Origin of the sequence: Gimesia sp. (genome assembly GCF_048260065.1) — a bacterium.
In the GTDB taxonomy this organism is placed as follows: Bacteria; Planctomycetota; Planctomycetia; order Planctomycetales; family Planctomycetaceae; genus Gimesia.
The window spans coordinates 1-57671 of the sequence record NZ_JBLXHC010000006.1 but is presented as its reverse complement, the minus strand read 5'-3'; the positions used below and the strand labels follow the sequence as shown (position 1 = coordinate 57671).

The 57671-nt window shown below is 51.9% G+C and carries 42 protein-coding genes (1 of these 42 running past the window's edge); 20 read left to right on the top strand and 22 right to left on the bottom strand.

The genetic code is table 11. The annotated features are described in order from the left end of the window. Positions 1-129 carry the start of a hypothetical protein gene (locus ACN0YN_RS13030; RefSeq protein WP_417385452.1) on the bottom strand. It extends 435 nt beyond the left edge of the window, so only the first 129 of its 564 coding nucleotides appear in the window; the start codon lies at positions 127-129; the stop codon falls past the left edge of the window. Positions 130-281: 152 nt separating this feature from the next. Beyond that, the gene (locus ACN0YN_RS13025) at positions 282-2363 is read right to left on the bottom strand and encodes an ABC transporter ATP-binding protein (RefSeq protein WP_417385451.1); all 2082 of its coding nucleotides are present in this window, start codon (positions 2361-2363) and stop codon (positions 282-284) included. 496 nt (positions 2364-2859) lie between these two features. Here ACN0YN_RS13025 and ACN0YN_RS13020 point away from each other — a divergent pair, with 496 nt between their 5' ends. After that, on the top strand, positions 2860-4311 hold the full coding sequence (locus ACN0YN_RS13020; RefSeq protein ID WP_417385450.1) for an MATE family efflux transporter: 1452 nt from the start codon (positions 2860-2862) through the stop codon (positions 4309-4311). A gap of 1 nt (position 4312) precedes the next feature. On the opposite strand, the gene ACN0YN_RS13015 is transcribed toward ACN0YN_RS13020, so the two are convergent. From ACN0YN_RS13015 to ACN0YN_RS13000, 4 genes are all read right to left on the bottom strand, one after another. Beyond that, the gene (locus ACN0YN_RS13015; protein WP_417385449.1) at positions 4313-5050 is read right to left on the bottom strand and encodes a lipoate--protein ligase family protein; all 738 of its coding nucleotides are present in this window, start codon (positions 5048-5050) and stop codon (positions 4313-4315) included. A 1-nt stretch (position 5051) separates the two neighbouring features. Further along, positions 5052-6434 (bottom strand): dihydrolipoyl dehydrogenase, encoded by a 1383-nt coding sequence (gene lpdA, locus ACN0YN_RS13010; protein ID WP_417385448.1) that lies wholly within the window; start codon positions 6432-6434, stop codon positions 5052-5054. A gap of 62 nt (positions 6435-6496) precedes the next feature. Then, positions 6497-7684 (bottom strand): 2-oxoglutarate dehydrogenase complex dihydrolipoyllysine-residue succinyltransferase, encoded by a 1188-nt coding sequence (odhB, locus tag ACN0YN_RS13005; protein WP_417385447.1) that lies wholly within the window; start codon positions 7682-7684, stop codon positions 6497-6499. A 325-nt stretch (positions 7685-8009) separates the two neighbouring features. Beyond that, on the bottom strand, positions 8010-8954 hold the full coding sequence (locus ACN0YN_RS13000) for an SMP-30/gluconolactonase/LRE family protein (RefSeq protein WP_417385446.1): 945 nt from the start codon (positions 8952-8954) through the stop codon (positions 8010-8012). 207 nt (positions 8955-9161) lie between these two features. On the opposite strand from ACN0YN_RS13000, the gene ACN0YN_RS12995 reads away from it, so the two are divergent. The 5 genes from ACN0YN_RS12995 to ACN0YN_RS12975 all read left to right on the top strand — a co-directional run bounded on the left by ACN0YN_RS12995 (position 9162) and on the right by ACN0YN_RS12975 (position 15345). Next, a complete protein-coding gene (locus ACN0YN_RS12995) occupies positions 9162-10349 on the top strand; it encodes a M20 family metallopeptidase (protein ID WP_417385445.1) in 1188 nt (395 codons plus the stop codon). 336 nt (positions 10350-10685) lie between these two features. After that, the gene (locus ACN0YN_RS12990; RefSeq protein WP_002643791.1) at positions 10686-11018 is read left to right on the top strand and encodes a PadR family transcriptional regulator; all 333 of its coding nucleotides are present in this window, start codon (positions 10686-10688) and stop codon (positions 11016-11018) included. Next, positions 11005-12447, top strand: a complete 1443-nt coding sequence (locus tag ACN0YN_RS12985; protein WP_417385444.1) for a hypothetical protein — start codon at positions 11005-11007, stop codon at positions 12445-12447. The genes ACN0YN_RS12990 and ACN0YN_RS12985 overlap by 14 nt, the downstream gene beginning before the upstream one ends. Positions 12448-12492: 45 nt before the next feature. Continuing rightward, complete coding sequence (locus ACN0YN_RS12980; RefSeq protein WP_417385443.1) at positions 12493-13953, top strand: hypothetical protein; 1461 nt, start codon at positions 12493-12495, stop codon at positions 13951-13953. Positions 13954-13992: 39 nt separating this feature from the next. Beyond that, complete coding sequence (locus ACN0YN_RS12975) at positions 13993-15345, top strand: hypothetical protein (protein WP_417385442.1); 1353 nt, start codon at positions 13993-13995, stop codon at positions 15343-15345. Here ACN0YN_RS12975 and ACN0YN_RS12970 read toward each other — a convergent pair. The 5 genes from ACN0YN_RS12970 to ACN0YN_RS12950 all read right to left on the bottom strand — a co-directional run bounded on the left by ACN0YN_RS12970 (position 15308) and on the right by ACN0YN_RS12950 (position 25142). Further along, entirely contained in the window at positions 15308-19483 is a 4176-nt protein-coding gene (locus tag ACN0YN_RS12970; protein WP_417385441.1) for a c-type cytochrome, read from the bottom strand. The genes ACN0YN_RS12975 and ACN0YN_RS12970 overlap by 38 nt on opposite strands. Positions 19484-19618: 135 nt before the next feature. Further along, positions 19619-20224 carry a hypothetical protein gene (locus tag ACN0YN_RS12965; RefSeq protein ID WP_417385440.1) on the bottom strand — a complete coding sequence of 202 codons (606 nt, stop codon included), beginning with the start codon at positions 20222-20224 and terminating at the stop codon, positions 19619-19621. A gap of 193 nt (positions 20225-20417) precedes the next feature. Next, positions 20418-21905: an AAA family ATPase gene (locus tag ACN0YN_RS12960; protein ID WP_417385439.1), complete on the bottom strand. Its 1488-nt coding sequence runs from the start codon at positions 21903-21905 to the stop codon at positions 20418-20420. A 162-nt stretch (positions 21906-22067) separates the two neighbouring features. Beyond that, the gene (gene polX, locus ACN0YN_RS12955) at positions 22068-23789 is read right to left on the bottom strand and encodes a DNA polymerase/3'-5' exonuclease PolX (protein ID WP_417385438.1); all 1722 of its coding nucleotides are present in this window, start codon (positions 23787-23789) and stop codon (positions 22068-22070) included. Positions 23790-23930: 141 nt separating this feature from the next. Then, the gene (locus tag ACN0YN_RS12950) at positions 23931-25142 is read right to left on the bottom strand and encodes a hypothetical protein (RefSeq protein WP_417385437.1); all 1212 of its coding nucleotides are present in this window, start codon (positions 25140-25142) and stop codon (positions 23931-23933) included. 659 nt (positions 25143-25801) lie between these two features. Here ACN0YN_RS12950 and ACN0YN_RS12945 point away from each other — a divergent pair. The 3 genes from ACN0YN_RS12945 to ACN0YN_RS12935 all read left to right on the top strand — a co-directional run bounded on the left by ACN0YN_RS12945 (position 25802) and on the right by ACN0YN_RS12935 (position 29361). Next, positions 25802-26839: a tetratricopeptide repeat protein gene (locus ACN0YN_RS12945; protein WP_417385436.1), complete on the top strand. Its 1038-nt coding sequence runs from the start codon at positions 25802-25804 to the stop codon at positions 26837-26839. A gap of 394 nt (positions 26840-27233) precedes the next feature. Then, positions 27234-28244 (top strand): GTP cyclohydrolase FolE2, encoded by a 1011-nt coding sequence (gene folE2, locus ACN0YN_RS12940; RefSeq protein ID WP_417385435.1) that lies wholly within the window; start codon positions 27234-27236, stop codon positions 28242-28244. 271 nt (positions 28245-28515) lie between these two features. Then, positions 28516-29361, top strand: a complete 846-nt coding sequence (locus ACN0YN_RS12935; RefSeq protein ID WP_417385434.1) for a 3-keto-disaccharide hydrolase — start codon at positions 28516-28518, stop codon at positions 29359-29361. A 90-nt stretch (positions 29362-29451) separates the two neighbouring features. Here the strand turns inward: ACN0YN_RS12935 and ACN0YN_RS12930 are convergent, their stop codons facing one another. The 6 genes from ACN0YN_RS12930 to nadD form a co-directional block, all read right to left on the bottom strand. Further along, positions 29452-30744, bottom strand: coding sequence for an NAD(P)/FAD-dependent oxidoreductase (locus ACN0YN_RS12930; RefSeq protein WP_417385433.1), 1293 nt, complete (start codon positions 30742-30744; stop codon positions 29452-29454). Positions 30745-30892: 148 nt separating this feature from the next. Beyond that, on the bottom strand, positions 30893-31429 hold the full coding sequence (locus tag ACN0YN_RS12925; RefSeq protein ID WP_417385432.1) for a hypothetical protein: 537 nt from the start codon (positions 31427-31429) through the stop codon (positions 30893-30895). Positions 31430-31495: 66 nt separating this feature from the next. Continuing rightward, complete coding sequence (locus ACN0YN_RS12920; protein ID WP_417385431.1) at positions 31496-32806, bottom strand: coproporphyrinogen-III oxidase family protein; 1311 nt, start codon at positions 32804-32806, stop codon at positions 31496-31498. Between the two features lie 78 nt (positions 32807-32884). After that, positions 32885-34117, bottom strand: a complete 1233-nt coding sequence (locus tag ACN0YN_RS12915; protein ID WP_417385430.1) for a PQQ-binding-like beta-propeller repeat protein — start codon at positions 34115-34117, stop codon at positions 32885-32887. Beyond that, complete coding sequence (locus ACN0YN_RS12910) at positions 34105-35313, bottom strand: iron-containing alcohol dehydrogenase (RefSeq protein WP_417385429.1); 1209 nt, start codon at positions 35311-35313, stop codon at positions 34105-34107. Before ACN0YN_RS12910 ends, ACN0YN_RS12915 begins: the two co-directional genes overlap by 13 nt. A gap of 355 nt (positions 35314-35668) precedes the next feature. After that, positions 35669-36271: a nicotinate-nucleotide adenylyltransferase gene (gene nadD, locus ACN0YN_RS12905; protein ID WP_417385428.1), complete on the bottom strand. Its 603-nt coding sequence runs from the start codon at positions 36269-36271 to the stop codon at positions 35669-35671. Between the two features lie 178 nt (positions 36272-36449). On the opposite strand from nadD, the gene priA reads away from it, so the two are divergent. From priA to ACN0YN_RS12890, 3 genes are all read left to right on the top strand, one after another. Then, entirely contained in the window at positions 36450-38783 is a 2334-nt protein-coding gene (priA, locus tag ACN0YN_RS12900) for a replication restart helicase PriA (protein ID WP_417385427.1), read from the top strand. 152 nt (positions 38784-38935) lie between these two features. Continuing rightward, positions 38936-41914 carry a PQQ-dependent sugar dehydrogenase gene (locus ACN0YN_RS12895; RefSeq protein WP_417385426.1) on the top strand — a complete coding sequence of 993 codons (2979 nt, stop codon included), beginning with the start codon at positions 38936-38938 and terminating at the stop codon, positions 41912-41914. Positions 41915-42106: 192 nt separating this feature from the next. After that, positions 42107-43141: a hypothetical protein gene (locus ACN0YN_RS12890; RefSeq protein ID WP_417385425.1), complete on the top strand. Its 1035-nt coding sequence runs from the start codon at positions 42107-42109 to the stop codon at positions 43139-43141. Positions 43142-43150: 9 nt separating this feature from the next. Here the strand turns inward: ACN0YN_RS12890 and hemW are convergent, their stop codons facing one another. Together hemW and ACN0YN_RS12880 are read right to left on the bottom strand one after the other, a co-directional pair. Then, positions 43151-44284, bottom strand: a complete 1134-nt coding sequence (hemW, locus tag ACN0YN_RS12885) for a radical SAM family heme chaperone HemW (RefSeq protein WP_417385424.1) — start codon at positions 44282-44284, stop codon at positions 43151-43153. 54 nt (positions 44285-44338) lie between these two features. Further along, positions 44339-45754 carry a hypothetical protein gene (locus ACN0YN_RS12880; RefSeq protein WP_417385423.1) on the bottom strand — a complete coding sequence of 472 codons (1416 nt, stop codon included), beginning with the start codon at positions 45752-45754 and terminating at the stop codon, positions 44339-44341. 202 nt (positions 45755-45956) lie between these two features. On the opposite strand from ACN0YN_RS12880, the gene holA reads away from it, so the two are divergent. The 3 genes from holA to murJ all read left to right on the top strand — a co-directional run bounded on the left by holA (position 45957) and on the right by murJ (position 49320). After that, positions 45957-46973: a DNA polymerase III subunit delta gene (gene holA, locus ACN0YN_RS12875; RefSeq protein ID WP_417385422.1), complete on the top strand. Its 1017-nt coding sequence runs from the start codon at positions 45957-45959 to the stop codon at positions 46971-46973. Positions 46974-47205: 232 nt separating this feature from the next. After that, on the top strand, positions 47206-47628 hold the full coding sequence (locus ACN0YN_RS12870; protein WP_417385421.1) for a hypothetical protein: 423 nt from the start codon (positions 47206-47208) through the stop codon (positions 47626-47628). A gap of 15 nt (positions 47629-47643) precedes the next feature. After that, on the top strand, positions 47644-49320 hold the full coding sequence (gene murJ, locus ACN0YN_RS12865) for a murein biosynthesis integral membrane protein MurJ (protein ID WP_417385420.1): 1677 nt from the start codon (positions 47644-47646) through the stop codon (positions 49318-49320). Between the two features lie 68 nt (positions 49321-49388). Here the strand turns inward: murJ and ACN0YN_RS12860 are convergent, their stop codons facing one another. Continuing rightward, positions 49389-50423, bottom strand: a complete 1035-nt coding sequence (locus tag ACN0YN_RS12860; protein ID WP_417385419.1) for a DUF1559 domain-containing protein — start codon at positions 50421-50423, stop codon at positions 49389-49391. Between the two features lie 179 nt (positions 50424-50602). On the opposite strand from ACN0YN_RS12860, the gene hemP reads away from it, so the two are divergent. Further along, positions 50603-51007 carry a hemin uptake protein HemP gene (gene hemP, locus ACN0YN_RS12855; protein WP_417385418.1) on the top strand — a complete coding sequence of 135 codons (405 nt, stop codon included), beginning with the start codon at positions 50603-50605 and terminating at the stop codon, positions 51005-51007. Positions 51008-51183: 176 nt separating this feature from the next. On the opposite strand, the gene ACN0YN_RS12850 is transcribed toward hemP, so the two are convergent. Beyond that, complete coding sequence (locus ACN0YN_RS12850; protein WP_417385417.1) at positions 51184-51747, bottom strand: hypothetical protein; 564 nt, start codon at positions 51745-51747, stop codon at positions 51184-51186. Positions 51748-52134: 387 nt separating this feature from the next. Here ACN0YN_RS12850 and xylA point away from each other — a divergent pair, with 387 nt between their 5' ends. The 4 genes from xylA to ACN0YN_RS12830 all read left to right on the top strand — a co-directional run bounded on the left by xylA (position 52135) and on the right by ACN0YN_RS12830 (position 57133). Further along, positions 52135-53445 (top strand): xylose isomerase, encoded by a 1311-nt coding sequence (xylA, locus tag ACN0YN_RS12845; RefSeq protein WP_417385416.1) that lies wholly within the window; start codon positions 52135-52137, stop codon positions 53443-53445. Between the two features lie 256 nt (positions 53446-53701). Continuing rightward, complete coding sequence (locus ACN0YN_RS12840; RefSeq protein WP_417385415.1) at positions 53702-53866, top strand: hypothetical protein; 165 nt, start codon at positions 53702-53704, stop codon at positions 53864-53866. Between the two features lie 659 nt (positions 53867-54525). Then, positions 54526-56721, top strand: coding sequence for a serine/threonine protein kinase (locus ACN0YN_RS12835; protein ID WP_417385414.1), 2196 nt, complete (start codon positions 54526-54528; stop codon positions 56719-56721). A gap of 22 nt (positions 56722-56743) precedes the next feature. Then, on the top strand, positions 56744-57133 hold the full coding sequence (locus ACN0YN_RS12830; protein ID WP_417385413.1) for a DUF6547 family protein: 390 nt from the start codon (positions 56744-56746) through the stop codon (positions 57131-57133). Positions 57134-57243: 110 nt separating this feature from the next. Here the strand turns inward: ACN0YN_RS12830 and ACN0YN_RS12825 are convergent. Beyond that, positions 57244-57671, bottom strand: a 428-nt coding sequence (locus ACN0YN_RS12825; protein WP_417385412.1) for an IS630 family transposase, incomplete at its 5' end; no start/stop codon positions are given.

Below are 57671 nucleotides of genomic sequence, written 5' to 3'. Positions count from 1 at the left end.
GAGCGAATCTTCAGAGACCCGGGCAGGGGGTTCTGCTTTGACGGCTGTTTCAGAGAAAAAGGGCGTCTGTTTACTCAGCAGGCTGGCAAGAACAAGGATAACGAGAATCGTAGTGAGCGTCGATTTCATGGTGCGCAGTTCCTGTGGCTTCGAGAGATGAAACGATAAAAGTCAGATCAACTTTGCGTTATCATACCCATCTGCGCACGGGGAGTCGAGATATTCATAAAATCGGGTGTCACAGGCCTGCTGTGCAGATGTTGCCAGAGGTCTGGTTGAAATCAGGCAGAACGCTGACGGACCTGTGCACTGAGCAGATTCTGGTATTGCGGGCAGGTATCGACGAGAGTGTGATGCGGTCCGGTCGCCACGACCTTGCCGGAATCCATTACGACGATTCGATTCGCAAATTCCAGCAGGCTCTGGCCAACGGAATGCGTAATGATGAATACGGTTCGTCCGGGCGAAAACTCTTTCAATGCTTTATGAATCAGGATTTCGCTCTGGGAATCGATGGCAGAAGTCGCTTCATCCAGAATCAGAATTTGCGGATCGCGAAGAATGGCCCGTGCCAGCGCAATACGCTGCCGCTGACCTCCGGAGAGTTCATGCCCTTTCTCTCCCACATTATAATGCAGTCCGTCCGGCAACTGTTCAGCGAACTGCAATACATGGGATTTCCTGGCGACCGATTCAATCTCGTACTGACTGGCATTGGGACGCCCATAACGAATGTTTTCGAGAATCGAATCGTCAAACAGCATCGTTTCCTGTGAGACCACTCCGATATGATTTCGCAGCTCTTTCAGGCGAATGTCCCGGATGTCGATTTCGTTAATGAAAATGTTCCCCTTATCGGGATCATAAAATCGAGGCAGCAGGTTCACGAGTGTGGATTTACCGGAACCGTTTTCACCCACGACCAGTACAACTTCGCCGGCATTAACTTCCAGGTTGACTCCATCCAGTATCGGATCGTTATTACGCGTCGATTCTTTACGCTGCGCGTAAGTAAAATCGATTTTATTGAATTTGACCGTCTGTACTTCAGTGGGGAAGCGTTGTGGTTCATCGGTTTCTTTCACCAGTGTTTCACGATCGATAACCTGAAAAATTCGATCCAGGGCGGCACCGGTTTTTTTCAGCTTTGAATAGACGGAAGACATCTTGCGCGCGGGATCAGAAATCCCGGCCAGTAGTGCGTACATCATCGAAAGCGTGGCAATATCCATCGGTGCCGAGGAGAGTTGAATTCCCCAGATTTCCGTCTTCTGACGCAGGACCAGGTAGGAACCGGGGATCAGGGCGATGAAGATGGCCATCAAACCCAGCATTTCCGTAGTCGGGCTGGTCAATGAATCGATGCGGAGAATTCTAAGGGCTTTCTTGAAGAACTCTTTATTCTCATGATGGAAACGGTTTCTGTGTTTGCGTGCTCCATTGAAGGCGATAATGACCTTGGAACTTTCGAAGGACTCTTCCAGTGTTTTATAAATCCGGGACATGCTCTCCATCATTTTCTGACTGGCATGTTTCAGCGTTTTTCCGATTTTGTAAAACACGATCGCAATCAGCGGTGCGAATACAAATGAGAGTAAGGTCAGTCTCCAGTTGACCATGAAGGCAAATATAATACAGGCGAGTGCTTTCAGGGGTTCACGGACAATTTTTCCCCCCATCAGAGTCAAACCCTGAGAGACCTGTTGCATGTCGAACGTGAACCGGGACATCAGCGACGCGGTTCCCTCAGATGAGATACTCTGGTAGTCCAGGTCCAGAACTTTACGAAAACTTTCTTTGCGAATCGCCATGGTGACCAGTTCAACGACACCGCCTACCATCACGTCCTGAGTGAAGATGCAGATGCCTTTGATAAAAGTGGTCACCAGCAGGAGTCCCAGGATTAATGCGAACGTATCAAACTGATCTTCCGGGATACGGCTGATAATGTTGGTCTGAATCCATTTGAGAACCAGCAGTTTTTGTGAAGCAGTATTCAGTTTCGTCTGTTGCCGAGTGTGCTCACTGAGTAAATCGACCGGCGCGGCGGCGAGATCTGTTTGTGTCAGTGGTGAGTCTGAAGTGTTCTTGCCGGAATGCACTTTAGGATTCTGAGACTGAATTGAATCGGAGAGATCCTTTACGACCTTTGACTTATCCTGAATGATTTTTTCAGTTTCACTGATCTGTTCCTGAACATAACCACCGAGAGTTTCTCCCTGCAGCAGGACCTTGACCACCAGGAAGGTGACAGAAAGATTCGCCCCCCAGAGGATCGCGACCATGATCGCAAAGAAGAAGGAAACGACCAGTCTTTTACGGTAAGGCCAGACATATTGTATTAATCGCGTAAAACTATTCACAGGATTCACTCTGGTGCTCTGAGTAAGGTTGTGTTGTTCTAAGTGTATATATAACAGTGGATTATGTCGTTGTTCTGAATGCAGGACTCAGACAGTTCAGGCACTCCGCATCAGAGGCTGCCCGATGAAATCCGTGAATTAAACTAGGAATTGCAAATCAGGTCCATACGAGATTTTAAGTTCTGCTGATCTGGACAATATGACAGAGGTTTCAAAAGGCTGAATCGGTCAGTGAATGGAGCGGGAAATGCGAACTAATTCCAGATCTGCCGTGTCGTGGGTAGAGGCATTTGTGTGAAATTTGTGATATGCTGCCAGTCGGCGGTCTGCGTTTCTACCTCTCTGCTATTACAATTCCGGCGATTGTATTCTGCTCTTTAGATCGCATCGCGTTTTACCATAGCGCTTCTCCCCCTTTTGTACTCGATCCAAATGGTCATGGAGACGTTAGAGTGAAACTGGCCACAGTCAATTACCCTGAATCGGATTGTACAGGATGGATTCTTCGTCCCTTGAAAATCAGAACAACTCTTCTGTACGACCGGGAAGCTTACGTGAACTGGCGCATGTCGCCATCCCCCTGGTACTCAGCTGCGGTTCACTTTCGATTATGCATGTGGTGGATCGGATCTTTCTGTCCTGGTGGTCAACAGAAGCAGTTGCTGCGGCGTTACCCGCGGGCATGATTCAATGGGCCATCATGTCGATCGCGATGGGCATGGCCACCTATGTGAATACCTTTGTCGCGCAGTACGAAGGGGCCGGCCAGAAGCAGTATGTTTCTGAATCGGTCTGGCAGGGATTTTATCTGGCGTTGATCTGGGGAGGCATCCTGTTACTGGGAATTCCGCTCTCCAGTACTTTTTTCCATTGGATTGGTCACGCTGCTGAAATCCAGACGCTGGAAGCTGACTATTTTTCCATACTCTGTCTGGGATCGGGACCCTCATTAATTTCGACGGTGCTTTCCTGCTTCTATACAGGTCGCAGCAAAACCATGGTTGTGATGTGGGTGAATCTGGCGGGGGTACTCGTCAACATGGTGCTGGATTACCTGCTGATTTTCGGAGCCGGTCCGATTCCTGCGATGGGAATCAAAGGGGCCGCGATTGCCACCGTACTGGCCAATATTTCGACAATGTTGTTTTATGCTGCCATCATCTTTGCCAGACATGAAGCCCGGGAGTATGGATTACTCAATCATTACCACTGGAATCAAAGTCTGCTCATGCGACTGATTCGCTACGGATTTCCGAACGGCATGCTGTTTTTCGTCGACATTGTCGGCTTCACCCTGTTTGTGGTTCTGGTCGGACGGATCGGAAAGATTGAACTGGCGGCTACCACGATTGCCTTCAATCTGAACTCACTGGCCTTTGTGCCTATGATGGGAGTCGGTACGGCTGTGATGACACTCGTGGGGAAACGCATCGGGGAGGGGCGGCCTCAACTGGCTGTCAAAACGACGTGGAAAGCCTTTATTGTCTCGGCCTCCTATATGGCTGTGTTTGCGGTGATTTATGTCGGGGTTCCGGAAATCCTCCTCAGTCCGTATCAACCGGAAGTCATGACGGAAGAATTTCAACAGGTGCGGCAGATGACGGTCGTCCTGCTGCGATTTGCTGCGTTGTTTTCATTTTTTGACGCCCTGGCGGTCATCTTTGGATCGGCGATTCGAGGAGCCGGCGATACCCGGTTCTGCATGATCTATTCACTGATTACAGGCTGGACCATTATGGTGATTCCGACCTTTCTGATCTGGAAGTACGCGGATGAAAAGATCTTTGGCAGCTGGACTGCCTGCACGGCGTATATTGGCGTGTTAGGCTTTGGCTATCTGATTCGTTTCCAGGCAGGGCACTGGAAGAAGATGCGGGTCATCGAAGATCACTTTTCGACACCCGAGGTCGAAGAGCAGGAGCAACCGATACAGGAAGCCTTATCCTGATTCAGCGGCGGAGATTCCAGCTCTCCGTCGCATATTTTTCCTGCACCAGCTGCTGCACCCGATCGAGGGGGAGTGCGGGTTCCGGTTCCGTTGCCTGCCAGGTTTCGATCAGCGCGTCTTGAAGCTGCGAGGGCTTGATCTGATAGTTGGTTACGAACTCAAGATGGTCGCGGTGGGAGCGATATTCGGGCTCACGTTCAGGGCTGGTCAGATAGCGGGGAATGCGTTCGAGATCGAAATCGTAGAGAATCGTGCCATGATGCAGGAGTGTGGTTGTTAACCACCGTTGCGAATTCCCGGAAAACTTGTGTCCCTCGACAGTCAGATCACTGATGCCACGCACTTCGACTGACAGTTCCGGTTTGAGCTGATTGAGCGTACCGGAGATTCGGTTCAATATTTCCCGTGTTGTGGCTTCGATGCCAGCCAGGTGCTGTTCAGAGGTGATTCGCAGAAACAGCGAATAGATAAAACAACCGGGGCCCAGCAACACCGTTCCGCCTCCTGTACAGCGACGGAGTACGGGAATCTGATCCTGCAGGCAGGCCTCTTGATTCACATTTTCAGCGACCTGGTTCGAGCTGCCCATGACCACCGCATATTGATCTACTTCCCAGATTCTCAGGCAGCCTGGAGAGTCCTGTTGATTGATCTGATACAACAGGCTCTCATCAAGTGCCAGATTTTCTGCGGGAGTCGAGAGCGTCGTGTCGGAATAGTGACAGCGGAAGTCAGACATCTCAGAAATTGAGAGCCCGTTTATCGACGGCCAGCGCTGCTTCTTTAACAGCTTCTGCCAGCGTCGGATGGGCGTGGCAGCAGCGGGCGATATCTTCACTGCTGGCACCAAATTCCATGGCGACGGCACACTCGGCAATCAGGTCCCCGGCGCGAGGTCCCAGGATGTGAACGCCCAGGACGCGGTCCGTCTGCTTGTCCGCCAGCATCTTGACTTTGCCTTCTGTCTGTCCCATCGCGCGGGCACGTCCATTGGCGATAAAGGGAAAGACCCCTTTGCGGTATTCGATGCCTTCTTCTTTCAACTGCTCTTCGGTTTTTCCGACAGCGGCGATTTCCGGATTGGTATAAGCGACACTCGGAATCGCATCGTAGTTCACATGCCCGTAACCTGTTACCAGGTATTCGGCAAAGGCGACCCCTTCGTCTTCTGCTTTATGGGCCAGCATGGCGCCGCCGATGACATCGCCGATCGCAAAGATCCCTTTGACGGCGGTTTCGTAGTGCGCGTTGACCGGGATGAAACCCCGTTTGTCCAGAGCGATGCCGATTGCTTCCAGGCCGAGATTGTCTGTATTCGGACGTCTGCCAACTGCGACCAGAACCCGGTCACAGCGGATGGACTTGGCGTCTGCGATTTCGACATCACAGGTCTTTTTGTTGGCTTTCACGCCGGTTACCCGACAGCCCAGCTGGAATTCGATCCCCTGCTTTTCGAAGATCTTCTGTGCCTCTTTGGCAATCTCCAGGTCGGTGGTAGGCAGGATGCGATCGAGGTATTCCAGCACAGTGACTTTGGCACCCAGGCGACTCCAGACGGCACCCAGTTCCAGGCCAATCACACCGCCGCCGATGACGACGAGATGCTTGGGGACCTGATCGTAGGAAAGGGCTTCTGTACTTGTGCCCACCCGATCGCCGTCGAGCTCGATGCCCGGTAATGTGGAAGGTTCACTGCCGGTCGCGATCAGAATATACTTTGCTTCCAGCTCGGTGGTTTCATCGCCATTAGTAACGGAGACTTTTCCGGGGGCTGTGATGGTAGCGTGACCTGAGTAGCGGGTGATTTTGTTTTTCTTAAACAGAGAATCAATGCCGCCACCCATGGTTTTGACGGTGCGGTCTTTCTGGCTCAGCATTTTCTCGAGGTCGAGAGACAGCGAGCCGACGTTGATACCGCGATCTTTGAATGTGTGTTCTGCTTCTTTATACAGCTCGCTTGATTCGAGCAGCGCTTTACTGGGAATGCAGCCGACTCGCAGACAGGTGCCACCGAGCATCCGTTCTTTTTCGATACAGGCAACATTCAAACCCAGTTGAGCAGCACGGATTGCTGCAATATATCCCCCGGGACCAGCACCGATAATAACCAGATCGTGGTTCATTTTCTCATTTTCCTGCAGTGACAGGAAACCTTTCCAAACCTCTTAAGATGTGCGTTTGATTCTCAGACTTCCATCAGCATGCGTGATGGTTCTTCCAGTGCTTCTTTGACTCGTTTGAGGAAGACCACGGCTTCCCGACCGTCTACGACACGATGATCGTAAGTCAAAGCGATATACATCATGGGACGAATCACGACCTGGCCATTGATGGCAACAGGGCGTTCCTGAATGCCATGCATGCCCAGCACGCCACTTTGAGGCGGGTTCACAATCGGAGTGGAGAGCAGTGATCCGTACACGCCACCATTGGTGATTGTGAAGGTGCCCCCCTGAAGTTCTTCGAGGCTGATTTTGTTCGCTTTGGCGCGTTGGCCGAAGTCATTGATTTTGAGTTCGATGTCTGCAAAGCTGAGCCGCTCTGCATTTCGCAGGATGGGGACCACCAGTCCTTTTCCGCCGCCGACAGCTATGCCGATGTCGTAGTAATTGCGGAAGACCAGGTCGGTACCACGAATTTCTGCATTGATCTGTGGATACTGATTCAAACCATCAACGACGGCTTTGACGAAGAATGACATGAAGCCCAGCTTGACGTCGAATTTCTTGAGAAACATGTCTTTGTACTTGGCCCGCAGTTCCATGACCGCTGACATGTCTACTTCGTTGAATGTCGTCAGCAGGGCAGCGTTGGACTGGGCTTCGACAAGTCGTTCCGCGATTTTTTTGCGGATCGGACTCATGGGGACAATTTCTTCTTCGCGGTAGGCACCATTTTCTGAAGAGCCGGAAGCCTGATAGTTGAGGGCATCCTCTTTCAGAATGCGTCCACCCGGGCCGGTCCCTTTGACGTCCGCCGGGCTCAGGCCCTTTTCTGCCATCACGCGAGCGGCAGCCGGCATGACCCGGTCGCCTGAACCGGCGGGGGCAGCTTTGCTGGCAGCAGGCGCTGGTGCCGCTTCTGCTTTAGCCGGACTCTTTTCCGGGGCAGGCGCTTCAGCTCCTGCGGGGCGTTCTGCTTCTTCCAGATAGCCGATGACTTCACCAACGGCTGCCATCTCCCCGGTTTTCTTCAGAATTTCAACAATAATCCCGTCCAGAGGTGCAGGGACATCGAAGGTGGCTTTATCGGTTTCGAGCTCGACAATTTCACTGTCCTGAGCGACCCATTTTCCTTCTGCAGCGTGCCAGGCTCCGATTTGGACTTCGGAGATCGATTCCCCTACCGAGGGGACTTTAATTTCAACAGACATCGGACACAATACTCCAACCGAGTCACGGGGATAAAACGTATGTTTTCAGACTTATTTCAGATGATTTTGTTTAATTTGTGAGCAGCAGTTTTGATTATGACTTCTTGAGAAAGCCAGCACAATTCCCGCGTACAGGGAAGATGATAATCAGGAAAAATTTTTGACGGGAATCAAGCAAATCAGGCAACATCCTGCAGATTCACCTGTTTCCATAAAAAAACGCTGGTCTTTTTATCGGCTTTTCAGCCAGACCAGCGTTTAGTTTATCCCGGTTCACTCATTATCGAACCAGATGGAACAAGTCGCATCAGACGCATTGCCGGTATCACGATGATTTACCCGGAAAACGGTGCCCTTTGGCTTTAGTGTCGACACGATACAGTGAAGTGCGTGCGGTAATGAACAGGCTCGCATTATCTTTCCCGCCAAAGGTCACATTGGCCGGTTTTTCAGGGACTTCAATAATGCCCAGCAGTTTTCCTTCGGGAGAGAAGACCTGCAGGCCGAGCGCTGACGTGATATAGAGATTGCCATTCGTATCGATCGTAAGGCCGTCTCCCCCGCTGCCCGGCTCCTTCGTTCCGGGTGCCTGTTTCAGGCTGCAGAAAACGCGGCCTTTGCCGATTTTACCGGGAGAAGTTACGGGGTAGGCCCACATTTCTTTCGACATGCTGGGGATGACGTAGAGTGTCTTTTCATCGGGTGAGAGGATCACGCCGTTGGGGGCTTTCAAATCATCCACCAGCCGGGTGACTTCGCCATCCGCCGCGCGATAGTAGACGGCCACTGTGCCCTGCGGCAGAGGTTCCGGAGCCCGGAAATGCGGATCTGTGAAGTAGATGCCTCCTGTCCGGTCAATGACGAGATCGTTGGGGGCGTTAAAACGCTTCCCCTCGTATTCCGGAGCCAGTGGGGTGACTTTTTTATTTTTGAGGTTAATACTGACCAGGCGTCCGTCCATTTCACAGGCCAGCAGATTGTTCACGCCATCCAGCATCAGTCCATTGCAGTGATTGGATGGTTCCAGAAAAGTGGACAGTTTACCGCTGGTGTCGACCTGGTAGATCTTATTGTCGGGGATATCGGTGAAATACAGGTTCCCCTGCAGGTCAAATGCGGGGCCTTCCGTAAATTTGAAATCCGTAAACAGTTTCACGGGTTTGCTGACAGGGCCCACGCCGGGGATCTCTGCCTGGTCTTCGGCCTGTGTCACAGCGACGGACAGGGAGAGCATCAGGGTTGCTGCAGTCCAGTTCAGTATGTTTTTCATGAGAGACTCCTTGGAGTATGAATTCAGCAAAATGGGGAACGCCTATCTTCCTATTAGAGTCAGACTGCTGCATAAAATTCAACCATCTGAAGAATCGGAATGCTCTATCAGTGGAAATCGATGCGTCTTTGCAGGACACTTGGCGGAGAGCACTGCTGCGCAACCAGGTGTTTTGAGGTGTGAATCAAGAGCTTGATGAGAGGTAAAATGTCGATGGATGTCGTGAGGCTGTTAAAACAACTGATTGCCATTCCCAGCGTCAACCCGATGGGCCGCGCTGTCAGCGGTGATATTTATTTCGAAGGCAGACTGACTCAGTTTTTGTGCAACTATTTCGCCGAACTGGGTGTGGAATATGAATCGATCGAAGTGGTTCCCGGTCGTAATAATGTCATCGCCCGGACAACTCCCAGGCCGGGCGTGCCTACGATCCTGATGGACGTGCACCAGGATACGGTTCCTGTCGAAGGGATGATTGTCCCTCCTTTTGAAGGAACCGAGAAGGACGGGAAAATTTATGGTCGTGGTGCCTGCGATGTGAAAGGGAGCATGGCGGCCATGATCATGGCGTTTACCCGCCTGGTCAAAGAGAATCCCCCGAATGCCGCGAATGTGATTCTCTCCTGCACTTGCGATGAAGAAGCGACCGTGAAAGGCATCAATCACCTGGTGCAGCTCTGGGAAAACCCGAGCGGCTTAAGCAGGATCCTGACAGAGCCTCCCGATCTGGGACTGGTGGCCGAGCCGACGATGTTAGATATCGTCGTGGCACATCGGGGCGCCACCCGCTGGAAAATCAAGACGACCGGGAAAGCCTGCCACAGTTCGCAGCCCAATGACGGAGTGAATGCCATTTATAAGATGGCGGATGTCATCAAGGCGCTGCAGACGTACGCCGACGAACTTTCGACCTGGGACGCGCATCCTCTATGTGGCCCGCCGACCTTGAGTGTCGGGGTGATCGAAGGGGGCGAAAGTGTCAACATTGTTCCCGACTGGTGTACCATTGAAATCGATCGGCGTGTGATTCCCGGCGAGGACGGAATCGAAGTCATGAACCAGGTGGAAGAATATTTGAAGCAGGCGCTGCCATTCGAATTCGAGATGCTCCCCCCCTGGATCACCGGCGTTTCTCTGTCCGATCACAATAACGGGGAGTGGAGTGACCGACTATTGTCAGTTATCGACAAGCTGGAGCCCGGTCACAAGAAAGTCGGTGTGCCTTACGGAACGCATGCAGCGCGTGTGAATCAGGGAGGCGTTCCCTCAATGGTCTTCGGTCCCGGTTCAATTGCCCAGGCGCATACTGTTGATGAGTGGCTTGAGATTGATCAACTGCTGAAATCAGAAGAAGTGTACTATCAATTCTGCGCGAACGCCGGAAGTCAAACGTAGAATGTGACTATCTCAATCCGCGTGCCTGCTTCCGATGGCACCAGGAAAAAAATCTGGGGTGGTACCGAATGAAATTCGGTATTGCCGCAGGCAACAGGAGGTCGCAGTGCAGACTATGTAGAGAATGTGTCTGCCTCAAACTCACTTATTCAAACAGGTGGGTTTCTCTGTTGTGAATTAATTGCGTGAGCTGGGACCTCCTGCTCGCTGCGCTCGGCCCGAATTGCATTCGGGCTTACCCCCTGGTGAATTCTTTTCAAAAAACTTCTTGACAGTTAATACCTAGAGCGGCTATATATTGTATGTGTAGTCATCCTATGTATCGGAGGATAAGAGATGAATCCGCAATTATTTGCAGGCACAATGGAGATGCTCATTCTGGAGCTGGTTTCGGAAGGGCCCACTTATGGCTATGAAATTACCCAGCGCGTCACGAATCGTTCGGCCAATGAGTTTGAGCTGAAAGAGGGGAGTCTGTATCCCGCGTTGCATAAGCTGCAGCGTAAAAAACTGTTGAAATCGTTCTGGCGTGAAGTCGATGGTCGTCGGCGGAAGTATTACGAACTGACGATCCAGGGACAGAAAGCCCTCAACGAAAAACGACAGGAATGGAAGCAGTTCTCTTCCGCCATCGAACGTATTCTGGGAGCACAAAGTGGCCTGGCCTGAGCTCAGTATCGAAGACTTTCCTCCCCGGCGCGACGATGAACCATCTTCACTGCGGCAGGATATTATCGATGAACTCAGTGACCATTTTGCGTGTGCATTGAATCGGGAACTGTTAAAGAACTCAGACGAACAGCTGGCGAAACAACGCGTATTAACTCAATTCGGCGATCCCATCAAAATTGCCCGCCAGCTCTGGCTGGACGCGATGAAGGAGAAAATCATGTCGCAACGCATTATGACCGGAGTCTCTGTCACCGCGGCAGTCTGTTGCATTGCCGTGGCGGGAATTGCCTGGTCGATGATGAAACAGAATGAACGTCTGAATCTGAAAATGCTGGAGCAGTTGGCTGCTTTAGCGGATCGACCTCAATCTGTTACAGCGTCTCAAGTGGATCAACAGATTCTGAAACAACTGGAAAAGTTAAACGAGAGGCAGACCGGTCAGGCGGCGTCCATTTCAGATTTATTGAGCCCCATCACCTTTCAGCTGGTCCAGGCTGGTAAAGAGTTGAAGCCGGCAAGTGGTTTTACAGGACAGCTGACGAAGCGAGGCAGTAAGACCGACACATTCACGGTCAAGGCGATCAGCGACGAAACGGGTCAACTCAATTTTAAACGTCTCCCCTGGGGGCAGTATCAATTGACCATCATCGCTCCCTGGGGCGAGCATCTGAAAACGAAAACGATCTCCACCATTCCCGGCCGCGACTATGAGAGTACTATCGTCTGCCCCGCACAACCGCCTGAAAAAGTCTCAGTCGTTTTTGAAGTTGATCAGACAAATCAAACCGAGAAAGAACAGGGGTATCTGTTGTGTGATTTTCGAAATCGGATACTTTCCAAAACACAAGATACATTCTCCCTGGTTACGCCACGTAAGGTTGAAGGTTCATACTGGTATTTTTCGCATGACCTGGCCGATCATCCGGATCAGGGTGTTTACCTGATCGATTTGAAATCGAACAAGGTGGTAGCGTGTCCGTTGGATGAACGCGGGATGTTTATTGATCTGAATCCGGAGCAATTAAAACTACAGGATTCCGTAAAACTGGAAGAGGGGATTTACGAAGATCCTGCACTTTATCTATTACAGAACAAAGATCTGTCCCGGTTGTCTGAGCTGAATCGGTTGGAGTACTTCGGGGTCGTAAAACTTGATGATATGCGTGAGATGAGAATTCTGGCAGCCCGTAATGCGGGCCCTCGCATGCTGGTTCGTCCCTTTGAATCAATCAAAATGCAGCCAAAAGCACAAAAGTTACTTGAGCAAAGATATGGCGTCGTCGCGAATAAACTCAGTGGAGTTCAGTTTCCAGATGAAATCCGCTTCGATGCATCAACGACAGAGTCCAATATCTGGAAGTTGACGCTTCCTGAGTTAGATCCTCTCACTGAAGAATCCGTAACTGTGATCGATTCTTTTCAGTAAGTCTAAAACTGTTTGTGAGCTGTTTGATTAAAGAAGGAATTCTAAGTGAACTGGCCTGAGATCAGCATTGAAGATTTTCCACCGCGACGGGATGATGAACCGTCGTCTTTGCGGCAGGATATTATCGATGAACTCAGCGACCATTTTGCGTGTGCATTGAATCGGGAACTGTTGAAGAACCCGGACGAACAAATCGCTAAACAACGTGTTATTCAAAACTTCGGCGACCCCATCAAAATTGCCCGTCAGCTCTGGCTGGAAGCGATGAAGGAAAAAATCATGTCACAACGCATTATGACCGGAATCTCTGTCCTGATGGCAGCCTGTGGTGTGATTGTGGTGGGGATGGTCTGGTCGATGATGAAGGAGAGCCAGGCGTTCAATACCCAAATGATGGCGCAGCTGACGGAAATTGCGAATCGACCGGTGCCGGAAATTCAAACTGAGTCAGCTGCCGGTGAAATGAACCAGGTTTCCTTTCAACTGGTTCAAGGGAAGGAAGACGGGAAGCCACGGGGCGGCTTTGAGGGGAAGTTGACTAAAATCGGGGATAACACAGATTCATTCACACTCAAAGAAAAGAGTGATGCTGAAGGAAAACTGGATTTTGGCAAGCTGCCCTGGGGGGTATATTCGTTAAATGTTATCGCTCCCTGGGGAGAAGCTTATCACAATGATTTGACTGTGTTACCGGGACGCAACTTTTCCCAGACCATCGTTTGCCCGAGTGCGGCACCGGTTGAAGTCCCAGTCCGAATTGAGGTGGAATGGCCCGATGATTTGAAGTCAGATGACTGGCTGTTGCTGTGCGACTTTCGTCCGAGGCACATTGACAGTGGACTCTCTGCATTATCCCGTAAAATTGGCGCCGAGCTTTGGACCAGACCGTACCCCAATCCGCTGGACGGAACATGGGACTATCCTATGGCCTGTCTGATCAATCAGAAGAATCAGGTCTTTCGCTGTCCGTTAGATATCAATCGCAGGTTCCAGAATGTTGATTTTGATAAATTAGAAGCAAAACAGTCGGTCAACATGATTGAAGGAGATCAGTATTTTCTGCCGGTGATGTATCTTCTGTACCGGCAGGACCTGGCTGATCTACAGCTGGATAATGGTAAAGTGGGAGAAAGTAGCGTTTCGTTTATGGTTTTGAATCACAGTCGGGAATCCTTACGAATGATTTCTCCTGCCAATCTCAACCTGCAGCACGCTAGCAGTTTTGGAGGTTCCGATATAGTTGATGCTACCACATTGATTGTCACGCAGCAAAAGATCGCGGCTCTGGATGCAGCAGCTAGAGAGGAGAATAAAGGAGATCGAAATTCCAGTGGAAGTCCGTTTGTCTATGCCAGTGGAATTCAGTTTGGAAAGATGCTGAAGTTTACAGCTGCTAAAGACCAGGACAACGTGTGGAAAATTAAACTGCCTGAGTTGGAACAGTTACGAGTTCCTGAAGAGGCGAAACAGGTTGAAGTTCAGGGATCTGGCGGGGGCTTTTTCTAAAGCGAAGTGTTTTTAACGCATAAAATGAAGGAGTATTGCGTGGACTGGCCTGAGATCAGCATCGAAGACTTTCCGCCGCGACGGGATGATGAACCGTCGTCTTTGCGGCAGGATATTATTGATGAACTCAGCGACCATTTCGCGTGTGCATTGAATCGGGAACTGTTAAAAAATCCGGACGAGCAGCTGGCGCGCAGACGCGTTCTGGAACAGTTCGGTAATCCAATTGCGATTGCCCGCCAACTCTGGCTGGAAGCGATGAAGGAGAAAATCATGTCGCAACGAATTATGAACGGAATCTTTGCCGTGATGGCGGTCTGCTGTATTGCCGTGGTGGGGATTGCCTGGTCGATGATGCAGGAGAGCCGGGCGTTCAATCTGCAGTTGCTGGAGCAGTTTAAGCTGGCGCAGGAACGATCCTCGGCAGAAGCACCGGGGGATATGCACGGGATCCTGTTTCAACTGGTGCAGGAAGGAAGCGAGGATCGACCCGCCGTAGGCTTTCAGGGAAAGTTGACCAGGTATGAGGAGCATAAGCCGATTTTCGCGCTTGAGGTAGTGAGTGATCAATCGGGACAACTGGATTTTGGGAAACTGCCCTGGGGGAAGTATGAACTGGAACTGCAGGCCCCCTGGAGTGAAAAAATGGAGACGCTCCATCTCATTACCATTCCGGGGCGAAGTTACGAAAAAACGGTTTTGTGTCCGGCCCGGGCGCCTCAAAAAGTGGATGTTCAATTTCAGGTCAACTGGCAAAACAAGCCTGTGGATCAGGAATATTATTTACTCTGCGATTTCAGGTCCCTGGTGTATACTCCCGAGCCCTGGCAGGGAGATAAATTTCATTTCAGTACACGCAAAAAACTACAGAATCGGTTCTGGTCCGTTGAGCATAACCCAAAACAGGAAGGTGTTTATCTGATTGATGTGAATCAGAACCGGGCAACCTCCTGTCCTTTGGCCGCTGACGGGAGTATTGAGAAGTTTGATGTTCAAAAACTGGTCTGGCAGCCAACGGTTGAAATCCTGGAGGGGCAGTACTTTACCCCGACGATCTACCTGATTGAGAAAAACAAACTCGAGCAGTTGGCGGATCTCAATTCGAGTGATTCAGCATTAGTCGCTCGAATTGAGAAAAACAGATTAAAATTAATACTCATCTCATTGCCAGGACCTGGGTTGATTGTGGATCCCTTTCACAATCTTGAAATCGATCCTGCGCTGGTCGTCGACGAGTCACCTTCTGAGCTGAAAGCAGTGCATGGTTTTTATCCGGAAACGAATCATGTGCCTCATACTGTCTCAAGAGATCAGTCCAATGTCTGGAAAATTGACATTCCCAACCTGTTTCCGATCAGTCGGGAATCCGATTCATTGAGTAGTGCCCTGTAACCGGGAAGAGGGTTTCCTTGCCGGTGCCGATCTGCTGGCAATTGACTTCGTAGACGAATTTTTCTTTGAGTTCGTTAACCTTGAGACGGACCGTTTTGCGGTCGTCTGACAGGGTGACGTCTTCGACTTCGACTTTATACCGGCCGCTGTCAGGGCTGGCGTAACTGCCACTCCAGACTCGGGTGTAGCCGGCGATGGTGTAAGCAGCTTTGTCAGCCGCTTTCTTTGCATCGACGGGCTGGAAGAACTCGAGTTCAAAGCCATCCGAAGTCGCACGGAGTTCCTTGATGCCGTTCGGCAGTTTACCGTTCGGGGTCAGTTTCGTGATGGAACCGGTGTTCTGACCACCGAGCCAGCCGCTGTCGTGAATACTACCTACGTAGATGTCTCCCTGGGGACTGACGGCGACCGACATGGGGCCGGCAAAGTTGTGTTCATCGGGGGGAACATCGGCGCGAGTGAAGTAATAAGTCGCGCCCTGGACGCTGTCTCCTACTTTCTGCGTCGTGAAGCGAATCAGGAACCGCTGGTTGTATTCGCAGCCCAGACCCTGATCGAACAGACTGTTGTAGGCGAACTGTTTCGGGATGCAGGTTAAGCCGTTAACGCTGCGTGTCCAGGGGTGAGGCACCTGGACGGCGGCACGGGTTTCTTCGAGGTTTTCCTTATTCCGCAGATCCGATTGGCTGGGAACTCCATACGCTTTCCCGGGAATCAGGAAATTGATTTCGTTGAAGGTATTCTGCACGCCCTGTTGATCGGAAATGTAGATTTCATCCCTGGAATTGATTGCCAGTCCGGTGGGATAGCGGAAGGCGTGCCCCAGGACTTCGATATTGCCGTTATAGGTGATCTTGAGAATCTTGCCGCGCCAGTGGATCTGATCGTCGGGCCGTTTCATCTGGGCATAGTCGCTGCCTAAGCCGACATACAGATTGCCCTGACTGTCTCGAATACAACCGCTCGCCCAGTCATGGTAATTGTCGTTGAAGCCCCAGCCTGAAGCGACGATCGTGCGCTGGTCGGCTCTGCCATCTCCGTTGGTATCGGAGAGACGAATCACTTCTGGTTTGTGAGACACAATGATATCGGAGCCATCTGCGATGATCCCGAAGGGGGCGGAGAGTCCTTCTTCGAACAGGATCAGTTCATCTTCCACGCCGTCGCCGTCGGTGTCTTTCGCAAGATAGACGTCCCCCTTGAGCGAAGTGAAAATTAAAGTGCCATCTTCGCGCCAGGCGAGAGCCGTGGGCATGATGCCTCCATCCAGAGGCAGACGTACGCCGTCAAAGCCAGGTGCACTGGTGACGGTTTCAATTTCCGGTTTCGGTTTGGGCTTGGCTTTGACCTGCAGCCCTTCTGCTTTGAGTTTGCAGAGGTAATTGAGAGTGAGCGAGGCATGGCCCGCTGCTTGACTCTCTGTCTGCATGAATTCGTGTGAATTATTATCGGTGATCTGCATCCAGGTGGCATCGGGTTTGTCGGGGTTTGTGATTTGTGGACTGCCGATGCTCGCAGAGAATCGAGGCCGACCCATATGGAGTGTGTATCCATCGGGAAGATTGCCTGCTTTGATTGTACGCTGTAAACCGGTCTGTCCCGGTTGGTCGGTAAGCGTTTTGAAGGTGTCTGTGACGGCGACGGTCGTAATTTTATCGCCGATTTGAAAATGGAGTTCATAATTCAGGCTGACCTGATTTCCCTGGGATTCATAACTGCGGAGCGTACCTGCCAGGCCGTTCTGAAGCAGAGGGTAGATGGCAGCCGTCGGTTTTTTACCGGTGGGGGTCAGCACAAATTCAAAGCCGCGATCGTAGCCGGAGATGATGGGGGAACCCGCCATGTCCCAGTACCAGCTTTTCCCTTCGGTGCGCTGGCGGGCGAGATCACCCAATGTCCATTGTACGATGGAGAACTGATCGAGATCGATCAGCAGGTTGTGTCCATTATCAAAGCCGACCGCAAAAGCGCGAGGCACATAGCCGCCGCCAGTCTCTTTGGGGTTGGTAAAGACATCGCGGACAATCCGCGCCGGTTCGCCGGCTGCAATGGTAAAGAACTGTTCTACGACGGAGGGGTTTGTCGGGACTTTGAACTGGGGATCATTCAATCCGAGCCAGATGGCGTCCAGCTGACGGTCGATATCGCCTCCCAGAACTTTGGGAACACTCTTCTTGAGTGCGGGCATTTCCATACCGGGCACAATGCGAAGGGGATTATGAACCCAGCGGAGGAAGTATTCTTTCCGCATGCGATCGCCGAGCATCAGCAGGTCCGAACCGCGGGTTCCCAGCGCGACGTTACGTGGCTTGTACTCTCCCAGTACATGGCAGGAGATACAACTGAAGCCTTTGGCGCCGGTAATGGTCTGGCCGGCGATCAGCAGTTGTGCGCGATCCTGGTCGGAAGAATCAACCATGAATCCTGGTTGTCGCGGGCCATCATCGGGGACCCGGTCATGGGCGACCAGGTAATCGAGGAGTGCCCGTTTGTCGGCTTGCGTATGCTGGAAGCGAGGCATGCGGACGCGCAGCCAGGGCATGCGTACTTTTTTCTGTTCGCCACTGACGGCTTCGGAGAGTGCTTCCTGTTTCAGTTTATCGCCGACAGCTGTCAGCGCGGGAGGAATCATGCCTTCACTCTGTCCGGCGAGTGCGGGATCGAATTTGGCCATCTGGCCGGCGATCTGGGTGATGCCTTCGTGTTTGTCCCGTTCGTGACAGTAGATACAGTTGCGCTGTTCCAGAACATAGCGACCGCGGTCGAATTCATTTTCCGGAGACGAGGCACCAGCACTCGATTTGAGATACGCGATGACCGCTTCCCGGTCAATGGTGCGATAGGCGGGACGCCCCTTTGCCAGATCGGGTGATTCAGCCAGACAGGAGTGATCCCAGTTTTCAATTGATTTGGAAAGATCGACGATCTGCTGAGTTGGTGTTTCAATGCCGGGAATCGTATGGCAGGCGGCACAGCGGGCCTGAGTGATCAGTTTTTTACCGGTGGCAACGAGTGCTTTCTCTGTGGATGGTTTTTTGCCCTGGGGGAGTTTGGCCTGTTTCAATTCGGAGAGCGCATAAGCCAGTTGACGACGTTCGGCCGTACTCAGCTTAATCACCGGCATGCGATGATCTTTATTGAGTTTTGCCGGATCAGAGAGCCAGGTGTAAAACCATTGTGTCTCGCGTTTGTCGCCGATACTGCTGAGGTCCCCGCCACTGAAGGGCTGCTGGTTGCCTTTTTCGTCAATCGTATGACAGGCCAGACAGCCAACGGAACGCATCAGGATTTCGCCTTCACGCTGTTCCTCATCACGGGTGGGGGCTTTCTTTGTTTTTTTGTCTTTGGCAGGCGCAGGGATTTTACTGAGCGCTGCCGGCTTTGCATTGGCATAAAGGTAGGCAGCAATCGCTTCTGCTTGCTCGTTCGTAAAGCCGAAGTAAGGCATCTTGGCATGGGCCGAAACAGAATCCTCATTTTTGATTTTGCGGATCAGCCAGTCCGGGTTCAGCGCCGTCGTGACATGCGTCAGATCGGGAGCTGCGGGGCTGGTCAACTGCTGTTCGCGTTGATGGCAGCGGTTACAGCGATGCGCGTCGAAGTGGGTCCGTCCGCGCCAGATCTGTGCGACTTCGGGATTGCCTTCTTCGCGATACAGAATGTTTGCCTGGATCGGTTCGAGACCGAACAGGTTGGAAGACCAGAAGAGTTGTACGCGCGCCTGCGGAGAGGTTTTTTTGTAGGAGACTTTGAGTTCGAACTCACCGAAGTTCTGATTGTATTTCTCACCGACAATCCAGCCGGGCGTATCGCGTTTCCCTTTCAGAACGGTTTTGCCGTCGATTTCAACGGTGAGTTCTCCTTCCAGGTAAGCGGAAATCTGGTAGTCGCCTGGTTGCTTGACGAGCAGCAGACTGGTCCAGTCGGCTGAAAACGGGCCTGCGGGAATCTGAGGCAGAGGCGCCTCTTTTCCCCAGTTGAAGGCAATATCGGGATCAATCCGCTGAATCTGCCTGTTCCCGGAACGATAGGTCGCCAGCAGCCCGGGGGGATAATCGTCTTCTTCCGGATCAATTTCTTCTGCTGCCAGCTGAGAGCCGGAAATCATGAGAAAGAGAGCAACAAGTAAGAATAACATCAGGGGCAGAATGCCCCTGATCCAGGCTGATGGGATTCGCTGGGTGAGCATGATGAGTGGGTAACTTCAGAGCTGAGTGGGTGTTTGTTAAGAACCTGAATTAAGTCCCGAAGGAAATAAAAAAGCAGCCATTCGTTATTGTTCGAATGGCTTTTCTTCTTTGGCATCGGCACCGAAAGAGGCGCGGAATTCATCTACAACGGAAGCGACGGTCTTTTTGGGACCGGTTAATTTCAGGAAGTAGTAGGCTTTTCCTTCGACGGCCAGGATGACACCCAGCATGCGTGAGTCGGGAACGGCTTCTGTTTTTCGCAGGAATGGAGGTCCGATTGATTTGTTATAAGTGCCCGAGAGATCAACGAAGATGTATTTTCCATCTTTGCTTTCTCCCTGAGTGACTTTGACTTCGCGATCTTTGCCTGATGCGAACTGACCGATCCAGCGTGAGACGTTGGCAGAGACTCCACCACCAGTACCTCCGAAAGAGGAGATGACCAGTTCGGCTGGTTCTTTATCCCCTTTGACTGCGGGGATTTCAAATTGAGCAAGACGCAGGTTATTGGAAGGAGGAGAACTTTTCCAGCCTTCCGGAACTTTGAGTGTGATATCCTGGATTTTGACGTCGTTGGTTTTCCCTGCTTTTTCTTCTTTGTCGGCTGCTTTAGCAGAGCAGGCATAGATGGCGAGAGAAAGACCGAGAACGGAATACAGTACTCTTCTGAATGTGGTGGGAGAAATCATATATATCCTCAATTTGAAATCAGGAGATTGCGCGTACAACTGATCCAATTGTCCCGCATTTCGCGGTGATTTTCAACTCGTTGCTTCCAGAAATGGCCGTCTGCAGTCAATTTTGCAGAAGTTAATGTTGTTGTACAAACACGTTGCGAAAAAACAACAGGCTGGTTTCCCGGTGGAAACAGTCAGGCGGTCGCTAATCAGCGGACACGCAGCGATTCTGTGCCCAGAGACGCAGTTGGCTGATCCGTTCCTGCATCAGCACGGCCAGTGGACGTGTTTTCTGGATTTCAGAAGCGATGTGCCGATCTTCAATTTCAGCATTTTCAGAAAAGGCAGCGAACAGACCGGACATGACCGCCTGTTCCAGTTCCGAACCTGTAAAGTCTTCCGCCAGCGCCGCCAGGGAACGCAGATCAAACTGATCAGAATCGCGTTTGCGGCGCTCCAGATGGATTTTCAGAATCTGTTCACGGGCAGCAGGTGTCGGCAGGTCGACAAAGAAGACTTCATCAAAACGCCCCTTGCGCATCAGTTCCGGTGGCAGCGCCGAAATGTCGTTGGCTGTGGCAATAATGAAAATCGGATGGCGATGGTCCTGCATCCAGGCGAGCAGTGTGCCGAACATGCGTTTGGAGAGACCGCCGTCCGCGGAGGAACCTGATGCAGACGCGAATGCTTTTTCAATCTCATCGATCCAGAGGATTACGGGGGCCATCGATTCGGCCTGGGAGAGCGCCTGTCGCAGCTGGTTTTCGCTTTCGCCGATAAATTTCTGATAGAGCATGCCCGGGTCCAGACGCAGGAGTGGCATATTCCAGTCCGAGGCGACCATTTTCGCACAGAGGCTCTTGCCCGAACCGGGAACTCCGAGCATCAGCACGCCACGGGGAGGTTCGATGCCGTAGTCCTGTGCTTTTTTAGTAAAGCCACCCCGACGAAGTTTCAACCAGTCTTTCAGTTTATTGAGGCCGCCGACTTCTTCTGATTTGACATCGACGGCGATCGATTCCAGGCAGCCGGTAGAACCCAGCAGGGTGCGTTTGGCTTCGATGATGTGGGGAAGGTCATTGGCATTGAGGTCATTATCCTGCAGGATCGCTGAGCTGATAACGCGTTCGACTTCACTGCAACTGAGTCCCCGCATGGTCAACACGAGCTGTTCCATTTCGCGGCGGGTCAGGCTGGCTCTGATTTCGGAATCGCTTTCCCGTTTGATTTTATTGTAGGTCTGCTTGATGACATCGGATAATTCCTCTGTGGTCGGCCAGCCCAGCTCGTAGCGGATGGTGAAGCGTTTGATTTCGTCGGGAAGCGGAAAGGCATCGATCAGAATGATCGTCGATTTTTTATCATGGCACGTTTCCATCAGATCGCGGAGCATGCGGTTGACAACACTGTCCCGACAGTAGGCTCCCAGATCCTTGAAAATAAACAGGTCTTCATCAGTATTCTGACGGATGAAGGTTAAAGACTGTTCCGGTTTTCCGCCGGGCACCGTCGGCGATTTCAGGCTGCCATTTTCCAGCTTGCATAACCCGGCGGTTGTTGACCATTCAAAGATGGGTTTCTTCAGTTTCAGCGCGATGTCGCGAATCACTTTTAAGGCACGCTGTTCATCCAGAGTCTCGATGGAGATGAGAGGGTTTCCAGAGCGGATCAGCAGTTCCAGTGAATTCGGCATGAAGGTTCGTTCCTGTTTGATCTAGACTGCGTCCAGTTTTACTGTAGCGTCTCCAGGTCCATTTGGACCGAGTATCTTATGTTGACAGACGCTATGGTTAAATGTGATGCGCTCTGTGTATTCAGTCGGGGTAACGGAACATTCCGGAAAATGGATGAAAGTTTATTTCGAGGTTTTCAACAATTTCTGGAATTGCTTCCATGTTTTTGTATTCGCGACATCTTTTTTCGTGAGCCCGGCCCGGCGTGCCTGATAGATGCCGTACTGCATGACATCCAGCCCGGAGACACTGTGCGCATCAGTATTAATGACAATCGGAATGCCCAGTTCTTTGGCCCGGGCGGCGTGAATGTCATCGATATCGAGTCGCATCGGATGTGCGTTGATTTCCAGCATGGTGCCATAGTCGGCGGCCGCTTTGAGGATCTCCCCGTAATTGAGGTCGGCACCGGGACGTTTGCCGATCAGTCGACCGGATAGATGGCCGATGATCGAGACATTGGGATTCTGGATGGCATTCAACAGACGTTGATTGATCTGCTTCTGAGGCTGCTTGAGGCCGTAATGTAAAACGGCAATGACCCAGTCGGCTTCGCTGAGAACATCATCGGGCAGATCCATGCTGCCATCTTCAAGGATGTCGCATTCAATGCCTTTCAGAATCTGAATGCCGGAAATTTTGGCTTGTACTTTTTCAATTTCTTTCCAGTGTGCTCGCAGACGTTTAGCATCCAGGCCGTTGGCCATGGTGACCCGTTTGGAATGATCGGTGATGGCGATGTATTGATAGCCTTTGGCTTTGGCGCCCTCTGCCATTTCCAGAATGGAAGCCGTTCCATCGGTGGCCGTCGTATGCATATGCAGGTCGCCGCGAATGTCTTTCAGTTCGATCAGTTCCGGCAGTTCATTTTTTTCTGCAGCGGCAAACTCCATCCGGTCTTCGCGAATTTCCGGCGGGATCCAGGGAAGATCGAGTGCTTTGTAAACTTCTTCTTCGGTTTTGCCTGAAACGAGTTCGTCTTCGCGAAACAGGCCGTACTCATTCAGTTTGAGCCCACGATCCTGAGAGCGGCGCCTGAGCACGATGTTATGTTCTTTGGAACCGGTAAAGTAGAGCAGGGCGGCGCCATACGATTCTTCAGGGACGACACGCAGGTCGAGTTCGAGACCTGAATTGAGCCTGACGCGTTGTTTGGTATCGCCGCGCGCGAGAACTTTATTGACCAGTTCGTGGTCCGCGAGAGCATCCATAACTTCAGCGGGCTGACTGGAAGTCACAAGCACATCCAGGTCACCCACGGATTCTTTCCGCCTGCGACAGCTGCCGGCTTCGGATATCTGCTGGACTGAATCGAGTTCGCTGAGATCGTGAATGATGGCGTCAGACTGCGCCTTGGCATCGGCAAGTCGGACACGGTTACCGGCCTGACTGAGTTGTTCCAGACCTTCCAGAATGATCTGTTCTGTTTTTTTGCCGAAGCCTTTCTGCTCGGCAATCACACCATTTTCGGCGGCTGCTTTGAGGTCATCCAGTGACTGAATCGAAAGTTCCGAAAAGAGAAACGCTACTTTTTTAGGACCAATTCCGGGAATATCGAGCATGCGTACGACGTCTGCCGGAATCTGTTCTTTGAGTTCTTCCAGTTGAGGGAGCGTCGAAGTTTCGACAATCGTGACAATTTTTTCGGCGAGGTCTTTGCCGATACCGGGTAGTTCCTGCAGTTCTTTGGGATCTGATTCAACAAGATCCTGAATGGAGTCAGGCAGTCCGGAGATGGTGCGTGCGGCGTTTCGATAAGCGCGGAGCCGAAAGGGATTGGCGCCCTGAATTTCCAGCAGGTCTGCCAGTTCCTCAAACTGGCGTGCGATTTCTGAGTTTTGCATGTTCCGAATCCGGATGTTTGATCAAAGAGAGTGGAAAACAAAAATGATGTCGTATGCTTCTTACGATAACGGGATTGGCGCATAAAAAAAGTGCAAGGCGGTCAGGCACTTGCACTTTGTTGAGACTTCGAATTGCAACAATCAGTTGCTGGCAATTTTTGCTGAATCGGTAATCGCAAACCAGCCGGAATTCACAGGCACATCCTGCTTGGCAACCTTGGGAGCAGAGAAGCTGGTACGAATCGTCAGCCGATCTGCACGGGGTGCTGATTTCCAGGTGATTTTCTGATCGAGATTCAAAGGACGTACCCGCAGTGGAGGAAAGTTCGTTTCCTGCTCTGCTTTGGGAGCCTTCAGTGTCGGTTCTTCAATGGGAGCCGTCTTTTTCTGAGGGATCGCGGTTTTCGGAAGTTTTCCTTCAGGTGTTGGCTTAAAGGCATCTGTGCTGCCGCCATTGAAGAAATCGTCGTTCCCTTTTTTCTCTGTACCGAAATCAGGTTTCTCTGTACCGAAGTCAGGTTGTTTGCGCTCTGTACCCGGAATCGGGGGAGTTGCGGGTTTCGCACCTGGCATCGGCAGTTCTTCCACATCCCGATTCAGGGGGACTTTGAACAAGTCTTCCGCTTCGTTTTTCGGCATGGGAGTGGTTTCCATGGGGCTGCGATCATAGCGACGCTTTTCGAATCCGGAATCTTCCACACCTGGTTGTGGACTGCCGGAATTCATAGGATCATCAGCAAATGTTTTTGGGGTTGTGCTTTCTACTTCCCGAGGCTGAGGAACAGGAGCGCCGGAATTCGGATCGGGGGTCGGAGTACTGGCAGACGCCGGGTTGTAGGAAACCCCGCATTGTCCGGTACTGCAGCCGGAAGCACCGCAGGCACCTGTTGCACATCCGCCGATACCACAGCCACTCATTCCGCAGGATCCACAACCGACCGGGCCATAATAACTGCCGGTGGAAGCGTAGGCGGTTCCGCCATTGAAATTACGGTAACTGACGCCAACCACCTGAGGGTTGTTGAGCAGGTACCAGCGGTAAGCGGCTCGCGAACTGCGTCGTGCCTGAGCATTGTTCATGGTGCCGCCGTAGTAGCTGGTGTAGCCCGGTTGCCCGCAGCAACTGCCGCTATTCATCATGCCATACCCACCATAATTGGCAGTGTAGGGGACAGGTGCATAGCCGGCGCTGTAGGCCATGGGACCGTTGCGACTGGGGCCAAAGATGGCATTGTAAGTCCAGGGAATGATTCCCGCGTTGGACTCAGCCAGAGAGATCATGCCGATGGTCAGGAAACAACCAACCGTCAGGCATACTTTTTTCAGGTTCATTTTTTTACGAAGACTCATCATCCATTCGACCTTTTTAAATCGAGCTTAACTGTTGCACGACCAGGGGCAGTAAGCCATGCCGAAAGAAGACGTAGTCCATCACGCCAGATTCTCTAAACTTCCAATTTTTTCGAATATATCGAAAACTTATCCATAAGTTACTCTTTTGTACCCGGACGATCGTACCGATGTCAATGATTGGGATTGTTGGTCCGGTCGGTTAAAGTAAGTTTTTAAAGGGTAATTTATAATTATTCGCGATAGTCTCTATTTTAACTAAAGTCAGATTTCTCGTGATTGCACCTGTTTTTGAGGCTCAATCCTGATTCTGAGCACGCTGGAGATCATTTCCAATCAACGGGTGATGATAAGTTGATGCGTTGAAAAGACTTAATAAAAATACTCTGGTTCAGAGTCAGGTGGCGACTCATTTCGGCGGGAAGAATGAGGCCTACGGTCGAATCAGCATGAAAAACAGCCGAGTTCCTCTACCCTGAAATTAAGAAAAATGGTAACGTTCGCGGCCTGAATCAGGCGGATTACCTGATCATTTCACTTCGGCTTTGTGACTTCATGGAGGAAGATCACCAGCGCGTATGAGAGATCGTTGTGCCAATACGTTTTCCGAGTCCCGGTTCGGCCTGCCGAACTGGAGCCGCTCAGATTGCGCCTGGAGGACGATGTTCCGAAACAGCAGACGCTGGTTCTCCGTAGCGATGCTGATGCTTGTCTGTTCGGGATGTGTGAGCTGGAAGCAGAAGATGGCGATTCTGGATTCCGAGTCGCAGGACCTGGTCGAACAGGTGCGGGTCGCGAGTGAAAGTGGTCGCCAGGAGCAGGCTGCGGAACTGCTGAAGCAGGCCGTCGCATCGAATCCCAACAATGCGGCTGTGCGTCAGCAGCTCTCTGAATTTCTGATTGCCAACGGGTATTCGGAAGAGGCAATCCAGCAGTTGCAGAAGACGACGGTTCTGGCCCCCGATGATCCGCGACCTTATATCGACCTCTCTTACCTGCTGTATGAGAAGAAACAATACACGGATGCGTTGAAAAACCTGGAACTGGGGCTGATGCTGGATCCGACGAATATCCGTGCTCTGATTCTGAAAGGGGAACTGGAGGAACTGGCGGGACTGAATTCTTCAGCAGTCGAGACGTATCATCGTGTATTACAGGTCGAACCTTACAACATCGTCTCACGGCTGAAACTGGCCGGGCTGGAGATCAAGCTGGGAGAACCGAACCGGGCAACGCCAATCCTGCGTCCCATCTGTCATAATACCAGTGCAACCATTGATCAGCGGGCCGAGGCAGAATGGTTACTCGGAATCGCATATGGAGCCGAATCGCGCTGGTCGGACTCTGTCGCTTGTCTGGAACAGGCGCTCAAGAATCGCGACAAGGTTTCTGCTGACGACTGGTATCGGCTGGCGTATGCCTGTCTGCAGGCCAATCAGATGGAGAAAGTGTATCCGGCGGTGACGCAGGCATTGACCTTGAATCCGATGCATACCGAAACGAATCGCCTGTCAAACTTTCTGACGCAGCAGTCCAATCGGATGAATATTCAACAGGCGTCCCTGCATACGCCTTTACAGCAGCCCGGATTCATCGGACAGGAGCCGGAACGGATTCCGATTGAAACTTTGCAGCCCCCCCAGGGCTGGGAGCGGAACAAGAGTCACTCTGTTTCTGCCGCCAGGCCGCTGGTGCCTTAGTTACGGCTGTTCAGGTCGGAATCGCTTGACTGTCTAACCTGTCTGGTATAATTCCCCCGGACTTCCGCAGCGAATCGGTATGCTGGAATAGTCGTAATTTCAGTTCATAAAAGGGCTTATTTCGATTCTGGGCTGCAAATTACAGAATTTTGATACTTGAAAAAAGATACCACAGGACTAAATGATATACAGACAAAACTTTGCTATAGTATGCAACAACGAATGGTTTTGATTAATTTCAGATGAATTACAAAGACTGTCTCCCACTGAGTTTTTGAACCACTTTCGTACTTCCGTGTGAGTTGACCCGGTAAGAACGCTTCAGAAAACTTCAGTGAACGCTTTTCAGTACCAGCAGCGTTACAGCAGTGACAGACCAATGAAAGACGTTTGTATGTTTGAATTTGTTTCCGATGCGCTGAATCTCAAGCAGATGGGATCTACCGAAGAGGGTACGCCATCCGTCAAGTCCTCCGACTCCCGGGTTGCCTCCTCGAAAATCCTGATGCCCGATGTCGCCAATGATTCTCTGCCTTTGACAGGGGGGACACTGGAACGTGTGGGGATGTCAGGGGTGGAACTGGTATTGCGGTTACGCGATGCATCGGGCGAAATCTTTCGCACACCGGCCCGGGCAGATGCTGCCGTCAGCCTGGATGATGAAAATGTCAAAGGCATTCACATGTCACGGTTGTTTCTGAGCCTGAACAATCGACTGGCGGATACCGAACTCACACTGCCTGTGGTCAACCAGATCCTGAAGGATTTCATTCGCACGCATGAGGATATGAGCTCCAGCAGTTATCTGACATTAACCTACGAGCATTCCCTGAAACGCCCGGCGTTACTCTCCGATCATGCAGGCTGGCGTGCGTATCCGGTCAAAATTCAAAGTGCCTGCCAGCAAGGCGTGTTTCGGCATCAGCTGGAAGTCAGGCTGACTTATTCCAGTGCCTGCCCCTGTTCGGCGGCTTTATCCCGTCAGTTAATTCAGCAGGCGTTCGAAAATCGATTCGGCGATCGCAGCGAGCTGACGCATGATGAAATCATGGAGTGGCTGGGGACACCGGAAGCGATCCTGGCAGTGCCCCACAGTCAGCGCAGCCATGCGGATGTCTGTGTCGAACTGGAAAGCGACGTCGAAGAATTTCCGATCGAGTCACTGATCGATTACCTGGAACGCGTGATTGCCACGCCGGTGCAGACGGCAGTCAAACGGGAAGACGAGCAGGAGTTCGCCCGACTCAATGGTGCGAATCTGATGTTCTGCGAAGACGCTGCCCGCAAACTGAAAGGGGCTCTGGAAGGGTATGCCGGCGTGAAAGACTTCCGCGTGGAGATCAATCACCTGGAAAGCCTGCATCCGCACGATGCCTCCGCCGTCGCGATAAAAAATCGCTCCTGATTCATCCCTGATTCGCTATTTCAAGCCTGCCCGCCGCAGGCTTTTTTGCTGGGATGATTTAAAATCAGCTGATGAAACCGGGTGTCCCCGCTTTTCTATTTTGACTCGAGTGGCGACTTTTTTCAGCTTCCTTCTTGCGAAGAGTCGCTCTATTCAATAACTTAATTTTATTAAAGAAGTTACTTTCGGTTGAGCCCGCAAACGGGTTTTGTAGAAGTGCAGGGCAGAGACTGGTTTCTCGCCCGGTGCAGTTTAATTCAGGAAAGCGCAAATGGTTTTGAAACGACTACTGACGATCACCTGTGTCTGTCTGGCTGCTGTCTGGAGTGTAGGAGCGGAAGCGGGCGACAAAGTCATTACTCCCAAAGACGGAGTGATTCATCTGTTTAACGGCAAGAATCTGGACGGCCTGTATGTCTGGAATCGTGATACTGCTTACGAAGATCCACGTAAGATCTTTACCGTGAAAGACGGCATGCTGCATATTTCCGGCGACGGATACGGCGGCCTGATTACGAAGAAGGATTACCGTGATTATCACATGGTCATCGAATTCAAATGGGGCGAAAAAACCTGGGGCAAGCGGGAAGATCGTGCCCGTGATTCCGGCGTACTGATTCACTGCCATGGTCCGGACGGCGGTTACGGCAATACCTGGATGGCTTCCATCGAAGCACAGATCATTGAAGGGGGCGTCGGCGATATTCTGGTCTTAACGGGGAAAGATCCCAAGACCGGCGAGACGATTCCAACCTCACTGACCACAAAAATTACCAAAGACCGCGATGGTGAAAAAGTCTGGAAGAAGGACGGCGAAGAAATCACTCTGAGCGCCGGTCGCATCAACTGGTGGGGACGTGATCCTGACTGGGCGGACAAAGTCGGTTTCCGTGGCAAAGATGACGTCGAAAGCAAGTTCGGCGAATGGACGCGGATGGATGTCATCTGTAAAGATGGCGAGATTGAATACCTGGTCAACGGCGTCGTCGTAAATGGTGGCTATAACGCCAAACCAGATCACGGCAAACTGCTGGTGCAGACCGAAATGGCTGAAATGTGGGTTCGCAAATGGGACCTATATCCCCTGGGCAAAGCACCCGAGTATAAGAAAGACTAGACTGACTTAATAAGAATTCAGCCCTGCTGCGGTGATGACTGCAGCAGGGCTTTTTTGATGCGCGGAGAAAAGTTCAGCCTGTGATCCCTGTTATTTTTTCATCGTCATCGGAGAGTCGTCGGTGTCTGCCAGTTCGGGAATTTCTTCCTGCATGACGGTAAACATCTCGGCGACTTCGGGTTTGAAGACATCGCCGATCAGGATGTCGACGAGGTTCGATTTGAATTGCGGGTATTGTCTGAGGAAGTTTCCGAAACTGAAACCGGGGGTGTAGAATGCGTAGACCAGCTTACGGAAGTTATCGACGCCTTCTTTATAACCGGGATACCACTGGCTCAGACGCTCGACTGAAAAGTCGTCTGTTTCATACGCTTCGTTGATGGCATCGGCAATCAGTTCGCCTGATTTCATTGCCAGGAAGACGCCGCTGGAGTAAACGGGATCGATGAAGCCGAGTGCGTCGCCGGCCAGCATCCAGCCGGGGCCGACAGGCTGTGTGGTGTGGTAGGAGAAATCCTGGGTGGTCATGAACTCGGTGACCGGCTGGGCTTCGGTCAGGCGGCGTTTAATACCGATGCAGCGTTCGACTTCCTGAAAGAAGATTTCCTCGCTGTTGCCTCGCTCTTTGGAGAACATGTAGTTCATGTCGCCGGTACAGCCGATGCTGACCACGTTGTCCTGCAGCGGGATATACCAGAACCAGGAGCGTTTGCCTTCGGTCTGCAGGATGAGGGTGGCTCCTTCGTCGATACCGGGATCGCGTTGTGCATTTTTGAAGTGTGCCCAGACCGTTCCTTTCCTGAGTACCGGATCCGTCTGTTTGAGTTTCAGTCGATTGGCAATGAAGCCGGATTGCCCGCTGGCATCAACGACCAGTCTGGCAGTGATGTTGCGTGTTTCCTGCTTGCTCAGTTTGACTTTGACGCCGGTGACCTGTTCGTCTTGTGTCAGCAGGTCAGTCACTTGGGCTTCGTTGTGGAAGGTGGCACCTTTAGACTGAGCATTGTCGATGAGCATCTGGTCAAATTCGGCACGATAGACCTGCCAGGTTTGTGAGCTTTCGTGATCTTTGTAGTCGTGGAAGTAAAAAGGCATCGTTTCGACGCCTTCATCTGTCACAAACTGGACGCTGAGTTTTTTGGGAAATGCTGTCTGCTTGAGCCGTTCAATCAGGCCGAGTCGTTTGAGAGGCCAGTAGGTTTCCGGAATCAATGATTCGCCGACGTGGAAGCGGGGAAAGCGGGCGCGATCGACTACCAGGGTATTGCGTCCCTGTTCGGCCAGCAGGGCAGCCACTGTAGAGCCTGCGGGGCCGGCTCCGATGATCACAACATCGTATTCAGATTCGAGTTCAGGCTGTTCTTTCAGGTCCGTATCAAGCATGGAAAACCCTTAGTCAGTCAGTATAAATTCAGTTAGCGAGCAAGCAGTGTTTTATTGTGTCTCTGCTGCCAATCAGGTCGAGTCGACCAGACCCAGAGACACGCTGGTGAACGGGAGGTCGCCCCGCCCCGTGCTGGTTTCCAGAGAGTTATAGCAGTGGAGCCGAAACTTCCAAGAGGTCAATTGCCGGTTGTTGATTACAAAAAATGGTTGCCAGACGTCCATAGGTCACCTGGCCCGGTTCGATTTTCATGACTTTCGACAGACCGGGACCGGCTGTAATCCGGAGTACGGCTCCCAGGTCGACATGTCTGAGTACGTTATGGTTGATTAATACGCGACCCAGGGGAATTTCTCCCGCGAGGATTTCATCTTTCACGGCCTGAGTCACATAGTCAAAATTGAATCTGACGATCCCGAACTGGACGACGTCGTCGGTGCCACTCTTGGATAACAGGATTTTTCGACTGTAGACATTTTCATCGAGTCGCTGATCAAGCACGGTCACATCGACGGACGTTTTATGATATTCCTCCATCGTGACGGTCATATGGTGATAGTGTGCGAGTAACGATTTGTAAGGTTCCGGCAGACTGGCAGAGGAAACGTGTTCAGCCCGTTCGAACAGTCGTTGTTCGTTGGGGAACAATTTGACAAGTGCATCGAGTTCGTCTTGTGGGTTCACTTGAAATTGATTTCTTTTATCAGGGGAGGATCAGGGGAGTATCAGCTATCAGTTAGCCTGGAAATTTTATGTGTATCTTACCATACGGTGTTCGGGTTCGAAATATTCGGTCAGCAGACTGTCTGCCTGAAGCATGCCTTTGCGGGTCAGTTTGACCTGTGAATCGTCATAGGTGAGATAACCCGCTTTCTGTTGATTATCGAGCGCTTCGGAAAACTCTTCGGTCAGATCAACGCCAAATTTATCCTTGAAAGGCTGAGTCAGCACGCGACCTTCTTTGAGCTGCAGGACAAATTCGCGAATCAGCCGCTGGTGTTCGGAAGGCTCAAGAGCGCGATTGATGGGGAGTTCCCCTTTTTCGACGGTTTCCAGATAGTCTTCCAGTCGGTCGAGGTTCTGGTAATGCACGCCCTGCATATGTCCGAAGGATGAGACACCGGTGGCAATGATATCGTTGCCACGGAACAGATTGTCGCGATAGACAAAGCGGTCGGTATCGGGGTTTTTGACCAGTTCGTTGCCGCTGGCAAGGTGATAACCTTTGCCCTGCAGGGTTTCGATGGCTTCGTTCATCCAGCGTCGTTTGGTGGTCCAGTCGGCGATGGGTGAGGTGATGCCCATCTCTTTCATTTCTTTCGAGATGATTGTGTTGTGAGGGAGTTCCATCTGGTAGATGGTGATGTTGTCCGGAGCGAATTCGGCTGCTTTCTCGACGGCTTCCGACCAGTTTTCGTCAGTTTCACCCATCATGCCGGCAATCAGGTCGATGTTAACCTGCGGGAATCCCACCTGCTGAATCCAGTCATAGGCTTTGTAGACTTCGGGAGTCAGGTGAGCGCGGCCGTTGGCTTCCAGCAGTGTGTCGTTAAAGCTTTCCACACCCAGTGAAATACGGGTGATGCCGATCTCTTTGAGGGTCTGGACTTTTTCCAGATTGAGGGTTCCCGGCTCGCATTCGAAGGTGACTTCTTTGGCAGTCTCCCAGGAGAGCAGGCTGGAGAGTCGATCGCGCACGGAGAGCAGCTGTTTCGAACTGAGATACGAGGGGGTTCCGCCGCCGAAGTAAGTGAAGTCCAGCGTACGCCCTTTGATGGCTTCGACCTGGCTGAGCATTTCGAATTCCTGCTGCAGCGCCTGGACGTAGCGTTCGATGGTTTTGGCGTTCTGTTTTTCGTACACACGGAAGTAACAGAATTTGCAGCGTTTGCGGCAGAAAGGAATGTGAATGTAGAGTCCCATCGGGATCGAGGTATCAGGACTCTGGTTCAGTACCTCATGAATGCGGGTGACGTATTCCTGCTTCCACAGAGAAAAAGGGGGGTAGTTTGAGACAAAGTAACTGCCGATTTCGGTGGTGCCTGTTGCTTCCAGATCCATATTTCTCTCAATGTGTTATTAAATGTTCAGTGGAATCAGAGTGTGCGTATTACTGTTTCCGGGGCTTACTTCTTATTGTCACTTCTTTCCGAAACAATACAAGGCACCATTTCGGGATTCTGTGCCGATGACCAAATGTCCTGAGCCAATCGCCGGTGAAGCGGTGATGTCATCGCCCAGATTTTTTTTCCAGAGGGTCTTGCCGGTCTTCAGATCGAGTTCATACAGGTTGTCGTCCGAGGAGCCGATAAAAACGCGATTGCCGAGAATGACCGGTGAACTGTCCACCCGTCCGCGCGTCCCAAAATCCCAGACCGATTTGCCGGTTTTGCGATCCACACAATGGATCTGTTTATCTCGACCGCCGGCGACAACGTACTCGCTGGTAATCGCTGCTGAGGAATGATAGGGAAATTCTTTTTTGGGATCTTTAAAACGCCATTCGACTTTCAGTTCTTTCCAGTTGACCGAGATAATCTCACTGGCATAAGTGCCGACATACAGGTTGTCACCCATGATTGCCGGTGAAGCAATCAGATACGTTTCCAGTGGCATATGACTGTGCTGTTTACCGGTAGCGATGTCAATCACCCGGAGCTGTTCGTCGCAGCCGGTCACGAATGTGAAATTTTCCACGATCGCGGGGGAGCAGTTCACATAGCCGTCCGTTTCAAAACGCCACAACAGGGCGCCATCTTTTTCATTCAGGCAGTAGAGGGAATTGTCATAGCTGCCGAACAGGAGTTTTCCGTCTGCCGTCACATTCGCGCTGCTGATAATTTCGGCGTCGGTTTTGAACTGCCAGAGTTTTTTGCCGGTCTTGAGATCAAGGGCGTGGAAGATGCCGTCTTCATCACCCAGGTAGACGCCATTGGCAGTGACCAGTGGCGATGCTTTGAAGCCGGGAGCAAATTCTTTGGGATCGGGATTTTCAATTGAACGGTATTTCCAGATCGGTTTACCTGTCTTGAGTTCAAGGCATTCGACATAGCCGTTGAGGCCTGCCATATAAACCCGATCACCGACAATCGCTGCGGTCGAGGCGATGCCATCAGAAGAGGTGTGTTGCCAGAGCAGTTCCAGTTCGGCGGGCAGCGTTGAATCAGCGATGCCCTGCTGCAGTTTGCCGTTGCGAAACGAAGCCCAGTTTCCTGATTCTCCGGGGGCATTTTCCGCTGCCGGACCTGGCTTGCCGGAAACATCGGGTTTCTCCGCAGTGGTGACGCTGCAGATTGAGCAGGCCAGCAGGAGCGTGGTGATCCATGCGGGAGAACAACGGATTCTGGAAAGGGTCGCTGTTAAAACGCGCATTCGTATAAATCCCTTAGCGAGGATTGATCGACGGGCCGGGGGTTGAAGTTGCCCGTCCACTGTCGGGACGCTTCTTCCGCCAGCTGCTCTACCAGGTTCAGATCGACTTCACATTCGGAAAGCGTAGTGGGGGCACCGGCCAGTGAAACCAGTGACTGGAAGTGTTCGGCTAACAGACCCGCACCGGCAGGATCCTGAGGATCACAGAGGCCAAGATCCGATGCGAGCAGCGAATATTGTGGTCCGACCAGTTCCGCATTAAAGCGAATGACGTGAGGCAGCATGATCCCGATGGCAATGCCATGCGTGAGGCCGAAATGCGCGGAAAGCGGATTGGCCAGAGCATGCGTAGCGCCCAGCATGGAGTTTTCAATAGCAGCACCTGCGAAGTGGGCACCCAGTTGCATGTTTCCCCGGGCTGTCAGGTCATTGGGGGAATTGAGTACCTGCGGGAAACTCTTCGCCAGCAGAGACCAGGCGCGGCGGCTGAACAGCTGGGAGATTTCATTGCGAGGCTTGGTGACGAACGTTTCCAACGCGTGGCTTAAAGCATCGATGCCGGTGACATGCGTGACCGAGCGGGGCATTGTCAGTGTGAGTTCCGGATCGAGGATGGCGATGCGACAGGCTGCTTTTTTATCGCCACAGGCCATTTTCATATGTGTTTCGGGATGGGCGATGACGGCAAAGGACTGTGCTTCACTCCCGGTCCCTGCGGTTGTCGGAACGGCGATTAAGGGGAGCATCGGTCTGGTCGCTTTGCCGACGCCCCAGTAGTCTTCCATTTTGCCGCCATTAGTCAGCAGGAAGTTAATGCCTTTGGCGCAGTCCATACTGCTGCCTCCCCCCAGCCCGACGATCAGATCGATCTCATGCTGTCGCGCGACCTGCAGGCCGCGCTCGACGTCCTCTGTCGTGGGGTTGGCATGAACGTCATCAAAAATGGTGATCTCAATGCCACTCTCCTGGAGCGATGCGACGGCACGGGCTTCGTGTCCGGCGGCTGCCAGTCCTTTGTCGGTGACCAGCAGGACCCGTCTGGCACCTTCAGCGACTGCGAGTTCTCCCAGGCGGTTCAGGGAACCGCTGCCGAACACAATGCGTGTTCTGGGTTGATAATCAAAGGCTGAAAGCGAGGCTCCTTCTTCCAGTTCTGTATTGAGTTTTGTTGTAGATTTCGAATCCATGACAACCATTTTTTCCTTGCGATTTCTGTCAGGTTGGTCAGGCCGAGGATGAGTCACACTGACAGGTATAAATTTTAATCCGGTTCTCTCTTTGTGTGATTGAACAGGATCAATGTTGTCTCAATAATGTCTGGCGAGGTTTTCAGGCAGGTTTCAGTGGGTACGCAATTTATGAACGCAGGTGATCCATTTCCCTCTTGTCTCCATTTAACACCGACGTTGTACAGCAGGCGTCGAATTAAATACTCCATCGCAAGCCTGCTTACTAATTCTGATCAAAACCGGCGGGAATTTCCAGTAGTCAGCACTATTTATAAGAGTTCCCCCCTCATAAACGAAGTGAAAATCCAAGTTTAGGGAAATCTTACTCTAAATACAGCCTGTTATTGTGGATATAAACTTCGACGGAGCGCGGCGTCATGTAGCGGACACTTCTGTTTTCGTGAATTCGCTGTCGGATGTCGGTTGAAGAGAGCTCAATTCCCGGCATGGTGACCCAGAAGATTTTTGAGTCGACAATCTCACCGAATTTCTGTTTCAGATCGGTCAGGTCTGGTAGACTAATGTTAGGGCGATTGACGCCGATCAGGCTGGCCAGTTCCAGAATCGCCTCCGGTTCGCGCCAGGTATGCAGGTCTTTCACCGAATCCGCACCGATGATCAGAAAGAATTCGTCTTTGGGATGCAGGGCTTTCAGTTCCTGCAGCGTCACGACCGTGTAACTGGGACCTTCGCGGTTCAGTTCCAGGTCTTTGATCAGAAAGGCAGGGTGGCCGGCAATCGCGAAATCGAGCATTTCCCGGCGCTGTTTGCCGGACGTGACATTCTTGCCTTCTTTGTGGGGCGGGTTTCCGGCGGGGATGAACCAGATTTGATCCAGTTCACATTGTTCGCGACACTGTTCCGCCATCAGAAGATGTGCATTGTGCACAGGGTCAAACGTTCCGCCTAGTATTCCAATACGCATTGATTGATCGTTTTCTATCCCGATTCCCGGTTCATTTTGAACGCCATTCAAGGCAGGCGGGGAGGTCGAGGAATCTTTTATCGCGAAATCTCGATAGTCGAGATTGTTTGTTGAGTTCATCACCTGAAAGAGTTACAAAACAAAAGAACCCTTTCCCTTAGTATATCCAGCTGGCGTGATGAGTAAACCGAAGCAACAGAGCCTGTTTGAAGAAGAGGAACTTCCCGAGAATCCCATGCCCTGGGAACGGGAATCGGCTCAGGATCTGTACCTGGCGGAAATTGTACTGAATCGTCCCGTGGATCGCGTGTTCCATTATAAAGTGCCGGAAGAACTGAGGCCGCTGCTGCGGGCGGGGCATCGGGTGCAGGTTCCGTTTGGCAGAGGAAATCAGCTGTCACCCGGTTATTGTGTCGGCGTGGGACCGGCGGAGGGGAATCTGCCCAGCGTGCGTCTGAAATCGGTCGAAGCGATTCTGGACAGTCGCCCGTTGTTCAATGCCAAAATGCTGAAACTGACACGGTGGATTGCCGACCGCTATCTCTGCAGCTGGGGACAGGTGCTGGATTGCGTGGTTCCCGCAGGTGTCAAAAACCAGGCCGGAACCCGGATGGTGACGGTATTTGAAGTGACGCTCACAAAAGGATCGGACGGAGCAGCGCAGCACGAAATCATCGAGAAACTGCCTGCGAAACAGCGTGCCGTTTATGATACGCTCAAATCTGCTGCCCGACCGCTGACGCTGGAAGAGCTGACGCAGGCGGCGGAATGTGGGTCCGGTCCGGTGAACTCGCTGAAAAAGAAAGCATTGATCAGCAGTCATCAAAAACGGATGCAGTATTTTGAAAATGACGATGACGTCGTGCATGCGCATATTCAGAAACAGGATGACCTCAAGCTGAACCGGGATCAACGGCTGGCTCTCGATCAGGTTCTGACGGCGATTCGCAATCAGAAAAGTGAGACGTTCGTGCTGCACGGCGTGACCGGCAGCGGCAAAACCGAAGTGTATATTCAGGCCATACGCGAAGTGGTCAGCTATGGACAGCAGGCGATTGTACTGGTTCCGGAAATCAGTCTGACGCCCCAGGCGATTCAGCGGTTTCGCTCCCGCTTTGATTCGGTCGCGGTCTTACACAGTCATTTAACCGACAGCGACCGGCATTATCACTGGCAGAATATCGCCGCCGGCAAGGTGCAGGTAATCGTCGGTGCCCGCAGTGCTGTCTTCGCGCCGGCGCCGCATCTGGGTTTGATCATCATTGATGAAGAGCATGAGACTTCGTTCAAACAGGAGACCGCGCCCCGCTATCACGCACGGGAGGTGGCCCGCAAGCGATCCGAACTGGAGCGGGTTCCCCTGATTCTGGGTTCCGCGACCCCGACGTTGAATTCCTGGTTACGGGTGATTGAGAAAAAAGATACTTTGATTTCGATGCCGCGGCGGGTGAACAATCTGCCGATGCCGAATGTGAATATTATCGATGTGCGGAACGATGCGCAGATCAGACGCAACGAATCCATCGGCCGCGTCCTGTTTACCGGGATGCAGCATGCTTTGGGAGCGGGCGGCCAGGTGATTCTGTTTCTGAATCTGCGGGGATATTCTCCTGCACTGTGGTGCAAGGGGTGCGGGAACTCGGTGAAGTGTCCGCATTGTGAAATTTCGCTGACGTGGCATCGGGATAAGAATCTGGCGGTCTGTCACAGTTGCGATTATTCTGCCAAACCACCAACTCATTGTCCGGGCTGTGGTGCACCGGGGCTGCGTTTTGTCGGAGCAGGCACGCAGCGACTGGAAGAAGAGGTCAAAGCCAAGTTTCCCGGTTACTCCTGTCAGCGGATGGACAGCGATACCATGCGCGGCGCAGGCAGTCATGCGCGTGTGCTGAATGCCTTTGCCGGCGGTGAAGTGGATATTCTGCTGGGAACTCAGATGATTGCCAAAGGCCTCGACTTTCCCAATGTGACGCTCGTGGGCGTCGTCGATGCGGATACCATGCTGCATCAACCCGATCTGTTTGCCTCCGAACGTACATTTCAACTGATCGCACAGGTTGCCGGTCGTACGGGGCGGGGTATGCAGGGAGGACGTGTGTTTGTGCAGTCTTCTTCGCCGACAGAACCTGCGATTGTCAAAGCAGCGGAACACGATTTCCTCGGGTTTGCGAGGCTCGAACTGGGGCATCGCAAAGAGATGCTGGCCCCGCCGTTTTCGCATTATGCACGCGTGATCTTACGAGGTCCCCAGGAAGAACACGTCGATCACTTTGCCCGCGAGCTGGCGCAGATGCTGAGTGACGCGGCGAATGAAAAACAGTTGCAGATCCAGATACTGGGGCCGGCGCCGGCTCCCATTATTCGACTAAAAAAATATTTTCGCTATCATTTTCAATTGGCGGCGATTGATGTCGAACAGATCCTGCAGCTCTGGCATGCTGTGGAAAGCAAATTGCCTCGCGAAAAAGGGATCGAATACATCATCGATGTCGATCCGGTTAACATGCGATAACCGGTTTGCGTGGTCGAGATTCTTTTTCCACGGCGAATGCAGGGGTTTCGCAATTGCATTTGCCGGTCTCGCAGGGTTGAATAGTATCAGTGTAGTTTAAGCCCTCAAATCTAGCGAAACGTCCTGACGAACGACGAATGAGGAAATTCTGAATGTCAGTCCCTGAGAATCATAATCGTTTGGCTGCCTGGTTTTTTGTTTTCACGGTTCTCTCCTGTTTCGTCACGCAGATTGCCGCAGTTCAGGCAGAGGATGCCCGGTTTGGTCTGGAGAAACGGGTCCCCTGGACCACATCAAAGATCAAGGGGACGCCCGAACCGGGTTTGCCTTACGAAACAGAACTGGCATTTCCCCAACTGAAATTCAATCAGCCTCTGGCAATTGCGACGGCTCCCGGCGAGAAGCGTTTCTATGTGGCGGAGCGGAAGGGAAAAATCTTTTCGTTTAATTACGAAGATCAGCAAACTTCCCAGGCCGATCTGTTTTTTGATCTGAAGGTCAAAGAGCCGGCGCTGAATGAAATCTACGGGATCACGTTTCATCCCCGGTTTGCCGAGAATCGTTATGTCTATATCTGCTATGTGCTGAAACCGGAACTGCCGCATGGGACGCGCGTTTCGCGATTCAAGGTGCTGGATACAGATCCTCCGCGCTGCGATCCCGATTCGGAAGAGATTCTGATTGAATGGCTGTCGGGGGGACACAATGGGGGTTGCCTGCGGTTCGGGCCGGAGGGATATCTCTATATCTCCACCGGTGATGGCGGACCCGCTTCTCCGCCGGATATTCATAATGCGGGTCAGGATGTGAGCAATCTGCTCTCCTGTATCTTACGCATTGACGTGGATCACGCCGGTAAAGCGAAACCGTATTCGATTCCGTCCGACAACCCGTTTGTAAATCGGGAAGGGGTGCGACCTGAAATCTGGGCTTATGGATTTCGCAATCCCTGGAAGATGTGCTTTCATCCTGAGAATGGTGATTTATGGGTGGGCGATGTCGGCTGGGAATTGTGGGAACTTGTCTATCGTGTGGAAAAGGGAGGCAATTACGGCTGGAGTATCCGGGAAGGACTGCAGCCGGTGAAACCGGGTTTGAAGCCGGGCCCCACGCCGATTCTTCCGCCGACCGTGGTGCATTCGCATCGGGAAGCACGCTCAATTACGGGCGGCTATTTCTATGAGAGCCCGCGCCTGAAAGAGCTGAACGATACATACATCTACGGCGATTATTCCACGGGAAAACTCTGGGGGCTGCGCTATTCCGACAAGCGGGTGAACTGGCATGAAGAACTGGCCAACTCCACCTTGAAAGTGACGGCGTTTGCCATCGATGATACGGGGGAAGTTTATATCGTCGATATTGAAGGGGGCGGATTTCATCGCCTGGTACCGATAAAGGAATCGGAACACAATCCGGAGTTCCCGACATTACTGAGCCAGACCGGTCTGTTTCAGGATACCGCGAAACATGAAGTGGCTCCCGGCGTTATTCCTTACAGCATCAATGCGCCAGCCTGGGCCGACTATGCGACCGCGGAACGATTTGTGGCGTTGCCTGATGAGACGACCATTGATGTCGTCAAGAAAAAGATCTGGAACTTCCCCAAAGACAGCGTGCTGGTAAAAACGATTTCCATCGAAACCGAACTGGGGAATCCCGCGACCGCGTATCGCCTGGAAACGCAGGTGATGCATTTTAACGGCGCACGCTGGCTGGGGTATTCTTATCGCTGGAATGAAGACCAGACCGATGCGACGCTGGTGCCCTCATCAGGAGACCAGATCAAACTGGAGATTGCCACGAGTGAGCAGCCGGAGAAAAAGATTAATTACGAGTGGCCGATTCCCAGTCGGGCCGAGTGTGCGGTCTGTCATACTCCCTATCAGAATTATCTGTCGATCCTGTCGTTTGAAGAACCGCAATTAAACCGCAGTCAGAAGTATGGTGAAACCGTCGACAACCAACTGAGAGCACTGGCGCATGTCAAAGTGCTGCCGGAATCGGTCTGGACGGATTCGAAAGGGGCCCACGCGAATTATCTGGTCAATCCCTACGATCCGGAAGAGGCATTGAATTCCCGGGCACGTTCGTATCTGCATACCAACTGCCGGCACTGTCATCGGAGTAATGGGGGAGGGGGCGCGACCATCGAACTCGATGCGGGATTGAATATAGATGCCATGAAAGCCATGGGGGTCAGACCGACTCAGGGAACGTTCGGAATTCTGGATGCTCAGGTGATTGCTCCCAGCGATCCCTATCGTTCTGTGTTACTGTATCGGATGAGTAAGCTGGGGAAGGGCCGCATGCCTTATTCTGGTTCCTCTATCGTCGATACCCGGGGGACGCGACTGATTCGCAGCTGGATTGAAAGTCTGCCGGGAATTGCCGGGGACACTACATTTGAGGTCGCCCGTTTAAGAAATCGTCAGGGGAATCTGCTGGAAGATGCCGTCCAGATCGAAGACCAGGATTTCGTAGGCCAGAAACTTCTGGAAGTTCTGGGGACCACCAGCGGCGGACTGAGGTTACTCCAGACATTGGATGCAACGCCGATTTCCCTGCAGATGCGAAAACAGATCATTCAACTGGGGACAACACATCCCAGCGCGCAAATACGCGATCTGTTCGAACGCTTTCTACCTGAAGATCAACGGGTCAAGCGACTGGGAGTGAAGATCGATTCTGCGGCGCTGGTTTCACTGCCGGGAGATTCACGCGAGGGGAAAAAACTGTTTTTCGAGATGGCAGGACTGCAATGTCGCAATTGTCATCGCGTGCATCAGCATGGAAAAGAAGTGGGACCCGATCTGACGCAGATTGGCAAGAAGCTATCCCGGCTGGAACTGCTGGAAAATATTATTGAACCCTCTAAGAAGATCGACGAGAAGTATTTCACCTGTGTCGTGCTGCTGAAGTCTGGTAAAGTGGTGAGTGGGCTGTTACTGAAAAAAGATGAGACTGTGGTGCGGCTGAAGGACTCGAAAAATGAGGTGCTGGAAATTGCTCCGCAGGAGATCGAGAGTCTCACGATGCAGAAAAAGTCGATCATGCCCGATCAGTTATTACGGGATCTGACTGCCGAACAGGCGGCACATCTGCTGGCATATCTGGAATCATTAAAATAACTGGACCTGAAATCGAAGTGATCGGGAGAGCGAGCACGAAAACTCTCTGGTGTTTTGTGCCTGAATCCTTATAATTCTGTTCAGTCGCTCACGAGTTCCCTGCCGAAGCTGCCGCAGCTGATTTCCGGAAAATTGAACTCTTTTCTGCGGTTCAACCCGTCTTTCATAATCTGTTATTCTCTGAGTTAAACAATGGCGATTCAGTTTGATTGTCCTTTTTGTACTTCCACATTAAAAGTTCCCGACTCGACTGCGGGAAAGCAGGGAGACTGCCCCCGGTGTGGCACAAAACTGGTGATTCCCAATCCGTTTGCTGCGGGGGCTGCTACGCCACCTGCTGAAGCTGCTCCGGCAACACCAGTTCAACAACCTCAGGAAGCTCCCACTCCGCCTCCTGCCAGTCCACCTGCCGAAGAGGCTTCTGATTTGCCGCCGATCAATGTATCGGCACCGCGACCTCATTCGAGTGCCACCTCAAGGTATTTACGGAAGCGACGTAAATCGAATGCGGGGGGAGTGGCCCTGTTTCTGTTTTTCTTTACCGTGATGGCAGGTGTCGCCGGTTATTTTTACTGGAACTATGGACCGCGGCTCGAAGGGAATCTGGTGGCCGCGCGGATCTCGTCTGAAACTGCGAAAGTGGAACAGCGATTGAATCCTGGGAACGCGGGTGTGTCGGAAGAAGTGATCACAGCCGTGAATCAAAATCTGCTCGAAACGCCGCGGCGCGTGCAGAGTGATCTGATGGATGTGCTGTTCTACGGTCTGGAAAAGGGGGGACTGGAGGTCCGCCTGAAACCGGGAGCGAAAACCGAACTGGTGCGCGTCGATCTGACTGGCGATCCGGCGCTCATGGAATATATCAGCAAAAATGGTGCGCAGCTGGATCAGCCACGTGCCGCGGAACTTCAGAGTTCGATGAAGAGTTTCTATAACGACTGGAATGCATTCATGCAGACGCAGGATGTCATGCCTGACCTGCTGCGTTATCGGAATACGGTCGGCCTGAATTCCATGCTGGGCGGACTTGGCTATTTTATGGAAGCACGCGTGAACAACAAAATCTATCCCTGCGTGCATGAAGATTTCAAAGGGGGACTCTATTTTCTCGTGCCTAAAGGAACGCTGCAGTTCAACATTCTGGGACGGGAAATGGAAAATGGCTGGAAGACGTTTCCGGGGAAATACGAAGTCCAGGTGACCCAGGAATATGAGGCACAACCCTGAAGTTCCGGTCTAGAGAAAATCGACAACGATAGAATCCGCGAGCAGACAGCCTGCGGGCGTCAGCTTGAGATGGGTGTCTGTCTCTTCCAGCAAACCGGCTTCGACGTTCGTGTGGATAGCGGATTCCGCCAGCTGATGCAGATCATAGCCGTAGCGTTCCTGGAACTCGCGTCGATTGATTCCCGCGCGGCGTCTTAACCCGAAGATGATGGCTTCGCGGGCCCGTTCTTCCGGGGCCAGTTCTTCCTGATCCACGATCGGAGATTCGCCCGCCTGAACTTTTTTTAACCAGGTGATGACACTGCGATGGTTCTGGCGTCGCACGCCGTCCAGGTAGCTGGCAGCACCGGGGCCAAAACCAAAATAGGGATAGCCGGTCCAGTAGACTTCGTTGTGGCGACATTCGTATCCGGGACGGGCGAAGTTGGAAATTTCGTAATGTTTCAGCCCTGCATCCTCCAGGAATTCCAGGGCAAACTCATACATGTCGCCGGCCAGCTCGTCCTGGGGCAGATCGAAGAGGCCCGCTTTCTCCCGACTCCAGAATGACGTTCCCTTTTCAATCGTCAGTCCATAGGTTGAGATGTGAGGTATGTTGAGTTGCACCGCATCCTGCAGCGTCTGTTTCCAGCCGTCCAGACTCTGGCCGGGGACCGCAAAGATCAGGTCAAGGCTGGTATTGCTGATGCGTGACTGCAGTGACTTCACGATTTCGAAAATCTGCTCGGGCTTATGGTCCCGTTCCAGAAACGTCAGGATGTCTGAATCGAAGGACTGCACGCCCAGGCTGACCCGGTTGACGCCCGACTGTTTCAGAAAATCGATTTTTTCGTTAGTCAGATTCAACGGGTTGGCTTCGATACTGAATTCGTAATCTTCAGCCAGTTGAAAATGCGAGAAGATGATCTCGAATAATCGCGTCAGCTGTTCGATGCTGAGGTGAGTCGGCGTGCCACCTCCCAGAAAGAGTGTCTTTAATTCGATGCCTGTTCCCAGCTCAGACGTCTGTTCCGCCATGGCAGCGAGATACGCTTCGATGAGATGATCTTTTTGCGCGACGAGAGTGAAGTCACAGTAGCCGCACCGATGCTGGCAGAAGGGAACATGAAAATAAGCAGAACTGGGGTAACTCGCGTTTAACACAATCAGGAATCCGCTGGCTGTGTCAGCATATTTCCGGGAGTGATTCAGCGTCTCTTATGATGATTGAGAGAGAACTTCGCTGAATGGAGCATCACTGAAACTCAAAGCAGCCAGAATATGAGCCAGTGTCAGGATCGCATCACAGGTGGGAACCGCATCCCTGAACCAATGATATCCGGATTGTCCTCCTGCGTAAACGGCCTGCTGCTGCTGCATCTGGAAATAGCTGTCAGCGAGTGTGCCCGAGTGTGGGCGAATGTTCCAGCCGGCGGGAACTTCGTTCAGTTCGTCCAGGCTGGTCTGATCGAGCAGGTAGTTGCGGGAAGACTGTTCCCGGGAAAGTGCCTGCATCAGAAACCGGGAAACTTTGGTATGGGACAGGAGCGTTCCTGTTTCCGTGAAAAACGCACAGCGACGACTGTCGTCATCAATGATCAGACCCAGGTCCGCCGGATCAGACTGCATCTGCTTCTGCATTTTTTGTACGTCTTTGTCGTGAGGATCGAGCAGATCACGTTGCTGATGCGGAATGTCGACCCAGACAAGTTCGCAAGGCAGTTTTTCAAACAGCGAATTCAGCGTTTCCCTGACCAGCCTCAGTGAGCAGGCGATTTTGATTTTGAGCGGTCGCAGGGCGTGAAAATGTTTCTGGAATTGCGCCCGATACGCTTCCATCGGATGAAAGGTGCGCTGAGATCCCGGTTGCCGGGAAGCGCGTCCAAAACCCTTCTGTGAGATCTGTTCGATTTTTTCCAGCATCCGACCTGCTGAGACCGGTTGCGAATTCTCCAGCAGGAAGTCGAGCCCGGTATAAGAGGGGCCAAACTGAGCCCCGGTCACCATGATCGCCCCGTGGGCCTGCAGATGGTTCGTGGCAAATGCGAGAATGGAGGGAACCGTCAGTCCCAGATCGATGACCCGGCAGCCGTTTCTGCGGAGGGCACTGGCGACGCCGGTAATAATGTCTGGAGAGGAAGGACGTTCATCAAAACCAATGACCACACTCGGCCCCCGGCTTCGCTCCTGATTGACCGGCGGTGTTGTGATGGTTTCCGGTTTACTGCCGGGAAGTGATTTTCGTGGAGCGAGGCCTTTCAGGGGGAGTGCTTCCCAGAGAATCGTGGAAAAGGCACCGGCGATGTGAGCAGCCTGCGTCCGATTGATCTGATTCAGATAGACGCCGCGCACGCCCTCCTGCGTAAACGGGTTTTGCACGGCGGCACGGCTGCGTTGTATCTGCTTTAAGCGTTCAATGATCTCGGGAGACAGGTTTGCGGTATGTCCATTATGCGGACACTCGCGACATTTGGGATAAAAAGCGGCCAGCCGGGAGAGGTGGATGGCTTTCGAGATCGGATAGTCTTCACCCGGACACTGAAAAAAGACTTCCGCCGATTCCAGTAACGCCGGCTGTAAAAGTTGGGGCAGAGGGGGCAGAATCCTGGCGTTGAACTCCGAAAGTGGCTTCACTTGTGATTCTGGGTTCGAAGAAATGGGAATCTGCTCCATGAGGATTTATCGTTTTTCCGGGATCCGCGGGCGGCGTCTCTCGAAATCAAAGCGCAAATCGATTGTAATGAAAGACAGCAAAAACCGTGTGTTTTCCAGTCCACTCCAATCTGAGGGAGTCAATGTACGTCATCCCACTGATTTTGGTCAATAAGAGTTATTTATGAGCCAGCACGTTACCGAATTTCTCCTTAATCCTGCCGCCAGTGAATTTGGACCGGTCGTGGTTTTGCATGGCGATGATCGCTACATGAAGCAGGAAGCGATCAAAGTGATCGAACCGCTTGTCCTCGGTGAAGAGGAGGACACCAGTATCACCCGCTTTGACGGGAAACGGCTCGAAAAGGAACTCCCCCCCTCGACGCTGTTCGATGAGCTGAAAACGGTTTCCATGTGGGGGGATAAACGTCTGGTGATCGTGGATGATGCGGAGAAATTCGTCAGTGCCTTTCGTGGCAAACTGGAAAAATATCTGGAAGCCCCGTCCAAAAGTTCGTTTCTGATACTGGACGTCAAGAGCTGGAGTAAATCGACACGTCTGGCGAAGCTGGTCGCAAAGATCGGCCTGGATCTGGAGTGTAAGGAACTGAAAGGGGGGGCTTTAGCAAAATGGATTTGTGATACGGCTGAGCAACTGCATCAGAAGCAGCTCTCCCGTGATGCAGCAGGTCTGCTGGTCGAACTGGTCGGCACGCATTGCGGACAGATCCATCAGGAACTGGAAAAACTGGCGACTTTCGTGGGAGATCAACCCCGCATCAGTCCAGATGACATCCGTGCGGTTGTGGGGGGCTGGAAAGCGGAAACGACCTGGGCGATGACCGATGCTGTCCGCGATGGAAATATCGGCGACGCTTTACATTACCTGGATAACCTGCTGGTGGCGGGCGAAGCGCCTCAGAAGATTCTGGGGGGGCTGAACTTCGTCTGGCGGAAATACTTTAAAGCGACGCAGCAGGCCGTGCAGGGAACCCCATTAAAACAGGCAATTCGACAGGCCGGTGTCTTTCCCCGCGATATCGATTCGACAGAGCGTTATCTCAGGCGACTGACGCGTCAGAGAGCTGAAAAAATCAGTCACTGGCTGCTCGAAACCGATCTGAATCTGAAAGGAAAGAGCCGTTTGGCACCCCGTCTGGAGCTGGAACGGTTGTTATTTCTGTTGAGCGGTTCTGTCTGATCTGGTGGTAAATATCTTTCGATTCACCACTTAAAGCGTGCACGTATCTTCATAAACTTCCTTTCAAAATTATCCATTTCTCCCAGAAATGAATCTTGTCATAGATTTGAGGGAGGGGTATAAATTATCGTTGATAAGGTTTTTACGAAACTCATTGACGCTGTTTGAACCTTGCAGCGATGGACAAAGTTTCGTGCACTATTGGGATCTCAGACGCACATTGAGGTGAAGCATGTCGTCCGAACTCTTGGATCCAGAAGAGGTCGCAAGCATCTATGAGGAAGCCCCTCTGGAAGCCGACCGACACAAATGGATCGAAAGCCAGAAGAATGGCTGTGATCTGGGCAAGCTTGCCATCTCCGACTGGTATGCAAATCACTGGTATTACTTTTGCATCGGTAAGAAGATGGAGCATCTGTTAGGAAACAGGTGCTGGCAGGAATTCAGTGACACCCGATTCGGTTTTTTAAAGTCACTGCAGCTTGAACATGATCTGTTAGCAGACCGGATCCTCGATCGGATTTTCTGGCTGCGAATGGAGAATCTGGATATTATTATCTGGGCGCGCGAGTGGAGTCTGCCACTTGATCGAGTGCTGGAAATTCTCGAATTGATCGATATTAATTCCGCACGCCTCGAACCCGTATTATCCTGATTCAATTAGTGTTTCATGGATGAATCTGCTCCACCTACAAAAACTTCAATCGAACAATCACAGGTGGCTGCCGCCGAGAATACGCGCAAGTTATTCTCGGGACTTCGGGTTGTCAGTCTGCTGACTTTACTGAGTCGCATTCTGGGCATGGTCCGCGACATTGGCATGGCGACGTTGTTTGGTAACGGCCCGGTCATGGACTCTTTCTCGGTTGCTTTCAAACTGCCGAACCTGATGCGTCGGCTCCTGGGGGAAGGGGCACTCTCGACGGCTTTTCTGCCCACATTTATTCGGGAACTGGAAAATCAGGGCCGCGAATCTGCGTGGAAGCTGGTCACCGCGGTTTTATTCTGGCTGATGCTGTTTTCGGTGATGATCGTAGGGGCCGGCGAGATACTGCTGATCTTTCTGAGCAGTCTGGAGTCAGCCAGTTCAGAAGCCCGACAGCTCTACTGGTTAACCGGACTTCTGTTGCCTTATCTGATCCTGATCTGTATGGCGGCCCAGGTGAATGCGACGCTGCATGCTTTGAATCATTTTTCGATTCCCGCGCTGCTGCCGACGATTCTCAATCTGTTCTGGATGGGGGGGATCTGGTTGATCGCTCCTTTTTTTCCGGATGCTTCCGCCAAGATTACCATTGTCTGTCTAGCCATTCTGGCCGGTGGTATCCTGCAGCTGATCTTACCCTGCCTGAAGTTGTTTTCACTGGGATATCGCCCCCACATGGACTGGTCAAGCGGGATGTCACAGATCCAGACGATCGCCGCCAGTATGGCTCCGATTGTCGTGGGCCTGTCGATCACTCAATTCAATACCCTGATCGACAGCGTACTGGCCTGGGGACTGGCGCGGCCTGAAACGATTGCTGAGGGAAGCGCAGTTCCTGCCTGGGAAATCTTTGAATCGGGCACGGCATCGGCTCTCTATTTTGGACAGCGGATGTATCAGTTTCCCTTAGGCGTCTTCGGGGTCGCGCTGGGTACGGTCCTGTATCCCCGACTTTCCCGGCATGCGGAACGTCAGGATGGCGACCTGTTACGTCAGGATCTGCTGCTGGGTTTACAACTGGTCATTGGAGTCGGGTTACCCGCCAGTCTGGGGCTGTTCCTGATGGCGGAACCTTTATCGACGCTGCTGTTCCAGTATGGAGATTTCGATATTTTCGATGCGCGACAGACGGCTGAGATGATCCGTTATTATGGTTTGGGAGTCGTTGCGTTTATGGCGGTCCTGATTCTGAATCGAGGATTTTACGCCGTGGGAGATACCCGGACCCCCGTCAGGATTGGCGTGGTGATTGTGTTCTGCAATCTGCTGTTGAACCTGGCATTGATCTGGTGGATGAAGGGCAAGGGACTGGCGCTGGCAACGTCACTGGCGGCGATGATTCAGTCTGCCCTCAGTCTGTGGCTGATTCGCGAAAAGACAGGGGCACTGGATCTCAGACAGTTAACTCGGACAACACTGCGTGCAGGGATGGCGACTCTGGTGATGTCAGTCCTGATCAGTGTGGAATTATATCTGCTGCCTGTTTCCGACCAGATTCTCTATCGGCTGATACGCGTGCTGGTCCCCGTCGTATCCGCTGTGATCAGTTTTTTAGTGCTGGCACGTCTGCTGGGACTGAACGAAATCATGACCCTGATGAAATCGAGTCGTAACAGTTCCGACAAGACAGAGACGGACTGACTGGAAAAAAACAGGCCCTGCAGTGGTCTGCAGGGCCTGTGACTATTACATAGCGGTTAATCGATGAATTAAAATTCGCCGATGATCTCACCGCCACTGCGGGTGCTGAGTGCACGATAAGTGCTCAAATCGATGTTTTCGCTGATTGAGCGAACAGACCCGTCCATCAGCATGACATGTACGATTCCGGTGTGGTAGCTGCGTGCTGTTACGGCAGCGTAAGTCGGGCCGGTACAACTCTGGGCTTCTCGACAGGAAGTGTAATCACCGGCGTCGATAGCTCCCGTGGCTCCTGTTACAGCAACTTTGGTATTGGGAGGCAGTGTTGTCGTAAATCCGGTCTGATGCACGCGTCCGTCGACCCATTCCGTGTGTCCGCTGTCTGGTTTATCAGATCCTCCAGCCATCAAAGCTTCTACTCCGCCGGCAGTACTGGGGATGGTTGAGGTACCGGTGCCTCCATCCCGGTTGTATGCGGTAAATGCTTTGACTTCTGCGAAGCAAAGTGTATTGGTGGTTCCATCGGTAAAGTCACGTGGTCTGGTCTTGCTGTTCGGGTAGAACGCACCATCGCCACCACTCAGGCTGGAATTGGTGAAAACACGCCAGGTGCCTCCGTTGTAGCCGTAACTGACTGGATAATGCTCAGGAGTTCCGGAAGAGGTTCGAATCCGATCATTGATTTCACTGGGACACAGGAAAAACGGGACACGGGTATAAGCGATGCTGGGATCGCTCTGGTTCGAATAGTTGGTTGTGAAATCAATGTTGTTGAACAGATTGGCTGCATCTCCAAAGGGAAGAATGCGTGCATGAATGGACCATTGCCCGCCTGGAGTATAAGTGCTGCTGCCGCTCGGGCTGACACAGAAAGCGGGGGGAAAGACAGTGTAGGTGGAAAGGTAGTTGTGTAACGCCAGTCCAAACTGCTTGAGGTTGTTTTTGCATTGACTGCGACGGGCTGCTTCGCGTGCCTGTTGAACTGCGGGCAGCAATAAAGCAATCAGGATGGCGATGATGGCGATGACGACCAGGAGTTCAATCAGCGTGAACCCTCGTCTGGTTCGAACATGGGTTTGGCGGGATTCTGAGTGTTGCCCCATTTCTCTTCTTTCTGGTGAAAAAGGTGAAGTGGCAACGTGCTCTCAGGCATGGTTGAATTCATGCAACGTACAATACAGATCCCGGCGGGTATCTGAAAATAAGCCGTCTTGCCGATATTTCAGGAAAATCTACGAGACTTGGTGTCAGTGAGTAGTTGACACTGAGTCTCAGGTTCATTATGGTATCGGTCAGTCAGGTCAATTGCAAGTATTGGCCATCTCGATTTTTTGCATTTTTATGTGAGAGATCAATTCGGAATGCGATGTTTAATAGACATCAGTTCCGGGTATGCGGAAATAAATTTAGAGCATTTCAATTGGTAATGGTGGTTTTTCACGATTGCCTGGGGCGTATTGACATGCGAATTTTGAAATCTCTTAATTTTGGTACGTATGAAACTATGAGCGAGCAAGAAAACACAGAACACCTGTCCCCGGAATCAGCCGTCGAGCAAGAAACAACATCAGATGTGATTGGCTCAGATACCATCCTGAAAGGGAAGCAGGAAGTATTAATTCAGCACGGGGAAACCACATACCGTTTGAGAATTACTCAGAACGGAAAACTGATTCTCTGCAAATAAAGCGAGAACCGCAGCTAAAGACTGTGTTCAGCTTTAATGTAGCGTCTCCAGGGCCATTTGGACCGGGTCTATTAGATTGAGAGACGCTACGGGTAAATGTGATGCGCTCTGGCACTGCAATTCTCAGCAGGAGAGTCAAGAATATTCGCAGGACTGTAGATCGACCTGGAAACGCATTAGTTAGAAAATGCGATCTGCAGGCTGTCCAGAAGATCCTGTTCCAGGACAGGATCCCGTCCCAAAGGAACCCAGCCGACCGGATTGCTGCGTTCCTGCACCAGATTCAGGTCTCGACGCAAACTGAGATCCTGTTGAAAGGTCGCTCCGCCCGGGGCAGTGGTGGCGCTTGAATTCACGTCTTCAATCTCTTTGAACGCTTCGACTCCCAGTAGGTAACCCCCTTCTACAGGCGTCACACTGACAAAGACACGACGGCGGATCGATTGCAGACTGCTTTCCAGGCGATTATCAAAGCCGACAGTATCGCCATGCCAGGGTTCGAGAAAGCTTGCACCGACTTTGTATTCTGTCTCAATGCGACCATCCAGCTTGTTTTCACGCGCGATGGCGAACTTGTAGTTATGAATCGTATCAACGACCCGTTCCCAGACAACATCCTGATTGGTCCCCGTAATCTGGATCGGATTGCTGGCAGTCACAGGCGCAGGCTGATTCCAGCCTGAAGCACAGCTTGTGAACAGGACGCATAACATCAGAAGTTTGATAAGGTTACAAGTCATTTACGGATGCCGTCAGTCAGACTGCATTTTGTTGATTTTGTATTAGACAGGCACGGTGAGTGTGGCTACGGAGTCGTCGACTTTGATGGGACGGGGAAAGGCTTTGTCTCGAGGTTTCCTTAAACAGCTGCCAAGTTTCCCAGATTAATAAATCTGAGGCAAGATCACTTTGAAAATCCATTTGTAATGTTTGTTCAATAACTTCTGCAGGCTACTCTCCCTCTTTAATTCTGTTTAGACTGTGTCCAGTTTTACTGTTGCGTCTCCAGGTCCATTCGGACCGAGTTTATTAGATTGACAGACGCTATGGTCAAATGTGATGCGCCCTGGAATCGCTGATTGAAGTGATTGTCATAAAACGTTTTAACCTCAATACAGGTAAGCACCATGGAATACTTTGCAGACGTCCCGAAAATTGAGTACGAAGGTCCCCAAAGCAAAAATCCACTCGCCTTCAAGCATTATTGCCCTGAAGAAGAGATTGAAGGCCAGACAATGCGGGATCTGTTCCGCTTCAGCATCTGTTACTGGCATACATTCCGGGGCACCGGCAGCGATCCCTTTGGTGCAGGCACGCTGCAGCGTCCGTGGGATGACGGTTCCGATTCGGTCGAAAATGCCCTCAAGCGGGTCGATGTTGCCTTTGAATTCTTTGAAAAACTTCAGGCCCCCTATTACTGCTTTCACGATAAAGATGTCTCCCCCGATGGTGCGACTTTAAAAGAAGCCAACGAGAATTTTGATCGCATCGCCGACAAACTGCTCGAAGCTCAGGAACGAACGGGCATCAAGCTGTTGTGGGGGACCGCAAACATGTTCTCGCATCCCCGGTTCATGCACGGAGCCGCCACCAGCCCGAACGCAGACGTGTTCGCATACGGAGCTGCCCAGGTCAAAAAAGCGATGGAAGTGACACATAAACTGGGGGGAGAAAATTATGTGTTCTGGGGCGGTCGGGAAGGGTACATGAATCTGTTCAACACAGACATGAAACGCGAACTCGATCACCTGGCCCGCTTCATGCATATGGCAGTGGAGCATGCTCAGAAGATCGGCTTCAAAGGACAGTTTCTGTTCGAACCCAAACCGAAAGAGCCGACCAAACATCAGTATGATTTTGATGCGGCCGCCTGTCTGAACTTCCTGCGGGCCTATGATCTGCTGGACCATGTCAAACTGAATATTGAAACCAATCATGCAACGCTCGCCGGTCATACGATGATGCACGAACTGGTTTACTCTTCAATTCAGGGGGCACTGGGCAGTATCGATGCGAATACGGGTGACCTGCTGCTGGGCTGGGATACCGACCAGTTTCCGACCGATATTTACCTGACCACACAGTGCATGCTGGCGATTCTGGATCAGGGGGGACTGGCACCCGGGGGAGTCAACTTCGATGCCAAGGTCCGCCGCGAAAGCTTCGAACCGATCGACCTGTTCTATGCCCACATCGGTGGCATGGATGCGTTTGCCCGTGGCGCGAAGATCGCTGCTCAGATTCGCAAAGACGGCGTCCTCTCCGACTTCGTTGCCAAACGTTATGCCAGCTATGATGAAGGCATCGGCAAACAGATCGAAGAGGGGAGCGTCTCATTTGCTGACCTGGAAACCTATATGCTGGAAAAAGGGGATTCGGCTGCCAACATCAGCGGTCGTCAGGAATGGATCGAAAATGTGATCAACGATTACATTTAAAGATTACATTTAAATCTTTTAAGAGCAATCCGGATTTACACCAGCGGGCCTTCCCTGTTTTTAAAGCAGGGAAGGCCCGCTGCATTCTGCCATCAACATTTGAAAATTTCAGAATAATTCCGCCGCCGCATCATCTGTGAAGTATGCTTGAAATGGTGTTCTCCTGCATTGAGCGTCCTCTTGTTTAAAAGGATCAATCGCTGGAGTTCCCGTTGTCAAAAGACCACTGATTGCTGTGCAAGAATTGAGGTGTGCGATGTTGGAAACGATTCAGGATACCTGGCGTGAGTATTCCTCATTTTATATCAGCTATTTGAACAAACGATGGGATAATATCTCTCCCATGGAGTACGGGATTGTGCTGGTCGCCATCGCAGTGGTTGGCTGGCTGCTGATGCGCAGCGGTGCCAAAAAAGCCTGAACTCTCGGCAGTGCTGGAGACGCAGACACCCCGCTGACTGTTTTAGTCACACAATGAACGCGGGAAAAATTCTTCCCCGTAGATTCCTCTTGCTCCCATTCCGGAAATCATTAAGATCTCCCCACCTGCTGCGGGGGACCCGTTCTCCGGCAGATCGCCAGACCGGCTGTTTTTTCTTTTTTTTGAAAAACGAGGCAAACAGTCAGGCCTGTGAATGCCGATGAATTTTACAACCTGCAACGGGCAGTGAAAAATTTAGATTCAATACCTGAGTCATCGTGAATTTTTTGTTTTGAATTAATTCACCCATCGACGAGGGGATTGACGATGCATACAATGAAATCAGTATTCTGTCATATCAAATTCCGTCGGAGGATCCTAAACCTTAGCATGGACCGGAATCATTAGTGGTGAGTGCCAGGCACTACCCGATTCGCCGTCCTTCTTGCAGCGACCCCACCGTCGCAATGTTATGACAGCAATACGATGAAAGTCGTGACCTCACCGAGGCACGGCTTTTTTTATTGCGCGATTGTATTGAATGAACCAGTGTTGAATTTTGAAGAAAGTCGGTTCATTTCTTGCTGGACGGCGGTTTTCATGTCACACTTTAGTATACACCGAATCGTTCGCTTCACTCCGAATTCTGATACTGTTTCATGAATATCTCGAAAACCTCACTGGGCCGCTCATTTTCCCATTCGATTCTGAAATCGTTTTCGCGATCGCGGTTGTTCTCCAAGGGGAGCATGTGGATCTGGCCGATTGCCGGTACGATCCTGCTGTTGATTTTAGGGCTCGTTGTTCGTTCGATTGTGGAAGAATCCGCCAGGCAGACGGTCTCAAATAATCTGCAGACCATTCTGGATGCGGACGTCGCGGCTCTTGAGATCTGGCTGGAACGGGAGGAATCCCTGGCAGAAGTGTTGGCGGAAGAACCACGGGTGCAGAAGCTGACCGCAGAACTCGTTGCTTTAAATCAGCAGAAAGCCGACGACCGGGAAGCCCTGCTGCATTCCAGTGCGCTCGTCGATTTGCGGCAGGAATTTGAATCGGAACTCGAACATCTGAATTATCTGGATATCGGTTTGATCAGTCTGGACGGCCGGATTCTGGCCTCTTCCCGGGATGAACCGATCGGCCGCGGAGATTTACCGATTCAGAAGTCGGCTCTCGAAGCCGTCAGTCAGGGAAAAGCCATTGTGACGCGTCCCTTTGAAAGTGTCTTTGTCCGCAAGGATGAAACAGGAGAACTCAGGTCCGGCTTACCGACCATGATGGCGATGGCACCGGTGAAGAATGCGGACGGAACGCCGATCGCCGCGCTGACGTTATTGATTCGTCCCGAGATCAATTTCACACGCATTCTGTCGATCGCCCGTGCCGGTAAAACCGGGGAAACGTATGCGTTCGATAAAGAGGGGGCGATGCTGTCGCAGAGCCGCTTCGATGACGATCTGAAAATCATCGGTCTGATTCCCGATCGTGCGGATACACAGTCGATCCTCAATGTGCAGATTCGCGATCCCCAGGTGAATATGGCGGAAGGCAAACGTCCCAAATTAAGACTGGCTGAGCGGCCACTGACCCGCATGGCGGCGTCGGCAGTGAAAGGGGAGGCAGGCATTGACGCCGACGGTTACCGGGATTATCGAGGGGTACCCGTTGTCGGTGCCTGGGTCTGGCTGCCTGAATATGAATTCGGCGTCGCGACCGAGATGGATGTCGCCGAGGCATATCGTCCGCTGTATCTGTTGCGTTACAGTTTCTGGGGACTGTTTGGGTTGCTGATCGTGGGGTCGATTGTGATCTTTATCTTCACGATCATTGTCGCCCGTAAAGAACAGGAAACCCGTCGCGCCGTGATCAAGGCGAAACAGCTGGGACAGTATGCCCTCGAAGAAAAGCTGGGAGAAGGGGGAATGGGGGTCGTCTATCGCGGACAGCATGCGATGCTCAGACGTCCGACGGCGATCAAGTTACTCGATATTGAAAAGACCACCGACGAAGCGGTGGCCCGCTTTGAACGCGAGGTGCAGCTCACCAGCCAGTTGAATCATCCGAATACGATCGCCATTTACGACTATGGCCGTACGCCGGAAGGGGTGTTCTACTATGCGATGGAACTGCTGGACGGCATCAACCTCGACGATCTGGTCAAACAGTATGGCCCGCTGCCGGAAAGCCGGGCGATCCATCTGCTGAAGCAGATTGCCGGTTCCCTGGCGGAAGCACATCAACTGGGGGTCATCCATCGCGATGTGAAACCGGCGAATATCTTTCTGACACATCGTGGGGGTGTGTACGATTTTATCAAGCTGCTCGATTTCGGTCTGGTCAAAGCCGTCGATGGTCGCGAACAGGCTTCGCTGACGTCAACCAATTCGATGGCGGGCACACCCATGTATCTCTCTCCGGAAGGCATCAATCATCCGGATGCCGTCGATGGTCGCAGCGACCTGTATGCTCTGGGAGCGGTGGCCTACTACCTGCTGACAGGCACCACCGTGTTTGACGGCGAAACGGTGATCGAGATTTGCATGAAGCACGTACAGGAACAGCCACAAAGCCTCTCAGAACGACTGGGAAAACCGGTCTCGCCTGACCTGGAACAGATCGTCATGCAGTGCCTGGAAAAGGATCCAAATAAACGTCCGCAGACCGCGCAAGATGTAATTCTGGAATTGTCGAAATGCCAGAACGACGGCAAGTGGTCAATTCAGGATGCGAGCCAATGGTGGGAAGAACAGATGCAAGGCCAGGCATCGAAAATTCAACCCGACACGCAAAGCAGGTCCTCATCCAGCTCCGTCGCCGATGCAACTTTGATCGTGAATCTGTCGCAAGATCAGTAAACTTAAATAAGTGATCAATGAAATGTCAAATCCAGAGACTGCACTCAGCGTCTATCAGGCAATCATCGACGAGTTTGTAAGCAAGACTCGATTATATGGATCCAGCGCGCACGTAGCGGAGAGCGGAGTTTTCTCAAACGCTCCTGATCATGCAAAGTTCAATCAATTCATTGAAACTTTGACTCTTCCGCAGCGAGAACTTTTGTCAGAGATGCTGCAGGAAGAACGTGACAGCGCGATACATGATATTCTGGCGAGTTTGTCTGAGTGGATCGATTGCCAGGATGTGGGACTTACCTACCAGGGGAAGCCCCTGCCAGTCGACCTCAGCGGTATGGGATTGCACGGCGACTATGTCGGCCGTCGTGATGGATGGGAGTGGCCATCACAAAGCGGGTCTAAAGATTCTTAGAGGGAATCAATTGACATGCGAGCAACCATCGATTGTCAAAGAAATGATGACCAGTGGTACCGGGAATCGGTCTATGACTAAGGAAGAAATTCGTCAGCTTCTAGAGCGCGTCACAGATAACCGTAGCGGTAGCCACAGTGTGTAATGTAGTTCCTGCTTTCTGTGCTGGTGATCTGATCGACGAGTCTGCCACAGGCTGCCCACAGACCTGATACGGTCCGTTCTTCCGCGCTTTTGATCAGCCATTTAAATTTGGAAAAAGCCTGTTCAATCGGATTGAGGTCAGGACTGTAGGGAGGCAGGTACCACAGCTCGGCTCCCACAGATTCAATCGCTTCTCGTACTTCTGATCGCTTGTGGCTGCTCAGGTTATCCATAACCACGATATCTCCTTCCTGGAGAACTGAAACCAGATGCTGTTGTACGTAAGCCACAAACACATCACCATTGATCGCTCCATCAACAACGAGGGGAGCCACTAAGCCGCTGGTTCGTAAACCGGCCAGGAATGTGGTTGTTTTCCAATGTCCGTGCGGCG

Excerpts from the sequence above, each read along its gene's own strand:
- ACN0YN_RS13020 (WP_417385450.1), top strand. The coding sequence starts at position 2,860 with ATGGATTCTTCGTCCCTTGAAAATCAGAACAACTCTTCTGTACGACCG.
- ACN0YN_RS13015 (WP_417385449.1), bottom strand. The coding sequence starts at position 5,050 with ATGTCTGACTTCCGCTGTCACTATTCCGACACGACGCTCTCGACTCCC.
- lpdA (WP_417385448.1), bottom strand. The coding sequence starts at position 6,434 with ATGAACCACGATCTGGTTATTATCGGTGCTGGTCCCGGGGGATATATT.
- odhB (WP_417385447.1), bottom strand. The coding sequence starts at position 7,684 with ATGTCTGTTGAAATTAAAGTCCCCTCGGTAGGGGAATCGATCTCCGAA.
- ACN0YN_RS13000 (WP_417385446.1), bottom strand. The coding sequence starts at position 8,954 with ATGAAAAACATACTGAACTGGACTGCAGCAACCCTGATGCTCTCCCTG.
- ACN0YN_RS12995 (WP_417385445.1), top strand. The coding sequence starts at position 9,162 with ATGTCGATGGATGTCGTGAGGCTGTTAAAACAACTGATTGCCATTCCC.
- ACN0YN_RS12990 (WP_002643791.1), top strand. The coding sequence starts at position 10,686 with ATGAATCCGCAATTATTTGCAGGCACAATGGAGATGCTCATTCTGGAG.
- ACN0YN_RS12970 (WP_417385441.1), bottom strand. The coding sequence starts at position 19,483 with ATGTTATTCTTACTTGTTGCTCTCTTTCTCATGATTTCCGGCTCTCAG.
- ACN0YN_RS12965 (WP_417385440.1), bottom strand. The coding sequence starts at position 20,224 with ATGATTTCTCCCACCACATTCAGAAGAGTACTGTATTCCGTTCTCGGT.
- ACN0YN_RS12960 (WP_417385439.1), bottom strand. The coding sequence starts at position 21,905 with ATGCCGAATTCACTGGAACTGCTGATCCGCTCTGGAAACCCTCTCATC.
- polX (WP_417385438.1), bottom strand. The coding sequence starts at position 23,789 with ATGCAAAACTCAGAAATCGCACGCCAGTTTGAGGAACTGGCAGACCTG.
- ACN0YN_RS12950 (WP_417385437.1), bottom strand. The coding sequence starts at position 25,142 with ATGATGAGTCTTCGTAAAAAAATGAACCTGAAAAAAGTATGCCTGACG.
- ACN0YN_RS12945 (WP_417385436.1), top strand. The coding sequence starts at position 25,802 with ATGTTCCGAAACAGCAGACGCTGGTTCTCCGTAGCGATGCTGATGCTT.
- folE2 (WP_417385435.1), top strand. The coding sequence starts at position 27,234 with ATGTTTGAATTTGTTTCCGATGCGCTGAATCTCAAGCAGATGGGATCT.
- ACN0YN_RS12935 (WP_417385434.1), top strand. The coding sequence starts at position 28,516 with ATGGTTTTGAAACGACTACTGACGATCACCTGTGTCTGTCTGGCTGCT.
- ACN0YN_RS12930 (WP_417385433.1), bottom strand. The coding sequence starts at position 30,744 with ATGCTTGATACGGACCTGAAAGAACAGCCTGAACTCGAATCTGAATAC.
- ACN0YN_RS12920 (WP_417385431.1), bottom strand. The coding sequence starts at position 32,806 with ATGGATCTGGAAGCAACAGGCACCACCGAAATCGGCAGTTACTTTGTC.
- ACN0YN_RS12915 (WP_417385430.1), bottom strand. The coding sequence starts at position 34,117 with ATGCGCGTTTTAACAGCGACCCTTTCCAGAATCCGTTGTTCTCCCGCA.
- ACN0YN_RS12910 (WP_417385429.1), bottom strand. The coding sequence starts at position 35,313 with ATGGTTGTCATGGATTCGAAATCTACAACAAAACTCAATACAGAACTG.
- nadD (WP_417385428.1), bottom strand. The coding sequence starts at position 36,271 with ATGCGTATTGGAATACTAGGCGGAACGTTTGACCCTGTGCACAATGCA.
- priA (WP_417385427.1), top strand. The coding sequence starts at position 36,450 with ATGAGTAAACCGAAGCAACAGAGCCTGTTTGAAGAAGAGGAACTTCCC.
- ACN0YN_RS12895 (WP_417385426.1), top strand. The coding sequence starts at position 38,936 with ATGTCAGTCCCTGAGAATCATAATCGTTTGGCTGCCTGGTTTTTTGTT.
- ACN0YN_RS12890 (WP_417385425.1), top strand. The coding sequence starts at position 42,107 with ATGGCGATTCAGTTTGATTGTCCTTTTTGTACTTCCACATTAAAAGTT.
- holA (WP_417385422.1), top strand. The coding sequence starts at position 45,957 with ATGAGCCAGCACGTTACCGAATTTCTCCTTAATCCTGCCGCCAGTGAA.
- ACN0YN_RS12870 (WP_417385421.1), top strand. The coding sequence starts at position 47,206 with ATGTCGTCCGAACTCTTGGATCCAGAAGAGGTCGCAAGCATCTATGAG.
- murJ (WP_417385420.1), top strand. The coding sequence starts at position 47,644 with ATGGATGAATCTGCTCCACCTACAAAAACTTCAATCGAACAATCACAG.
- ACN0YN_RS12860 (WP_417385419.1), bottom strand. The coding sequence starts at position 50,423 with ATGGGGCAACACTCAGAATCCCGCCAAACCCATGTTCGAACCAGACGA.
- hemP (WP_417385418.1), top strand. The coding sequence starts at position 50,603 with ATGGTATCGGTCAGTCAGGTCAATTGCAAGTATTGGCCATCTCGATTT.
- ACN0YN_RS12850 (WP_417385417.1), bottom strand. The coding sequence starts at position 51,747 with ATGACTTGTAACCTTATCAAACTTCTGATGTTATGCGTCCTGTTCACA.
- xylA (WP_417385416.1), top strand. The coding sequence starts at position 52,135 with ATGGAATACTTTGCAGACGTCCCGAAAATTGAGTACGAAGGTCCCCAA.
- ACN0YN_RS12840 (WP_417385415.1), top strand. The coding sequence starts at position 53,702 with ATGTTGGAAACGATTCAGGATACCTGGCGTGAGTATTCCTCATTTTAT.
- ACN0YN_RS12835 (WP_417385414.1), top strand. The coding sequence starts at position 54,526 with ATGAATATCTCGAAAACCTCACTGGGCCGCTCATTTTCCCATTCGATT.
- ACN0YN_RS12830 (WP_417385413.1), top strand. The coding sequence starts at position 56,744 with ATGTCAAATCCAGAGACTGCACTCAGCGTCTATCAGGCAATCATCGAC.